Source organism: Pannonibacter phragmitetus (assembly GCF_050510895.1).
Taxonomy (GTDB): Bacteria; Pseudomonadota; Alphaproteobacteria; order Rhizobiales; family Stappiaceae; genus Pannonibacter; species Pannonibacter phragmitetus_B.
In genome coordinates this window covers 2,395,563-2,453,233 of record NZ_JBNINT010000001.1, presented here as the reverse complement: position 1 = coordinate 2,453,233, position 57,671 = coordinate 2,395,563, and the positions used below count along the sequence as shown (strand labels likewise).

Below are 57,671 nucleotides of genomic sequence, written 5' to 3'. Positions count from 1 at the left end.
CAGGCGAGGATATCGGCGCCCTGCGCGCCCGGTTCAATGGCATCTACATCGCCAACAACGGCTATGACCGGGCGAGCGCCATCGAGGCGGTGGAAAGCGGCCGTGCGGACATGGTCGCCTTTGGCCGTCCCTTCATCGCCAACCCGGATCTGGTGGAGCGCCTGCGCCGTGACGCCCCGCTCAATGAACTGGACCGCGACACGCTCTATGGCGGCGGCACCAAGGGCTACACGGACTATCCGGCCCTTGAGGGCAGCGCGGCCGCCTGAGGCTCAGCCTGCGCCTGAACATGCTTTCCGGCTGGTGCAGTCCTCTCTGTGTGCTAGCCGGGACGGCCTCGCGGCCACATCTAACCGCGAGGCCGTTTTTCGTCAGTGGCCTTCGACGAAACTTGCCAGCTGCATGAGAACGGTGCCCCAGCCATCGTGAAAGCCCATTTTTTCGTGGGTATCCTTGTCCTCGCGAGACCCATGCAGGACGCGCGCGGCATAGTTCGTGCCGCCATCGACCTCCTGAAGAGTGATGATCGCGGTCATGAAACCCTCCTTGCGCGGCCGGTAGCCCGGCAGAAGAGCGTCGGTGGAAACAATCCGGCGGTTCTCGATCACATCGAGAAAGCAGCCGATATTGTTCATCTTCGTGCCGTCCGGCAGGGTCATTGTTGTCTCGAAGGCACCGCCCGGCCGCAGGTCGAGCTGGTGCACCTCGGTCACGACCGGTTCCGGTGCCCACCACTTGGCGAGCGCGGCCGGATCCTTCCAGGCTTTCCAGATCGCGGCCGGTGGCGCCTTGATGATGCGGGAAATTTCGAGGTCAAGCTCGGGATCAAACATGTCACTCCTCCTCAGATGCGGTTTCCGTCTCGACAAAGGCCGCTAGGCGGTCCGTACGTGCCGTCCACATCGCCTTCTGGCTTGAAAGCCAGTCGTCCACCGGTGCGAAAGCCGCCTTGTTGAGGTTACAGGTTCGGGTCCTGCCCGACTTATGCGTTGTAATCAGCCCGCTGTCCTCCAGGACTGCGAGGTGTTTGAGAAACGAGGGAAGGGCCATCGAGAAGGGTCCGGAAAGATCCTTTACGCTGGCACTTCCCGCGCCCAGACGCTGAAGCACTGCCCGCCGGGTGGGATCCGACAGGGCATGAAACAGGGCGTCAAGTGGCTGCTGTTGGTTAGCCATATGGATAACTATTGTGATCCGATTGTGAGGTAAATGGCTAACTATAGCAGAACTTTTACCGGAACCGTACCGGAGCGTACTCTTTTGGGTTTTCCGCCCTTTCGCTCTCCCGAAAAACCTGCCAAACCCTAGATCTGAAGCACGCAGCAAGCGTGAGGCGGACAAAAAGGCCGCCAGCAGGATAACCCCAGGGAGTTTCCAGATGCCCGCCTATCGTTCCAGAACCTCAACCCACGGCCGCAACATGGCCGGCGCACGCGGCCTGTGGCGCGCCACGGGAATGAAGGACGGCGATTTCGGCAAGCCGATCATCGCCATTGCCAACTCCTTCACCCAGTTCGTTCCGGGTCATGTGCACCTTAAGGACCTTGGCCAGCTTGTCGCCCGCGAAGTCGAGAAGGCTGGCGGTGTAGCCAAGGAATTCAACACCATCGCGGTGGATGACGGCATCGCCATGGGGCATGACGGCATGCTCTATTCGCTGCCCTCGCGCGAGATCATCGCCGATGCGGTCGAGTACATGGTCAATGCCCATTGCGCCGATGCGCTGGTTTGCATTTCCAACTGCGACAAGATCACGCCGGGCATGCTGATGGCTGCAATGCGCCTCAACATTCCGGTGATCTTCGTCTCCGGCGGCCCGATGGAAGCGGGCAAGGCGGTGCTGGCTGACGGCACCACCAAGGCTCTGGATCTGGTGGATGCCATGGTGGCAGCTGCCGATGACCGCGTGTCCGAAGAGGATGTGAAGGTCATCGAGCGCTCCGCATGCCCGACTTGCGGCTCCTGCTCGGGCATGTTCACCGCCAATTCGATGAACTGCCTCACCGAAGCGCTGGGCCTTGCCCTGCCGGGCAATGGCTCGACGCTGGCTACCCACGCCGACCGCAAGCGCCTGTTCGTGGAAGCCGGTCACCTGATCGTCGATCTGGCCCGCCGCTATTACGAGCAGGACGATGAGAGCGTCCTGCCGCGCAGCATCGCCTCGTTCAAGGCTTTCGAAAACGCCATGACGCTGGACATCGCGATGGGCGGTTCCACCAACACGGTGCTGCACCTTCTCGCTGCCGCCTATGAGGGCGAAGTGAACTTCACCATGGCGGACATCGACCGCCTGTCGCGCCGCGTTCCGGTGCTCTGCAAGGTCGCGCCCTCCGTGCCGGATGTGCATATGGAAGATGTGCACCGTGCCGGTGGCATCATGGGCATTCTGGGCGAGCTGGACCGCGCCGGCCTCATCGACACTTCGCTGCCGGTGGTTCATGCCGCCAGCATGAAGGATGCGCTGGACCGCTGGGACGTTGTACGCACCACGAGCGAAGCCGTGCACACCTTCTATTCGGCAGCGCCCGGCGGCGTGCCGACACAGGAAGCCTTTTCCCAGTCGCGCCGCTACACCGAAGGTGTCGATACCGACCGCAAGAACGGCGTCATCCGCTCCGCTGAGCATGCCTTCTCCAAGGACGGCGGCCTTGCGGTGCTCTTCGGCAACATCGCGCTGGATGGCTGCATCGTGAAGACGGCAGGCGTGGACGAGAGCATCCTCAAGTTCTCCGGCCCGGCCTATATCTGCGAAAGCCAGGATCAGGCGGTGAGCGACATTCTCACCGGCAAGGTCAAGGCAGGCGACGTGGTGGTCATCCGCTATGAAGGCCCGAAGGGCGGCCCCGGCATGCAGGAAATGCTCTATCCGACGAGCTACCTGAAGTCCAAGGGGCTGGGCAAGGCCTGCGCTCTTATCACCGATGGCCGCTTCTCCGGCGGCACCTCGGGCCTGTCCATCGGCCACGCATCTCCGGAAGCGGCGGAAGGCGGTGCCATCGGTCTGGTGGAGCATGGTGATCCGATCGTCATCGACATCCCGAACCGCATCATCCGCGTGGATGTGAGCGACGAAGTGCTGGCTGAGCGCCGCGCGAAGATGGAAGCCAAGGGCGCTGATGCCTGGAAGCCGGAAAAGCCGCGCACCCGCAAGGTCTCGGCAGCTCTCAAGGCCTATGCCGCCCTCACCACTTCGGCCGCCCGCGGCGCCGTGCGTGATGTGGAGCAGCTGACCCGCAAGTGAGGCCGTCAAAGGCCTAAAGTAAAAAGGCCGCCGGTCATTCCGGCGGCCTTTTTGCTTTGACGGCTCAAGGCAACTGCCTTCAGTTCCTGCGGCTGCGCGCCTCGCGCTCCCGTATCTTGCGGCCGTAAATCCAATCGCCAAGAACGGCAAGGCTCACCGTCACAAGCATGCCGAAAAGCAGACCCCAGCCGAAAATGTAAGAAATGACGATGCCGCCGAAGAAGCCGGCGATCATGCTCATCAGTTCAATAAACGAGTTGCGTTGCATGGTGGGCTTCCGCCGGTTCCTGCAGGGCTGATAAGCAGCAATGTCTCTGATCCGCAACTTTGGTATGTCAGAGGGGGCTATCTTGTCACGTAAAAACCTCAGAAAAGCAGATGGTTGCAGTTGTTTTGAAATGAGCCGCCAGATCTGATGGAAATTCGAAGCGCGTCTTGAGAAGTGAGCTTCGTCTCATGAGAAGTTTGTTTCTTCAATTTGAAACTTTGTACGGAAAATAGCGCGCCATGGTTGAACTTGCGGTGTGAAGACGCGGCAGATGCGGATGCTGATCCGAATCAATTTTGACCGGATCTGATACATCTTGTTCCGCTATGTGACGTTTCCTGCTTTGCGCCTCTCAGCCTTCAGTCCCGGCCCGCATCACCATGCCAAACAGGTCGCGCGGATCATCCGGGTCGGCCAGAAGATCCAGCATCTCGCAATAGGGCAAATCCTTTAAGAGCCCACGCAGATAACGCAGGGCAGAGAAGTCCTCCACCGCGAAGCCGACTGAATCGAAGAGCGTTGTTTCCAGTGCGGACCGGCGGCCAGGCGCTTCTCCGGCGATCACCTGCCAGAGCTCTGTGACAGGATGATCAGCCTCAAGCTGCTGAATTTCGCCCTCGATGCGCGTTTGGGGCGTGTATTCGACAAAGATGGACGAGCGCAGCAGTATGTCCCGGTGCAACTCCGTCTTGCCGGGGCAGTCGCCGCCCACCGCGTTGATGTGCTGGCCGCTGGCCACCATGTTGTCCGTCAGGATGGTGGCACGCTGCTTGTCCGCCGTCACCGTGGTGATGATGGAAACGCCTTCGACTGCCTCTTCCGCCGTGCCGCAAAGGGTGATGTCGAAGCCGAAGCCTTCAAGATTGCGGGCGCAGCGGTTGCTGGCCGCCGTGTCGATATCGTAGAGCCGCAAGCGGTCCACGCCGAGGATTTTGCGGAAGGCGAGGGCCTGAAACTCCGATTGCGCACCATTGCCGATGATCGCCATGGACCGGGCGTCAGCCGGAGCAAGGTATTTTGCCGCCAGTGCCGACATGGCGGCAGTGCGCAGGGCGGTGAGGATCGTCATCTCCGAAAGGAGCACGGGATAACCCGTCTCCACCTCTGCCAGCACGCCAAAGGCCGTCACGGTCTGGCGGCCGGTGCGGGTGTTCTTCGGGTGGCCGTTCACATACTTGAAGCCATAGGCAACGCCGTCTGATGCGGGCATCAGCTCGATGACGCCTTCGCGGGAATGGGAGGCGACACGCGGCGTCTTGTCGAACAGCGGCCAGCGCCGGAAATCTTCCTCGATCACGCGTGCAAGCCCTTCGATGAAGGCTTCGACGCCCACCGCATTGAGAATGCGCATCATGTTGCCAACGCTGACGAAGGGCACCAGCGCGAGAGGCGAGGGGCCGGCTGTGCCGGATGGCTTGCAGGTGCGGTCATCTTCTGGCTCCGGTTCAGTAGCTGCGGGTGGGGCGGTCCATGACGCGCCGTCCGAAGAGGCTCGCGGTCAGGTCCACCATCAGGCGGGCGGTGCGGCCCCGGTCATCGAGGAAGGGGTTCAGTTCCACCAGATCCAGCGAGGTCACGAGGCCGCTGTCATGCAGCATCTCCATCACCAGATGTGCCTCGCGGAAGGTGACGCCGCCCGGCACGGTGGTGCCCACCGCCGGGGCGATGTCCGGATCAATGAAATCCACATCAAGGCTCACATGCAGGAAGCCGTTGGCGCGGGCGCAGCGCTCCAGAAATGGCTCCAGCAGGCGTGCGATGCCGCTCTCGTCAATGGCCCGCATGTCATGGGCGGTGATGCCAAGCTCCCGGATCAGTGCCCGCTCCGGCGGATCGACCGAGCGCAGGCCCAGCAGGCAGAGGTTGCCCGGTGATACGGGTGTGTCCAGCTTTTCGTCCAGAAGCACGTCAAAGCCCGGCAGGCCGCAGGCAAAGGCAACCGGCGTGCCGTGCAGATTGCCACTGACCGTGCTCTCGAAGGTGTTGATGTCGGAATGGGCATCGAGCCACAGCACGAATTGCGGCCGCCCCGCGCCCGCCGCGTGGGCTGCGTGCCCGGCCAGTGTGCCAAGGGCAAGCGCATGGTCGCCGCCCATGTAGATGGGCATCTGCGGCCCTGCAGCCAGCGCCCGGGCCTTGCGGTAAAGTGCCCGCGTCCAGCCGGCAACGGCGCGCAGGTTCTTCAGCTTCGGGTCCGTGTCCGGCACATCAAGTGCTCCATCCGGCACAACGTCGCCGTGGTCTTCGACGGCAAGGCCGAGTGCCACCAGCTCTTCCTGAAGGCCCGCAGTCCGGTAGGCCGCCGGTCCCATCAGGCAGCCCCTGCGGCCTGCGCCTGCCTCCACCGGTGCTCCAACAAGCGCAATCTGCGTCATCCTTCGGCCTCCTTCGCTGCGTATCTGCATCTCCTTTAGAGTGCAGGCATCAGATGGCAGTCTGAAGACGGAAAATTGATCACTCTGGGCAGCAGGCCATGCAGAGTGATAAGCTGGACTTTCCAAACTGGAAGAATGGCGCATGCTGGACGATACGGATCTTGCGTTGATTGCCGCGCTCAGGGCAGATGGCCGCCGCTCTATCTCGGATCTGGCGGTTGATCTGAAGCTTTCGCGGGCCACCGTGCGGGCGCGTCTGTCGCGGCTGGTGGAAAGTGGTGAGATTCAGGGCTTCACCGCCGTGCTGCGCAACGAAGGGCAGGACCTGCCGATCCGCGCCATGATGATGCTGGCCATCGAGGGCAAGCGAGCCGATGCGGTGATCCGCCGCCTGAGCGGCATGCCGGAAGCCCGCTCGATCCACACCACCAACGGCCGCTGGGATCTGGTGATTGAACTTGCCACCCCCGACCTCGCCTCCTTCGATGCCGCCCTCCACCGCATCCGCCTCATCGAAGGCGTCTCCGCCACCGAAACCAGCCTGCTGCTGTCAGCGGTGAAAACCTGGCGGCGGTGAGACCTGACGGCCCCTGATCCAGCGCTGAGGGGCGTCCGGAGCGCTTCAGAGCGCTGGAAAACGTGCGCGTAAGGAGCGGGCTTGCGGACTGTCCCAATGGGCGATGAGCTGATCCCGGAGGGCCGCGTGTGTGGAAACCTCCATCGAGGCATTGGCGATGAACCGCCGGAGGCGGGATGCTCGGATGCCTTCGTTGGCAACATGGCCTGCCCGGCCAGGATAGCGCTCATATTCAGCACGTGGCATGGTCTTGCCAAGGCGGTCGAGGATCTCTCCTTCCTCATTGGTCTTCGGTACGGCCTTGTGATGCAGCGCGACGACTTGCCAGTCCCGGCTGAAGACCGGTGCGCCGGAACTGCCTCTTTCCGTGTCGGCCGTATACCAGCAGAACTGCTCCTCATCGGCTGACTTTCCCAGCAACAGAAAATAACTGTTGTGCAGGGCGATGCACTTCGGCCGACCATGAGGATGCTGAATCACGCTGACCGGATGGCCCTCAAGGATCTTGCCCTCGTCCAGCAGCGGATGCCAGCCAAAGTTCGTCAACGGAACGCCGGTATCCCCGACCGGAGAAACAGCCACGAGCGCGAAGTCATGCGCCCTGTCGGCAAGCCAGAACGTGCCTGGATCGAGCGCATATTCGCTGGTCGCTGAGGGAATTCCAAACTTCTGCTCCTCATGACCAAATACTGCGGTTGCTGCAGCGGCCATAGTGGGCGTTTCAAGAACATGCTGATTGGTAAGCAGCAGGCCAGATCCAACCAGGAAGCCTGTCCCGCTGATTGTGCCACCTGCGATCTGTACGCAGGCAATGGCCCTTGCAGCAAGTTGCCCGGCCTCCAGAAACTCGACCGATAGCAGGTCGCTGGTGCCGATCAGCGCTTCCTGGCCCAGATCGTCATGGCCTGAGATCAGTGCACGCTGGCGCTCTGGCGGGCGGCTTTGCCCTTGCAGATAACGGTCAATACGGGCCTTTGTTTCTGTCGGTGAGACGAGGCCTTGGCTGGCATACTTGAGTGCCTTCTTCAGATTGCGCAGATTTTTCTGGACGCGCCCCGCAGCCGCTTCTGCGAGCTCATCTCCCAGTTCAGAAATTGTGACTGTGCCCTCTTCCCGCATGACGCCCTCCTCGAGAGCTGGTGTATTGAATGTTATGCAATTTTAAGTATAGTTAACGAAAGGGAAGTGGGGAAGGGGTAAGTCATGGCAGAGAAAATCACCTATGCTCAGTATCTGGCAATTCTACTGGATCCCGCGTCAACGGACGAACAGATTCTTGCCGTTGCCAAAGTTCAGGCGCGCCGTCATGGTCTTGACTTTGCTATTGTTCCAGACCCGAAAAAGGTGGAGATCCCACCTGAACAGGCAGAGCTGGAAAGCGCCCTTGGTATCGGCAATAACCTAGAACGCTGGCGGCGCTGGGTTCGGTTCCGCAACCGTTTCAACTCAGGTGAAAATCTTCCCGTTATCGTTGAAGAGGGCGACAGCTGGCATCAGTTTCCCTTGCTTGTGAAGGATGTTGTCGACCACCTAGGTAAGGACTACCTCATCTATTCCGTTTCTGCGGCCGGAGATACTGCAGAAAACATGGTCTACGGTCCTTTGGGTAAGGGGGAACGAGTATCTGGCCTCCCTTTGGCAATACCGGGACAACGTGAAGGGCTTCCTGTTTTCTGCCGCTGGAAACGACATCATTGGCGAAGATCCGGTCACCGGGAAGGCGGCGCTGCACGACATTCTGAAGCCGTTCAACAGCAACGAAAAAGATGTGTCAGGACATATCAATATGGCTGTTCTTGGTGAAAAGCTGGCTTTTCTGGAAAAGGCTTACCGGAATGTGATTGCCAATATTCGCCAGTACAAGGAATTCAAGAAATTGCCGGTCTTCATTCATGGCTATGACCACGCCTATCCTGAATTGAAGCAGGCAAAGGATCCGAGAAAGCCAAAGCATGCGAAGCGGGACGAATGGCTCGGCGAACCGCTGGATGCGCGGGGCATCGTGGATGATGCCCTGAGGCGCAACATCATCAAGTTTCTGGTGGATGCGCTCTATGACATGCTGGAGCGTGTGGCGGGCGATCCCAAGCAGACAGATATCTGGCTTGTCGATTGCCGGGGCGCTATGCCGGATGTGACAGATTGGATCGACGAGATCCACGGCACGGACGAAGGTTTTGGCAAGGTGGCGGCAAGGTTCCGCAAGACGCTGAAGAAGGCTGGCGTCTGAGGACATTGATAGAATTTCCCGGCGCAAGTTCTGCGCCGGGGGGCTTGAGCTTACGCCCGCCGCCTCTTCACCAGACGGGTCACCACGTTTTCGATGATGCGGTGGCCGGCTTCCTGGTCGAGAGACATGATGCTTTCCGGGTGGAACTGGACGGCGGCAATCGGCTCGCTGGTGTGCTCGATGGCCATGATCACGCCGTCTTCCGTTTCTGCCGTGACGCGGAAGTCTGCGGGCAGCTTGTCCTTCTTCGCAAAGAGCGAGTGGTAGCGGCCGACCGTGACCGGCGAGCTCAAGCCTTCGAACAGCACCGAATTGCCGGTGAGGGTTATGGGGGAGGGCTTGCCGTGCATTGGCACGTCGAGCTGGCCGAGTTCCCCGCCAAGCCCTTCGGCGAGAGCCTGCAGGCCAAGGCAGACGCCGAACAGCGGCAGGGCGCGGGCGCGGGCACGGCCGATGGTGGCGGCGCAGTCGAAGTCCTTCGGGCTGCCGGGGCCTGGGGAGAGGACCACCAGATCCGGGTTCACGTCATGGAACACATGGTCGGCAACGGGCGTGCGGTAGGTGACCACATCGGCGCCGGTCTGGCGGAAGTAGTTGGCCAGCGTGTGGACGAAACTGTCCTCGTGGTCCACCAGCAGGATCTTGAGGCCCGCACCTGGCTTCTTCTCGCGCACGGTTTCCGTTGCCTTCACGGCCAGCCCCGCCTCGCGCACAGCAGCACGCATGGCTTCGGCCTTCAGCTCGGTCTCGGCCTCTTCGTCTTCCGGGATGCTGTCATAGAGCAGCGTGGCGCCAGCGCGGATCTGGGCAACGCCATCCTTGATGCGCACGGTGCGCAGAGTGAGGCCGGTGTTCATGTCACCGTTGAACAGCACGGCGCCGATGGCACCGCCATACCAGGCGCGGGAGCTCTTTTCGTTGTTCTCGATGAACTCCATCGCCCAGCGCTTCGGCGCGCCGGTCACGGTGACAGCCCAGGCGTGGGAAAGGAAGGCGTCGAGCGCGTCCATGTCCTCGCGCAGGCTGCCCTCGATATGATCCACTGTGTGGATCAGGCGGGAGTACATCTCGATCTGACGGCGGCCGATGACCTTGACTGAACCGGGCACGCAGACGCGGCTCTTGTCGTTGCGGTCCACGTCCGAGCACATGGTCAGTTCTGCCTCGTCCTTGGCGGAGTTCAGCAGCTTGCGGATCTGCGCCTCATCCTCGATGGCATTCTTGCCGCGGCGGATGGTGCCGGAGATGGGGCAGGTTTCCACCCGCCGCCCACCGGTGACGCGCACATACATCTCCGGCGAGGCGCCGACGAGATATTCCGCATTTCCGAGGTTGATGAAGAAGGAATAGGGTGAGGGGTTGATCTGCTGCAGGCGGCGGGAAACAGCCGAAGGCGGATTGGCGCAAGGCTCGTAGAATGTCTGGCCCGGTACGGTCTCGAACAGGTCGCCCCGGCGGAAATACTCCTTGGCCCGGTCCACGATCTTTGCATATTCGCCCGGCTCATGGTCACCCCGGCCCGGATCTTCATTGGCCGGTTGATAGTGTTGCTTCTCCCCGTCGCGTGGCAGGCCATGGGTGCGCTTGCCATCCACCTCGAAGTCATATTCCAGCACATAGGCGCGGCGGCCATGGTGGTCGACGATGAGGATCTCATCGGGCAGGAAAAGCACCAGATCGCGCTGGTCTGCCGGGCGCTTCAGCTTCAGTTCGATCGGCTCGAACTGGAAGGCAAGGTCATAGCCAAAGGCCCCGTAAAGGCCGAGCTGATCATCATCGCAGGCGAACAGCTCCTTGATGGCACGCACCACGGAGAAGGTGGAAGCCTGACGCGAGCGGTCTTCCTCGCGGAAGGGGGCAGCGGGCTTGCGCACCGTCAGCGTCATGCGGCCTTCGGTGGAGGTGAAGTCCTCAACGTCCGGATGGGCGGCCAGAACGCGGGCAACGGCGGGCAGCAGGACAAGGCCGCGGGCGTTGAGGGCGCGGATTTCGACGTTTCGCCCTGCCGATTCCAGCACCAGCGGCGGATTGACCAGCGCCATGTCCCAGCGGGTGTAACGGCCCGGATATTCATAGGAGGAGGAGAGGACCGCGCCGCGCTCTGCATCCAGCCGGTCGATCCAGCGGGAGGTTCCTTCCGCATAGTCTGCCGGACGTGCGCCGCGTGTGACGGCAATGCCGCCCTTGGTCTTGAAAGTCTGCTCAGCCGGTACCGGCATTCGTCCATCCTCCAGTTCAGGTCCAGGCCTTCCCCAGCCAGGCCCCAGACAGACCAAAGGCCGCCTGCGGGTCTTGCCGCGGCGGCCTTTGGGTCAACTTCGATCACGTCAGAACATGAGAAATCGCAAGGCCGCCAATCAAGCGTCCTGCCACCACCAGCCCATGCGGATCATCTGCGTGTTCATGCCGTTTGCGTAGCGCGGCTACAGGCGGCAGGCAACCGGGGAGAGGACCTAAAAATCACCCTCGCACCACTTCCCGCGCCCCTGTTGCAAAATAGACCAGTCGCTTCAAGCTTGAATTATTTTACAGGCACGCAGAGCGCCAGCATCCGGTCATGTGCTGCGGCGAAGCCTTTCAGGGAGACACCGAAGACAATATTCTGGCCGCTGTCATGGACCCTTGCAGTCAGCTTCAGCGTGTTGCCTGTCCTGAGGGCATTGAGGGCTCCAGCATCGAAGGTCAATTGCACGATGCTGCCTGCGGACAGGCATGTTGCAAAAGGCACTGGCTTGGTGACGGGACCATCGTCGATCTGCAGCGTAACGCCATCGGTGAGCCGCAGGCCAAGGGGAGCACCAGATTGCACTGGAACTGCTCCGCCGAAACGCAGGCCAGTTCCATCGCCAGCACGAGCTGATTGGTGTCCTTCGTACGCTGCTGCTGGGTCATCAGGCAGGCCCGGCCTTTTTCGGTTTCAGAGCACAGCACGGCCCAGTCATCGTATGTCTCGTTTACCGAATTTCCTCCGGCGGGCTGTGTGGATGAGGTCTGTACGGAAGCCATGCATATCTCCGGAGGTTTGGTCGTGAGGCAATGTGTTTTGGTTGAGCTGCTCTGATACCAGCTCCCGAAGCGCTTGTCTTATCGAGAGTGGGTGGCCAGTCCGGAGCAACGGTGGTCTCACGGCATCATGCATCAGGAGAGTGTGCATGAGCTGCCGCATCACACGATGAGGACGCGGCAGCTCTTTGTGAGGAAGTGTTGGATCGTGTTTGCGATGCTTGCCGGCGGCGCAATCTGATGCTGCGCGACCGGCCGCTCCATCGTCTCAGAACTGGACGCGCAATCTCGCATTGGCGCCGTGCTCCTGTGCAATCTTGCCGAACTGGCCGCTGTAGGTGACGCCCAGCGTCGCGGAAGGTGAGAGGCTGAAGTCCGCGCCGGTTTCCACGAGAGCAGCGTTGCGGTCGAGCGGCGTGCCGGTCACGCTGAAGCTGCTGCCGGTGGCAAACCGTGCCGTTCTGGTGGCATCGAGATCGCCGAAAGCATAGAGCCAGCCGAGGGAGCCGCGCAGGCTTGCAGTCACCGGCCCGAGGTTCACATCCGTCGAGGCGCGCATTCCAAGAGTGGTATAGGTCGTATCGCTCGTGCTGCTTCCGATGGTGAGTGCGGAGATGCCGCCCGTTTCGGTGAAGCCGCCCGTCTTCAGGTGGGTATGGGCCAAGCCTGCGAAAGGCTCGAATGCGGCGTAGGCCGTCTCGATGCGGTAGCTGACCTCGCTAAAGGCGTTCAAGCTGGAGGCGTCATACTTGCCTTCAACGGTTTCTTTGAGGACACTGATGGCGCGCTTCGTGTTGACTTCATACCAAGTGTAGCTGAGGCCGGTGCGGATGGAGAGGGCGTCCCAACTGGTGCCTGCATAGGCGCCAGCATGATAGTTGCTGCTGTTGCCCTTGCTGCTGCTGTCATCGAAATACGAGCGGCTGAAGCCGCCGAACACGCCGGCCCGCAGATTACCGGTGATGATCGCATCGCCGCCCGCCAGCATGCCGGCATTTGTCATGCCGGTTGAGGAGCCGCCATCGGTGGCACCAGCCTGGCCCCAGGAGCCAAAGCCGTTTGCCCACACGGCAAAGCGGTCCGGATCGGCGGGCACTTCCTTCTTTTCAAAGGCGGCGAAGCGGTCGTCTGTCACGGTCTTTTTCTTCGCCATAGCCCAGAACCGGCACGGTGGGGGCTGCCACGCCACTGGTAACGGTGCGGACGCGGGCGTTGACCGTGTTATTGACAGATGTGTTGATCTTCACGAGGCCGCTGTTCATGTCGGCATGGCTCTGGCCGGAGAGCTGCTGCAGTGCTCCGGCCCGCTGACCGGAGGCCAGTCTCGAAACCGCAGAGGTCACAGCGGCAGGTGCCGTGCCGGTTTGGATTGCAGAGGCAACAGACGACTGGTTCGGCGTCAGGAATCCAGACTGAGAACCGGAGGCCCGCACCAGGCGTATGGTGCCGTTCGTCTCGTTATAGGCAACCTCGTAGCCGCTGACGTCACCCCATTCGACCGTCGAGAAGGTGCCGGTGAGGGTTGATGCCGTTAGGATGGTGTAGCTCTGCGCGGTGGCTGTGCCGGAAAACTGAAGTGCTGCGCCGCTGGCGATCGTCACGGTGCCGGTGAGGTTGATGGCATCACTGCTGTTGCCCGATACCTGCACCACATAGGTGGAGCCGCTTGCAAGATTCAGGTTGCCGTTCATGGTCAGCGTGCCCACTGAGCCGTCAAGCCCGGGCGACAGCCTGCCGCCATTGCCGATGGTAATCGTGGAACTGCCCGTTCCGATGGTTCCCGTTCCGGCCAGCGTGCCGCCCGCCAGGGCGTTGATGGTGCCACCGAGCGATCCTGTCACGTATAGCGTGCCACCGGAGACATTCGTTTTGCCGCTGAAACCGGAGCTGTCGCCGGATAGCTTGGTGCTGCCCGCCAAATGCTCGATGGTGCCTTGGCCGGTAGCATTGGATGGACGGGCAATCGACGTTGAGAAATCGTAGTCCGTACTGGTGTGGTTGAAAACGAGCTTGCCGTTGCCATCGCCGAAGACAAGCGACGCAGCATTCAGTTTTCCTGCGGCAGCGGCATTGGAGCCGGTTTCTGCGCCGATATTTAAGGTTCCATTCGATTCACTATCGGAAGATGCAATATTGACTGCGCCATTGTATTTGCCATCCAATCCAGCCGCGCCAACCCTAACCTCACCGCCATCCGCGATTGTCACCGTTCCGGTGCCATAATAGCCCACATCAAGCGTTGAGCTGTTCGTCCAGCTTGAGACGTTCCCGTTGGAGTCTGCTCCCGTGACGGTGACAAAACCGCTGCCGTCACCATCCCCGATATAGCCGGACACATTGCTGACAGATCCGCCAGCGGTTATTGTAAGCGTGCCGGTGCCGTCTTCGCCTACGTAGAGCTCATCGTCGATTGTCCAGCTGGAGCTAGCTCCCGTGACTGTGACCGCGCCTGTGCTGCCGTCAAAGTGGCCGATGAAGCCATGCATACTGCTGACAGCGCCGCCGTTCTCGATCGTCAGTGTGCCGTTGTTGATTCTGCCTATTAAGAGGCTCTGGCTATTCGTCCAGGTTGAACCAGGCCCCGTGACGGTGGCCGCACCGGTGATGCCGGATGGATTGCCGATATCGCCATCTCCGATATCGCCCCTTGTATTGCTGATCGTGCCGCCATCGCGAATGATTAGCGTGCCGTCGGTGTTCCGGCCTACAGAAACGTTGGTGTTATAGTTTACTGGCGTCGTAATGACAGTCGCCAGAGCACCTTCAATGATCTGCTGTGCTTGTGCTTCCGCCAGAATGCAGCAAAAGGCTCCGGTGGAAGCCAGAAGCAACTGGCGCGTGCGATGGCGAGGCTTCCGGGGAGAGGGAATGCTCTGCTGAATTTCGGAGAGATGTGACATCAGGGGACCTGCGAGACAAAAGGTAAGCTTTGGCCGTCGTCTAATATGGCGATGCACGCATTGTGAAGCGGCTGTTTCCGACACATCCTCCAATTGCTGAGTTGCGAATTTTTCCTGGGGCCTGTGTTCGGGAGGCGGTATCGGAATCTGACCTAGGGATTTCCGTACTTTGATTGGAATTGCAAAAAATATTAATTGTTTTTGCGGGCAGAAATCATGGCGAAGTGGTAGATTTATCAGGTTATGATTTTCGTTACATGTTGCATGGTTGCAACAAAAAAACTTGCAGTTTTTGGTTTCTGGCGTCCGTGGTCGGCCGTTGTTGCGCGCGGCTGAGTCGCCTTAGCCCCTTCGTCCGTACCTTCTCCCGTAAGACGGATCTCCGACAGTTGCCGAAAGTCGATATTTCAAGCTTGAAATAATTTCCGGCTGGTGGCAGGCTCATGCTCAACAAGACAAACGGAAGGGACTGCGGCAATGAAGATCCTGTGCCTGGGAGGCGGGCCCGCGGGGCTCTATTTTGCGATCTCGATGAAGCTGCGCAATCCAGCGCATGACATCACTGTGCTGGAGCGCAACAAGGCCAACGATACGTTTGGCTGGGGCGTCGTGCTGTCGGATGACGCGCTTGGCAACATGGCGCGCAACGACCCCAAGAGCACGGAAGAGATCCGCGCCAACTTCTCCTACTGGGATGACATTGCCGTCGTGCACAACGGTGTGCGCACCGTCTCCGGCGGTCATGGCTTTGCCGGCATTGGCCGCAAGAAGCTGCTGATCATCCTGCAGGAGCGGGCGCGCGAGCTGGGCATCAATCTGGAATTCCAGCAGGAGTTCAAGACCGCTGAAGATTACCGCAAGGACTATGATCTCGTGGTCGCCAGCGACGGCATCAACTCGCTGGTGCGGCGTGAATATGCGGATGTGTTCAAGCCCGATGTGGATCTGCGCCTGTGCAAGTTCATCTGGCTCGGCACGCACCAGAAGTTCGATGACGCCTTCACCTTCATCTTCGAGAAGACCGAGCACGGCTGGATGTGGGTGCATGCCTATCAGTTCGATGCCGACACGGCGACGGTGATCGTGGAATGCACGCAGGAGACCTGGGACCGCTTCGGTTTCGAGCATATGTCCAAGGAAGAGACCATCGAGACCTGCGAGAAGGTGTTTGCCGCGCATCTGGATGGCCACAAGCTCATGTCCAACGCAGCACATCTGCGCGGCTCTGCTGTCTGGATGAACTTCCCGCGTGTGATCTGCGAGAAGTGGTACAACGGCAATGTGGTGCTGATGGGCGATGCAGCGGCGACGGGGCATTTCTCCATCGGATCCGGCACGCGGCTTGCGTTTGACAGTGCAATTGCGCTGGCCACCTATCTCCACAGCGAATCCAGCATGGAAGCGGCCTTCGAGCGCTATCAGGAAGAGCGCCGCATCGAGGTGCTGCGCCTGCAATCTGCCGCCCGCAACTCGCTGGAATGGTTCGAGCAGGTGGAGCGCTATCTGGACCTCGACCCGGTGCAGTTCAACTATTCGCTGCTCACCCGTTCCCAGCGCATTTCCCACGAGAACCTGCGCCTGCGCGACCCGGAGTGGCTGCGCTCGGCGGAAGACTGGTTCCAGAAGCAGGCCGGCGGCCAGCCGGGGCGCACGCCGATGTTTGCCCCTTCACGCTGCGCGGCATGCGGCTGGAAAACCGCATCGTCGTCTCGCCCATGGCCCAGTACAAGGCGGTGGATGGGGTGCCGGGCGACTGGCATCTGATCCATTATGCCGAGCGGGCAAAGGGCGGGGCAGGGCTTGTCTTCACCGAAATGACCTGCGTGTCGGCGGAAGGGCGCATCACCCCCGGCTGCCCCGGTCTCTATGCGCCGGAGCATGAGGCTGGCTGGAAGCGGCTGACGGATTTCGTCCATGCGGAAACGGCAGCCAAGATCTGCTGCCAGATCGGCCATTCGGGACGGAAGGGCTCGACGCAGCTGGGCTGGGAAGGCATGGACGCGCCGTTGCCGGACGGCAACTGGCCGCTGCTATCCGCTTCCGCCATTGCCTGGTCCAAGGGCAATGCGGTGCCGAAGGCGATGGACCGGGCCGATATGGATCTGGTGCTCGGCCAGTTCGTCGAGGCCGCGAAGATGGCGGAGCGCGCCGGGTTCGACATGATCGAGCTGCATGCCGCGCACGGCTATCTCCTGTCGTCCTTTATCTCGCCGGTGTCCAACTTGCGCGACGATGAATATGGCGGCAGCCTTGAAAACCGCCTGCGCTACCCGCTGGAAGTCTTCCGCGCCATGCGTGCCGTCTGGCCGCAGGACAAGCCCATGTCGGTGCGCATCTCGGCCAATGACTGGGTGGGTGAGGCTGGCGTGACGCCGGACGAGGCTGTGGAGATCGCCCGGGCCTTCTCTGAGGCGGGTGCCGACATCATCGACGTGTCCGCCGGTCAGACGACGACGGACGCGCGCCCCATCTATGGCCGCATGTTCCAGACCCCGTTCTCCGACCGCATCCGCAACGAGGCGGGTCTGGCGACCATGGCGGTGGGCAACATCACAGAGGCCGATCAGGTGAACTCGATCCTGATGGCAGGCCGTGCCGATCTGGTCTGCCTTGCCCGTCCGCATCTGTCAGATCCCTACTGGACGCTGCATGCGGCAGTGGAGCAGGGCGACCGCAAGGCCAGCTGGCCGCTGCCGTATCTCGCCGGGCGTGATCAGGCCCTTCGCCTTGCCGAGCAGGCAAAGGCGAAGGTGGAGGGCGCCAAGGCAGCGGGAGAGGTGATCCGGGCATGACGGTGGCAGGACGGCGCGTTCTCATCACGGGCGGCGGCACGGGCGCAGGAGCAGATCTGGCCCGCGGTTTCCATGCTGCCGGAGCACAGGTCATCATTACCGGCCGGAGGGCGGAGCCGCTGCAGGCGGTGGCGGCTTCCCTGCCGGGAGTGCGGGGGCTGACGGCTGACGTGACGGACGAGGCTTCCGTGAAGGCGCTGTTCGAGGCTGCAGGCCCGGTGGACGTGGTGATTGCAAATGCGGGCGCTGCCGAAAGCGCCCCTTTGGCCGCACGTCGCTGGATCAGTGGAATGCCATGCTGGCGGTGAACCTGACCGGCGTGTTCCTCACCTTCCGTGAGGGGCTTGCCCGGATGGACGGCTGGGGGCGGCTCATCGCCATTGCTTCCACGGCAGGTCTGAAGGGCTATCCCTATGTGGCGCCCTATGTGGCGGCCAAGCACGGGGTTGTCGGCCTTGTGAAGGCGCTGGCGCTGGAAGTGGCCCGCCGTCCGGTGACGGTCAACGCCATTTGTCCCGGCTTCCTCGATACGGAGATGACGGAACGCTCTGTTCAGAACATCATGGCCAAGACCGGCAAGAGCCGGGACGACGCCGTGGCCGCCCTTGCGGACACCAATCCGCAGAAGCGCCTCATCACCCCGCAGGAGGTGACGGCCATGGCCCTTTATCTGTGCGCTGCCGGATCTGACGGGGTGAACGGGCAGGCGATGGCCATTTCGGGAGGCGAGGTATGAGCGCAGAGAGAGAAACAGCCGTGGTGCAAGCGGAAGCAGCTTCCGTGCCGCTCTCCAAGCGCCGGCTGAAAACCTGGATCCGCATTCTCGGCGTCACCCGCATGGCGGAAGCGCACCTGCGCGAGTTTCTGCGGGTGGAGCATGACACGACGCTGCCGCGCTTCGACGTGATGGCCGCGCTCTACCGCCGCCGCGTGCCGCTGAGCATGAGTGAGCTGTCACGCCTGCTGCTCGTCTCCAACGGCAATGCCACCACGGTGGTGGACCGGCTGGAAAAGGACGGCCTCGTCCGCCGTGTGCCCTTCGAGGCAGACCGGCGCACGGTGCATGTGTCGCTGACGGATGAGGGGCTGGCGCAGTTCGAGAAGCTGGCCGCCGATCATGAGCGGGAGGTGGATCAGCTCTTCGCCAAGCTGACTGACGCGGATCTGGACGCGCTCAAGGACATATTGAAGAAACTCGGGAAGGACGCGCAATGACCGCTCTGGCTGATCTGAAGCCCCAGCACTTTCTCTGGCAGGTGAAGGACCGCATCGCGCGTGTGAGCCTCAACCGTCCAGACCGCAAGAACCCGCTGACTTTCGACAGCTATGCGGAGCTGCGCGACACCTTCCGCGCCCTTGTCTATGCCGATGATGTGGATGTGGTGGTCTTCGCCTCCAACGGCGGCAACTTCTGCTCGGGCGGGGATGTGCATGACATCATCGGCCCGCTGGTCGGGCTCGACATGAAGGGCCTGCTTGCTTTCACCCGCATGACCGGTGATCTGGTGAAGGCTATGATCGGCTGCGGCAAGCCCATCATCGCGGCGGTGGATGGTGTGTGCGTCGGGGCCGGGGCGATCGTCGCCATGGCCAGCGACCTGCGGCTGGCAACGCCGGAGGCCAAGACAGCTTTCCTCTTCACCCGCGTTGGCCTTGCGGGCTGCGACATGGGCGCCTGCGCCATGCTGCCGCGGATCATCGGTCAGGGCCGGGCGGCGGAACTGCTTTACACGGGCCGCACCATGAGTGCAGCCGAGGGCGAGCGCTGGGGCTTCTTCAATGCCTTGCATGAGGCGGACAAGCTGGAAGAGGAAGCCATGGCGCTGGCCGCAAGGCTCGCCTCTGGACCGGTCTTTGCCCATGGCATCACCAAGACCCAGCTGAACCAGGAATGGAACATGGGGCTGGAACAGGCCATCGAGGCAGAAGCGCAGGCGCAGGCCATCTGCATGCAGACGCAGGACTTCGCCCGCGCCTACCATGCCTTCGTTGCCAAGCAGAAGCCGGTTTTCGAGGGCAACTGAGATGGCCGACCGCTCTTTCCTCTCCTGGCCTTTCTTCGAGTCCCGCCACCGCGAGCTGGCCGAGGCGTTGGATGCATGGTGTGCCGCGCATCTGCACGTGGACCATGCCGACACGGACGAGGCCTGCCGCACGCTGGTGCGCGATCTGGGGCAGGCTGGCTGGCTGCGTCATTCGGGTGCAGGCGAGGGCGAGACTCTGGATGTGCGCAGCCTCTGCCTCATCCGTGAAACGCTTGCCCGGCATGATGGCCTAGCCGATTTTGCCTTTGCGATGCAGGGGCTGGGCATGGGGGCGTCTCCCTGTTCGGCACGGCGGAGCAGCGCAAGTGGCTGGAGCGTACCCGTGCCGGCACCGCGATCAGCGCCTTTGCCCTGACGGAGCCGGGCTCCGGTTCGGATGTGGCCAACAGCACCGCAGCGGCAGAGGCCGTTCCGGGCGGCTTCATCCTGACCGGTGAGAAGACCTACATTTCCAACGGCGGCATCGCTGACCTTTATGTGGTGTTTGCCCGCACGGGCGAAGCGCCGGGGGCCAAGGGCCTCTCCGCCTTCCTGCTGCCTGCGGATACGCCGGGGCTGGAGATCGTCGAGCGCATCGAGGTGATCGCGCCCCATCCGCTGGCGCATCTGCGTTTCAACAACATCCGCCTGCCGGAGACGGCGTTGATCGGCAAGCGCGGGGACGGCTTCAAGATCGCCATGTCGGTTCTGGACGTGTTCCGCTCCACCGTCGGCGCAGCGGCGCTGGGCTTTGCCCGCCGGGCGCTGGACGAGGCTCTGGCCCGCGTGCGCCAGCGTCAGCTCTTCGGTGCGCCGCTGTCCGAGCTGCAGATGGTGCAAGGGCATATCGCGGATATGGCGCTGGATGTGGATGCCTCGGCGCTGCTGGTCTACCGCGCTGCCTGGACCAAGGACATGGGCGCCGCCCGTGTCAGCCGTGAGGCGGCGATGGCCAAGCTGCATGCGACGGAAGCGGCCCAGCGCGTCATCGACACGGCCCTGCAGCTGCATGGCGGCGACGGCGTGCGCAAGGGCTTTGCCGTGGAAAGCCTTTATCGCGAGATCCGCGCCCTGCGCATCTACGAGGGGGCGAGCGACGTGCAGAAGATCGTCATCGCCCGTGCCGCGCTGGGCGAGGCGCGCTGAGCAACCGGAATTTGAATGCAATCAGCGGGGCAGATGACCCCGCAGGAAGACGGGAAGGCCACATGACACAGACAACGGCAGATGCCTCCACCGCCGAAAGCCCGCACGCGTTTTTGAACCCGCGCAACTGGAAGCCCGCCAAGGGCTATTCCAACGGCGTTGCTGCCAGCGGCCGCATGCTTTTCCTCGGCGGCCTGATCGGCTGGAACGGCCAGCAGGAGTTCGAGGCGAAGGACTTCACCGGACAGGTGGAGCAGACGCTGAAGAACATCGTCGAGGTGCTGCGCGAGGGCGGGGCCGGGCCGGAGCATCTGGTGCGGATGACCTGGTATGTCACCGACAAGCAGCTCTATCTCACGAGCCTGCGTGATGTCGGTTCTGTCTACCGCAAGGTTCTGGGCAAGCACTTCCCGGCCATGGCGCTGGTGCAGGTGGCCGGGCTCGTGGAAGACGAGGCGCTGGTGGAGATCGAGGCAACAGCCGTGGTGCCTGAGTGATCCGCATGCGCGGATTGTGAGATTTGGGAAGACGACGCTCAGGAACAAGACAAGGCGGCTCAAGGGAAAACCCGCTTCCGCAAAAGGAAGGGCCGCAGGTCCGCGACAGCGGGCAACCATCCAGGGGATTGATGATGACAGCTGTGCTGAAACTGGGTCCGAGTGCCCATGTGGATACATTCACCCGGGACAACCTGCCGCCCGTGGAGCTGTGGCCGGAGCTGAAGCTTGAGGGCTTCGACTATCCCGACTACCTCAACGCGGGCGTGGAGCTGACCGACCGCATGGTGGAAAAGGGCTTCGGCGACCATGTGGCGCTGATCGGCAATGGCCGCCAGCGCACCTACAAGGAACTGGCCGACTGGACAAGTCGCATCGCCCATGCGCTGGTCGAGGATTATGGCGTGAAGCCCGGCAACCGGGTGCTGATCCGCTCGGCCAACAACCCGGCCATGGTGGCTTGCTGGCTGGCGGCGACCAAGGCAGGTGCCGTGGTGGTCAACACCATGCCTATGCTGCGGGCCGGCGAACTGGCGAAGATCGTTGACAAGGCCGAAATCACGGTTGCCCTGTGCGACACGCGGCTGATGGACGAGATGGTCGCCTGTGCCAAGGACTCTGCCTACCTCAAGACCGTGATCGGCTTCGATGGCACCGCCAATCATGATGCGGAGCTGGACCGTGTGGCGCTGGGCAAGTCCGTGCGCTTTGAAGCGGTGAAGACGGGCCGCGACGACGTGGCCCTGCTGGGCTTTACCTCTGGCACCACGGGTGATCCCAAGGCAACGATGCACTTCCACCGGGACATCCTGATCATCGCAGATGGCTATGCCCGCGAGGTTTTGGGCGTGACGCCGGAAGATGTGTTCGTCGGCTCCCCGCCGCTCGCCTTCACCTTTGGCCTTGGCGGCCTTGCCGTGTTCCCGCTGCGCTTTGGTGCGGCGGCGGCGCTGCTGGAAACCGCCTCGCCGCCGAACCTCATCGAGATCATCCAGAAGTACCGCGCCACGGTCTGCTTCACGGCGCCCACCGCCTACCGGGTGATGTTGAAGGCCATGGACGAGGGCGCGGACCTGTCCAGCCTTCGCGCCGCCGTCTCGGCAGGCGAAACGCTGCCTGCGCCGGTCTATGAGGAGTGGAAGGCCAAGACCGGCAAGCCGATGCTGGATGGCATCGGTGCCACGGAAATGCTGCATATCTTCATCTCCAACCGCTTCGGTGACAGCCACCCGGCCTGCACAGGCCGTCCCGTAACCGGTTACGAGGCGCGGATCGTTGATGATCTGGGCCGCGAGATGCCGCGCGGCGAGGTGGGGCGTCTGGCCGTGCGCGGGCCGACCGGCTGCCGCTATCTCTCCGACAGCCGCCAGACCGGCTATGTGCATGAAGGCTGGAACATCACCGGCGATGCCTTCTGGCAGGACGAGCAGGGCTACTTCCACTTTGCCGCCCGCAACGACGACATGATCATTTCCGCCGGCTACAACATCGCAGGTCCCGATGTGGAAGCCGCGCTTCTGGCTCATCCCGACGTGCTGGAATGCGCCGTCATCGGCGCGCCGGATGAGGAGCGCGGGCAGATCGTCGAGGCCCATGTGGTGCTGAGCGCCGGTGTGGAGCCGGATGCAGTCACCATCAAGCGCCTGCAGGACCACGTGAAGGCAACCATCGCGCCCTACAAATACCCGCGCCGCATCCTCTTTACCGATGCCCTGCCCAAAACGCAGACCGGCAAGATCCAGCGGTTCCGGTTGAAAGAGGCGAGCTGAAGAGAAGGGGGCAGGCGGTGGCTATACCCGCTGCCCCCATTATGCTGCGGCCAGCCGTTTGAGGGCGCGGGTCAGGTGCTCGATGAAGGCCTGAGCAGCAGGGGTCGGCATGCGGTCCCGGGATTTCAACAGCATGATCTCGCGGGCGATGACGGGTTCTTCCAGAGGCAGTGCGCGGATGGCGGGCCCGCGCACGGCAGCGCGTGCATAGGCGGGCAAGACGGCAACGCCTAGTCCCGCCTCAACCAGCGCCAGAGCGGTGGTGATCTGCGTCACCTCAAAGCTGATCCGGGGCTCGATCCGTACGCTTTCAAAGCCCACTTCCACGAGCAGGCGGATGCCGGAGTCCCGTGTCAGCGTCACCAGCGGCGCCTCGGCAAGGGAGGACCAGACCGCGCTGTCTCTTGCCGCAAAAGCACTGTCCTCCCGGCAGAACAGCATCAGGCTGTCGCGTACGAGCGGCTGGCGCTCGATGTCATCGCCTGCCGGGGGAAACGTGCCGACGGCACAGTCGGCCCTGCCGCTGCGCACGGCCTCCAGAATTTGCTCGGTTCCCACATCGGACAGCTGTACGGCGATGCCGGGAGAGGCTGCCTGAAAGCTGGCAATCACTTTTGGCAGTACGAAGCTGGCGAGAAGCGGCGGCGCCGCCACGCGCAGCTTGCCGCGCCGCCGGTCGGCCAGCATGTGCAGACCCTCCACCGCATGCTCCAGATCTTCCAGCACTTTGGCGGAGGGATGGCGGAACTCTTCGCCCGCCGCCGTCAGCTCCACCCGCCGTGTCGTGCGGTCAAACAGGCGCACCCCAAGGTCAGTCTCCAGATCCTTGATGGATTGAGACAATGCCGGCTGAGCGGTGTTGAGGCGTTTGGCGGCGAGAGAAAAGCTGCCAGCCTCCGCCACGGCGAGAAAGCTCTGGATCTGCTTCAGGGTGATTTTCATTGGGGCACTCCGCCACCGGTCTTATTGATAATAAAATCAGTATAAATTTATCAGATAAATCTGTCTTGCCGATAATTCAGCTTTCGCCGATCCTGCCTTCAACACGCTTTCCCTGTTGGCCTGCGGTCATGCCGGGCAGACGAAACAGACAAGGAACAGAAGGCACCATCATGCACGACTATCCTGACCTCCAGCTCTACATCGGTGGCGCATGGCGCAAGACGGGGAAGCCCTGTCTGTGATCAACCCGGCAACCGAAGAAGAGACCGGCAGACTGCCCGTCGCAGCCACAGCGGATCTGGATGACGCGCTGGAGGCGGCGGCAAAGGGCTTTTCCGTGTGGCGGCGCACAGCGCCCATGGAGCGGGCGCGGATCATCCGCACGGCCGCTACCCTTCTGCGCGAGAGGATCGAGACAATCGCCGCCGATATCACCCGTGAACATGGCAAGCCGCTGCAGCAGGCGAGGCTGGAAGTGATCCGTGGTGCGGAGTTCTTCGAGTGGGACGCGGGCGAGGCGGAGCGGCTCTATGGCCGGGTGATCCCGAGTGAGCCGGGCATCCGCTATATCGTCCACCATCAGCCAATCGGCACGGTCGCGGCCTTTTCGCCCTGGAATTTTCCGCTCAGCCAGCCCGCACGTAAGGTGGCGGGGGCTCTTGCTTCCGGCTGCTCCATCATCCTCAAGGCAGCGGAGGAAACGCCTGCCGGTGCCTGGCACATCGCGCAAGCCTTCCATGATGCGGGCCTGCCTGCGGGCGTCCTGAACCTCGTTTTCGGAGTGCCAGCACAGATTTCCGAGTATCTCATCCCCAAGCCGCAGGTGCGCCTTGTTGCCTTCACCGGCTCCACGGTGGTGGGCAAGCATCTGACAGGCCTTGCCGCCCGCCATGCCAAGCCGGTGCTGATGGAACTGGGTGGCCACGCGCCGGTCATCATCTGCGAGGATGCAGATGCGCAGAAGGCAGGCACCGTCTCAGCCATCCGCAAGGCGCGCAATGCCGGTCAGGTTTGCACGTCACCCACCCGGTTCTTTGCGCATGAGAATGCCTTCGGCGCCTACCGCGACGCCTTCGTTGCACGTGCAAAGGCGGTGAAGATGGGCAATGGCCTTGATCCGGAGACGGAGATGGGCCCGACCGCCAATCACCGCCGGGTGGAAGCGATGGAGATGCTGGTGGCTGACGCGCTGGCCAAGGGGGCTAGGCTCCTGTGTGGCGGAGAGCGGCCAAAGGGGCCGGGCTATTTCTATCCGGTGACGGTCCTGTCGGAAGTCCCTGATGATGCCCGCGTCATGCAGGAAGAGCCCTTCGGTCCGCTGGCGGTGATCAATCCCGTCCGCTCGCTGGACGAGGCGATTGCCCGGGCGAACAGCGTGCCCTACGGCCTTGCCGCCTATGCCTTCACCAACTCCGCCGCCAACGTGGACCGCATCACCGATGAGGTGGAGGCGGGCAATGTTTCCATCAACACGCTGGAAGCCTCGGTGGCTGCGACGCCTTTTGGCGGGGTCAAGGAAAGCGGCTTTGGCCGAGAGGGCGGGGCGGAAGGCATCATGCATTACACGGTCGTGAAGACCGTTTCCCACCGCATGGAAATCTGACGGCTCATGCTGCCGTCCTGCGCAACTTTGCCCCTCCGAGGGCACCTGCCCGAAAGGCGATGAAAATGAAATACACACGCAAGGATGCCAAGGCACATGCTTTTGCCACCATGCGCGGCATCTGGGCAGCAGCCCTGATGCCTTTCCGGGAAGACCTTTCTATTGATGAGGACGGCTTCCGCGCCAACATGAACCACTGGATCGATGACCTTGGCATCGATGGCTTTTTCATCGCCGGAAAGCAGGGCGAGTTCTTCTCCATGTCTGTGGAGGAGCGCAAGCGTTGCTTTGATCTGGCGGTCGAGGCGGCAGGTGGCCGGGCACAGACAATCATGTCCTGCTCGGACCAGAACATGGACGTGGTGATCGATCTTGCCCGCCACGCGCAGGCCTGTGGCGCGGACTACATCGTCGTCCACGCACCCATCCTGCATTTCTTCAAGGCACAGGATGAGACGCTGCTGCGCTATTACGAAACCATCGCCTCGAAGGTGGATATCGGCATCGCACTGTGGTCCCACCCGGACAGCGGCTATCTGATGAGCCCGGAACTGTGCAACCGCTTGGCGGATATCGAGACGGTGGTCGCGATCAAATACTCCGTGCCGCGCGAGATGTACAAGAAGCTGACAGCCCTCGCCGGAGACCGGATACTGGTCTCCACCGCCTCGGAGGAGGAGTGGCTCGACAATATTCTGGAGCTGAACTGGCAGCTCTATCTCTGTTCCTCTCCGCCCTATCTGCTGCAGACCGTCTCCGACAGGCGCATGCGCGCCTACACGGATCTGGCCTTTGCAGGCAAGGCGGAAGAGGCGCGAGCGCTGCGCGATTCCCTGGAGCCGGTCCGCCGGGCGCTCAAGGACACTCGTCCATCCGAAAAGCCTCATGCTCACCAGAAGTACTGGCAGGACCTGCTGGGGCAGACCGGTGGATGGGTGCGCCCGCCCATGCTGGAACTGACCGAAGACGAAAAGGCCCGCACACGTGCCGCATTTGACGCTTGCGGGCTGAGGCTGGATGATGGCGCCCGCAAGGCCTCCTGATCCGGCGTCCCGCTACCCCAGAATGACAAGAGCGGTCTGAAGACCCAGAGGAGAACGGCAATGGCAAAATTGAAAGCCTTCAATTTCCAGAAGTGGATCGATGAGCATAAGCACCTGCTGAAGCCGCCGGTCGGCAACCAGATGGTGTTCAAGGACGCGGACCTGATGGTCACGGTCGTTGGTGGCCCGAACAAGCGCACCGACTATCACGATGATCCGGTTGAGGAATTTTTCTATCAGCTGAAGGGCGACATGCTGCTGAAGCTCTATGACGGGGAAGAGTTCTACGACGTGCCGATCCGTGAAGGGGATGTGTTCCTGCTGCCGCCGCATGTGCGCCACTCGCCCCAGCGCCCGCAGGAAGGCTCCATCGGCCTTGTCATCGAACCGGCCCGCCCGGAAGGCGCACTGGATGCAGTGGAATGGTACTGTTTCGAGTGCAAGGCACTTGTGCACCGGGCAGAGGTGGATCTGGAGTCGATCGTTGACGACCTGCCGCCGATCTACAAGGCCTTTTATGAGGACGATGCCAAGCGCACCTGCCCGAAATGCGGCACCATCCACCCTGGCAAGGAGCCGCCTGCAGGTTGGGTCAATCTGTAAATGTTTTAGGCTTGAAATATTTCTGGACCCTGTGCAAGCTGGGTCCCGGAAAAAGATCAAGACTGGAGCTGACCAAAGATGGCAGCATCCGGCTGGCTGCCGCAAGGCGACAACAGAGGGTGAAGACATGAAGAAGAGACTGTTTCTGGCCGCAGCGGGCATCGCTGCGCTGATGAGCGGCACTGCCCTGGCGCAGGACCCGTTGAAGATCGGCATGATCACGACCCTGTCCGGCCCCGGCGGCTATCTCGGTCAGGACATCCGCGACGGCATGCTGCTGGCCATCGAAATGGAAGGCGGAAAACTGGGCGGCGTGCCGGTGGAGCTTGTTGTCGAGGATGACGGCCTCAAGCCGGGCAATGGCCGCCAGATCGCCGAGAAGTTCATGAACGACGAAGGCATGAAGCTTCTCACCGGCATTGTCTTCTCCAACGTTGCTGGCGCCACTGTGCCGGATATCGTCAACAATGACGCGATCTATATTTCGCCCAATGCAGGCCCTTCCAACCTCGCTGGTGCCGAGTGCAACGAGAACTATTTCGTTGTCTCCTGGCAGAACGATGCCCTGCATGAGGCTGCCGGTGCTGCTGCAAAGAAGCTTGGCTTCAAGAAAGCTTTCGTGCTGGCGCCGAACTATCAGGCCGGCAAGGACGCCATCAACGGCTTCAAGCGCACCTTTGGCGGCGAGATCGCCGGTGAAGTCTACACCCAGCTCGACCAGACCGACTTCGCCTCGGAAATGGCGCAGATCCGTGCGGCTGACCCGGAAGTCGTGTTCCAGTTCCACCCGGGCGGTCTTGGCATCGCCTTCCTGAAGCAATATGCCCAGGCTGGCCTGACAAGTCAGATTCCGATGGTTCTGTCCGAGCCTTCCACGGATGCGGTGGTGCTGAACGCCGTTGGCGATGCCGCCGTCGGCATCTTTGCGACGGCGCACTGGAACCGCGATTTCACCAATGACGCGAACCTTGAGTTCGTCGAGGCCTGGGACAAGAAATACGGCCGCCCCATCACCTATTACGCCTCTCAGGGCTATGACACGGCCAAGCTGATTTCCTCCGCTCTGGCCAAGACTGGTGGAGTGGAAGACATCGCCAAGTTCCGCGAAGCTGTGCGCGCTGCCGACTTCAAGAGCGTGCGCGGCGACTTCAAGTTCGGCCAGAATCAGCACCCGGTGCATGACTGGTATCTGCTGGATATCGTCGCCGGTCCGGATGGCAAGCCGGTGGCCGTCACCAAGGACAAGCTCCTTGAAGACTATGGCGACGCCTACGCTGACCAGTGCAAGATGTAAGCTGACAGATACGGCGCAGCGGGAAGGTCCGCTGCGCCGGACCTGTCTCACGGCGCAAGGGCGCATCCGGTTCCCGGTCTGAACCTCAGGCCTGCCGGTTGCGGCCAGCCGGACGCCCGACGCGGGCGCCGGACTGTGCTTCTGTGCCTTGCAAGTCATACTTCTGACAATCACCGGACGGGCGGATGATCCTAGTACTCGAGCAATTGCTGAACGGCCTTCAGTACGGCGTCATGCTGTTTCTGCTGGCGGCCGGGCTGACGCTGATTTTCGGCATCATGGGGGTGATCAACCTCGCCCATGGGTCGCTTTACATGGTGGGCGCCTATGCAGGCACCTGGGTGGCGGGGGAGACGGGCAGCTTCTGGCTCGGCATTCCCGCAGCTCTTGGCGCTGCTGCCCTCACCGGCCTTGCCATTGAGGCGCTGGTGATCCGAAAGCTCTACAGCCGCGATCATCTGGATCAGGTGCTGGCGACTTTTGCGCTCATCCTGATGTTCAACCAGATCATTGTCATGCTGTTCGGCCGCTCGCCAGTCTTCACGCTGCTGCCATCCGGCTTCGATGGTTCGGTGGAGCTGCTGCCGGGGCTTTACTATCCGCCTTACCGGCTGCTGATCATCGGCACGGGGCTTCTGGTGGCAGTGGGGCTTTATTTCCTCATCAACCGCACCCGCATCGGCATGCTGGTCCGGGCAGGGTCCACCAACCGTGAGATGGTTCGGGCGCTGGGCGTTGATATCCGCCTGCTTTACACGGTGGTCTTCGGTCTTGGTGCGCTGCTGGCGGGGCTCGCCGGCTATATGGCCGGGCCGATCCTTGCCGTTCAGGTGGGCATGGGCGAGCAGATCCTGCTTGCGACCTTCGTTGTCGTCGTCATCGGCGGTGTCGGTTCGATCCGGGGCGCATTCGTGGCGGGCATCGGTCTTGGTGTCATCGACACATGCCTGCGAGCCTTTTTGCCGGGCATGTTGCGCAATTTCATGGCCGGGCCCGAAGCCGATGCGCTTGGCACCGGCATCTCGTCGATGGGGATCTACCTGCTGATGGCCCTTGTCCTTCTTGTCCGGCCCAAGGGCCTGTTTGCAGCGGGGTCGTGATGCGCAAGCCTATCCTTGCCCTTCTGCTCATCGTCTTTCTCGCCGCCATTCCCACGCTCACGGCCGAATTCGGCCAGGCCTCGCTGCTGGCGCTTGCAACGCGCATTCTCATCTACGGCATGGCCGCTGCGAGCCTCAACTTCGTGCTCGGCTATGGCGGCATAGTCAGCTTCGGACACGCTGCCTTCTTCGGGATCGGGGCCTATGTGGTGGGTATCCTCGCCACCCACCATTCCAGTGGCGAACCGCTGTTCGGCTTCATACCCGGCACGGATCAGATGCTGATAACCCTGCCTGCGGCGGTTCTGGTGGCCGGTTTCTTTGCGGCAGTCATCGGGTCACTGTCGCTGCGCACAGGTGGCGTGCAGTTCATCATGATCACGCTTGCCTTTGCGCAGATGCTGTTCTTCCTCTTCGTTTCGCTCAAGACCTATGGCGGCGAAGATGGCATCATCATCCGCCGCAGCAACGAGCTGCCAGGTCTCAACATGCGTGACAAAGCCACCTTCTACTATGTGGTTCTTGCCATAGCCGTGTTGTTCTTCTTCGGCCTGCGCCGTCTTACGCAGTCGAGTTTCGGCGCGGTGATCTCCGGCATCCGGCAGAACGAGCGGCGCATGGCTGCTCTCGGCATTCCGGCCTACCGCTACAAGCTCTACGCCTTCGTGCTGTCGGGCATGGGCGCCGGGCTCGCCGGAGCGCTGATGGCCAACTTTCTGCGCTTTGCCTCGCCGGACATGATGCACTGGACCAAATCGGGTGAGCTGATGATCATGGTTATCCTCGGCGGCGTCGGCACCCTGTTCGGCCCCTTCCTCGGTGCAGGTGCCTTTCTGGTGCTGGAGAACTTCCTCGCCGAGTGGTCCGAGCACTGGCCGCTGGCTCTCGGCCTGATCCTTCTGTTGCTGGTGCTGGGCACTCGCGGTGGCCTGCAGGCCCTGATCGACCGGGCGTCACGTCTTGTCAGGGGAGGCGGCAAATGAGCGTCATCCTGTCCATTGAGGGGCTGGTGAAAACCTTTGGCGGCCTCGTTGCCACAGATCACGTCAGCCTTGAGGTGCGTGAGGGCGAGATTCACGCCCTCATCGGCCCGAACGGGGCGGGCAAGTCCACCCTGATCAACCAACTCTGCGGCGAACTCGTTTCGGATGAGGGCTCCATCAAGCTGGCCGGTCAGGAGATTTCCGGCCTCAAGGTGCCGGAGCGTGTGGCTCTTGGCCTCGGCCGCACCTTCCAGATCACAAGTCTTCTCGATGAGATGACTGTGCTGGAAAACATCGGCATGGCGATCCAGGTACGCGAGGGGCACAACTTCCACATCTTCGATCTCATCCGCGGACGCCGGTCCGTCTGGGCCGAGGCGGAGGAGCGGGTCGCATCTAGCGGCCTTGCCACGCGGGGTGGTGTGCGCGTGTCGGATCTGTCCCACGGCGAGAAAAAGCAGCTGGAACTGCTGGTAGCGCTTGCCATGAAGCCGCGCCTTCTGCTGTTGGATGAGCCGATGGCAGGTCTTGGCCATGTGGAAAGCCAGGCCATGATCGGCATGCTGAACGAGACGCGCAAGAGCGCTGCCATGCTGCTGGTGGAGCATGACATGGATGCGGTTTTTGCGCTTGCCGACCGAATCTCCGTGCTCGTCTATGGCCGCATCATCGCCAGCGGCACGGTGGACGAGATCCGCAACAATCCGGCCGTGCGTGAGGCCTATCTCGGAGCGGAGGACGAATTGTGCTGAGCGTCTCCAACCTTCAGGCCGCTTACGGCAAGAGCCAGGTTCTGTTCGACATCAACCTTGAGATCCGCGAGGGGAGGTGGTGACGCTCATGGGCCGCAATGGCATGGGAAAGACAACTACAGTCCGCTGCATCATGGGGCTTCTGGCCCCGCGTGGCGGTTCCATCCAGTTCGAGGGCGTGGCCACTGCCGGGCTGGCGCCGGAGCGTATTGCGCGGCTGGGGGCAGGGCTTGTGCCGGAAGGGCGGCAGATCTTCCCCACGCTGAATGTGCGCGAGAACCTTGTCGCCACCGCTTCCAACCGGCTGAAGCGCAAGGAGCCCTGGACGCTGGAGCGGGTCTATGACCTGTTTCCGCGGCTCAGGGAACGGGCGCACCAGATGGCGGCCACCCTGTCGGGCGGCGAGCAGCAGATGCTGGCCGTTGGCCGGGCGCTGATGACCAACCCGCGCCTGCTTATTCTGGATGAAGCGACGGAAGGCCTTGCTCCGGTCATTCGCACGGAGATCTGGCACTGCATCGAGCACCTCAAGCGCGAGGGGCAGTCAATCCTGCTGATCGACAAGAATTTGTCAGTTCTCAAGCGCCTTGCCGACCGGCACTATGTTGTCGAGAAAGGCCGTACGGTCTGGAGCGGGACGGGAGAGGACATGGACCGGGACGCAGAACAGGTGCAGGCCTATGCCGGGCTCTGAGCTGTCCGTCGCCCTCATCGGCTGGGGCGCCATTGCCCGCCGGGTGGCGGCGGTTCTGGCTGAGCGCAACGCGCCGGTCCGTATTGTGGCTGTTGCCACCCGTGATGCTGCTGCAGACCTTGCGGGACTGCCGGACGGGTGCCGCCATATCAGTTCCCCCGAAGAGCTGACGGATGGGGCAGGGCAGAGACCAGGCCTCGTTTTGGAAGCCGCAGGACGGGAGAGTGTGTCCCCGTTTGGCCGCGCCGCCTCGCGGCTGGAATGGACTTTGCCGTGTCGTCCACGTCGGCCTTTGTGGAAGGGGATCTGCTCGAGGAATTGCAGGCGCTGGCCGCAAGCACCGGGGCCCAGATCCTCGTGCCCCCGGCGCACTCGGCGGTATTGATGCGCTGGCTGCAGCCTCACGGATGGGGCTTGATCATGTGCGCCATGAGATCATCAAGCCACCCGCCGCCTGGCAGGGCACTCCGGCCACGGCGGCTTGTGATCTGAGCAGCCTCACCACGGCACACACCTTCTTCACCGGTACAGCCCGGCAAGCGGCGGCCGCCTTTCCGCAAAATGCCAATGTTGCCGTCATCTCCGCCATGGCAGGTCTCGGTCTCGACAGGACTGAGGTTGCTCTGGTGGCCGATCCGGGGGCTGCGGGCAATGCCCACCGCCTGACGGCGAGCGGGGCCTTTGGCAGCATGGAACTGATGCTGACCAACAAGCCGCTCGCCTCCAATCCGAAGTCCTCCGAAATGACCGCCCTGTCGCTGGTGCGCTTGATCGAGAACCGTGCGGGCGCGCTGGTTCTCTGACGCGGGCGGTGCCGCAGCTTCTGCTTGAAGGAATTGAGCCATGTCCGACGTTCCTGCCACTGCCTATACCCTGATTGCCGAAGGCGCCTGGCCACGCGACCGGCTGGACGCGGATTACACCGCGAAAAACTGCGTCACGCCTGAGCATTTTGCCCAGATCATCGCGGATTACGGCAACCGCTCCCGCCCGGCCAAGGCCATGGCCGGGGCAAGGCTTGATCTGGTTTATGACGAGGCAAGCGGCGAGAAGCTTGATCTTTATGGCACCCGTGCGGGCGAGCTGCGGCCTCTGCTGATCTTCATCCATGGCGGCTACTGGCGGGCGCTGTCCAAGGACCAGTCCGCCTTCATGGCTCCGCTGCTGGCCGACCTTGGCATTGCCACTGCTGTTCCGGACTACACACTCGCCCCCACCGTTTCGCTCTCCGAAATCACCCGCCAGATGCGGGCGGCTCTTGCTTGGCTCTGGCATCAGGCGGAAGGCCTTGGCATCGACCGTAACCGCATTGTGGTCACCGGCAGCTCCGCAGGCGGTCATCTGGCAGGAACGCTGATGATGAACGGCTGGCAGCAGGACTTTGATTTGCCTGGACAGGTGCTCAAAGGTGCGCTGCCGCTCAGCGGCCTGTTCGAGCTTGCGCCTATCGCCGGAAGCCATGTGCAAGACTGGATGAGCCTCACCCCGCTGGAGATTGAAGCCCTCAGCCCCTTGCGTGCCCCCTCGGGCGCGCCTGCCTCGGTGATTGCGGTTGCCGAACATGAAGTGTCCGGCTTCCATCGCCAGACCCGCGCCTATGCGAATGCTCTTGGCGCACCGGAGCTGGTGGTACAGGGCCGCAACCATTTCGACATCGTCTTCGATCTCTGCGATCCGGCAAGTGCGCTTTCTGCCGCATTGATGCGCCTGCTGCGGTAGCCTCTACTTCTTTCGGCTAAATTGCACCGCAGCATCTCACGAAGCCGCCACAAATCCGCTACAGTTTGCAATTGCAGGTGATGCGGGCAGGTGATTTGCAGCACGGCGCAGGGTGGGGGCATCCGGCGTCCGGTGAGGAGAGTGACGGTGCGGCTGAGGCAAGTTCTGGCGGGTGAATTTTGTGGAAGTGACTCTTGGGCGGAGACGGGCCGGAGGGCCTGCGGTGCCTTGGTCCTGTCCCTGCTTGGCGGATTTGCGGGCGCAGGCGATGCGCAGGCCCTTGGCAGCTGCCTTGAGCGGCTGAAAAGCGATGCGGTGGCGTCCGGTGTCCGCCCGGAAATCGTTGCCCGCATGCTGGATGGCGCCGAGGCCGATGAAAAGGTCATGCGCTTTTCCTCAAGCCAGCCGGAATATGAAACCCCCATCTGGGATTATATGGCGACCCTCGTGGATGAAGAACGCATCCGCGATGGCATGGCGCTATTACAGCAGCACAGGAAGACACTGGCTGCCGTTGAGAAGGCCTATGGCGTTGAAGCGCATGTGGTTGTGGCCGTCTGGGGCATCGAAAGCGATTTCGGCAAGGCCAAAGGCGACTTCTATACGCCTCATGCTCTGGCAAATCTCGCCTGTGCAGGCAGCAAGCGGTCGAAGTACTTCCGTGATGAGCTGATGAAGACGCTGCAGATCGCCAACCGGGGCGATGTGCCGCCTGAAAAATTCGTTGGGTCTTGGGCTGGCGCCTTCGGCCAGACCCAGTTCATGCCCACCACCTATCTTCGGCTGGCGGTGGATTTCGACCGGGACGGGCGAAAGGATCTGGTGGACAGTTCCGCCGATGCGCTGGCCTCCACGGCCAACTTCCTGAAGGACGCCGGTTGGGAGAAGGGGCGTCCCTGGGGCTATGAGGTCAAGCTTCCGGCAGGCTACAAGGGGCCGTCTGGCCGCAGGGCCAAGGCGAGCCTCGACAGCTGGGCGCGGCGCGGTATCACACGCCTCGATGGCAAGCGCTTGTCCGGCGGCACGGAGGCGGGGTTGATCCAGCCCGCTGGCGCCAATGGTCCGGCGTTCCTTGTCACCCGCAACTTCGACGCCCTGTTTTCTTACAACGCCTCCCAGTCCTACGGCCTTGCGATTGCGCTTTTGTCGCAGCTGATCTCGGGCGGGGAGCCTTTTGCGGCGGCCTGGCCGACGGAAGATCCCGGCCTTTCACGCGCCAAGCGGCTGGAATTGCAGAAGCTTCTGGCTCGTGGCGGGTTCTATGATGGCGAGGTCGATGGCCGCGTTGGGCCGGCAACCCGTGAGAGCATCAAGAAGGCGGAACAAAACTTTGGCTTGCCTGTCACAGGCAGACCGGGTTACCGCATCTATCAGGCACTTGGCGGCCAATAGGCTGCCGCAGATTGCTTGCGCGGGGGCAGGAATGACCGGACATATTCTGACAGTCGCCCAGCAGAAGGGCGGATCGGGCAAGACCACCCTGACCGCGCATGTGGCATCCGGGTTCCTGAACGGCGTTGTCACCTCGCTGCCCAAGGGGCTGCGGGTCGCCATTCTGGATGTGGACCCGCAAGGTTCGCTTGGCACCTGGTATGAAGCGCGTGAGCGCAAGCTGGGTGAGGAGAAGACTGGCATCACCCTGCGGACCGCCAGCGGCTGGGGCGCACGGCGCGAAGCAAAGGCCCTCGCCCGCGACCATGACTTCGTGATTATCGACACCCCGCCAAAGACGGATGTGGACGCAAGGCCGGCTATTGATGCGGCCGAACTAGTGCTGGTGCCGGTGCAGCCGACACCAGTCGATCTGTGGGCGACTGGCCAGACATTCCAGATGGCAAAGCGTGAAGATACGCCCGCCTTTCTGATCCTCAACAGGGTGCCGCCACGTGCGGCCCTGACGGTGGATGTGGAAGAAGCAATCCGGGCACAGGGGCTGGAGCGGCTGGAGCCGATGCTTGGCAACCGCACCGGTTTTGCCGCCTCGATGGGAGAGGGGCTGACCGTGTTTGAAACCGATCCGCGTGGCAAGGCTGCGGTCGAGGCTGCAAGACTGATGCAGGCCATCGCTGGCTTGCTTGGCCCGAAGGGCGATTGAGAGCGGATACAGTCCGCTCCTGCCTGCGCGGTTCACTGCCTGTTGGCCTCGGCGGTCCTATCGCCCAAAATGTGATCTGCATCGCTTGACGCCGGAAGGTCCTGCCGCGATGCTCCCAGAACGTTTTTTGAGATCATTTTGCCCTTTTCAGGGCGTCTGTGGTTTTGCCATGCGGGACGGTTTGCGCCAGCAGGCAACATAGAGGCGGCTCGAACGGCCTGAAACCGTCTGAGACTGCCCGGGAGGCACTATCATGCAGATTTTGAAGCGGATGTTCACGCCGGAAGGATGGAGCGCGGCTCCGGTTCCGGCCTTCGTGCGGCATGGCTTCGCGGCGCTTCTGGCAGCATCGGTGATTCTGCCGCTGGCGGCACCCGCGCCCGCAGTTGCCCAGCAGAAGCGCATCGTGCAGGTACCCAATGCCGATTACTTCGGCGGCGACTACCGCACGGTCAAGGACGTGGACATCGCCACCTGCGAGAGCGCCTGCCTTGATGACCGCCAGTGCAAGACCTTCACCTACAACACCTCGGCTCGCTGGTGTTTTCTGAAGAATACCCAAGGCGAATTGCAGGCCTTCAACGGCGCCATCGCAGGCCGGGTGGTCGAGGTCAAGGTTTCTTCCAAGGCGACCATTGCCGAGCGGCGCGCTGAACTGAGCTTTGTTTCCAACTACTACATGGAAGAAGCTCAGCGCTATGCCTCGCAGGTGACGCGGACCAGCACGCCGGCTGACGCCCCGCTCGAGACCCAGTTGCAGCAGGCCGAGCAGGACCTCCTGATGAGTTCCTACTCACAGGCGCAGACTGCTTTCGCTTCGATTCTGGCTGTGGACGCGACAAACAGCGCAGCGTGGACCGGCCTGTCTCTGGCGCAGGTCAATCGGCAGCCGGATGACTGGGAGCTGCGCATGGCCCTGCGCCGCAACAGCATCTCGGCGGCGGTCAACGGGTATCTCAACGCAACGGATGTGAGCCAGCAGGGTGCTGCGCTTGAAGCGTTGTCGCGGGCCTTCGCCCTGTCACAGGAGTGGAAGCCGGCCATCCGCAGCCTGCGCAAGGCGCGTGAGTTGAACCCTGCCGATACGCCCCTTGGCGAACGGTATGAGCAAATGGTGGCCGATCACGGCTTCCGGATACTTGACCACCGGGTCGATGCAGATGCCGCCGAGCCGCGCATTTGCGTGATTTTTTCGGATGAGCTCGAAAAGAACAGGGATTTCTCCGACTTCCTGAAGGTGCTGGATACCAGTGGTACGGCAGTTTCCGCCGATGGCTCGCAGCTTTGCGTCACCGGCGTGCGCCATGGCCAGCGCTACGACATGCAGGTGCGTGCAGGCATTACCGCCAATGACGGCGAGAAACTGGAGCGGTCCAGGCATCTCAACCTCTACATCCGCGACCGCGCGCCGTCCGTGCATTTCCTCGGCCGGGCCTATGTGCTGCCGAAGGGCAAGGATGCGACGATCCCGGTCGTTTCCGTCAACAGCAAGGAAGTTGCGCTGGAAATCTTCCGTGTCGGCGACCGTGGCCTCGTCGATGTGGTGCGTGACGACCGCTTCATGCGCCAGCTGTCCTACTACGACAGCAGCCAGCTTGAGGACGAGCTGGGCGAAAAGGTCTGGTCTGGCGTCGTTGAGACGGCGAGCCCGCTCAATGAAGACGTGACGACGGCGATTCCGCTGGAAGATCTCAGCCTGGAGCTGAAGCCGGGCGTCTATGCCATGTCCGCGAAGTCCAAGCTGGACACGGCTGATGAATGGAGCAGCAAGGCCACCCAGTGGTTCATCGTCTCCGATATCGGCCTCAGCTCCTATTCCGGCACCGAAGGTGTGATTGCCTCGCTGCGTTCGCTCTCCGATGCCAAGCCGATGGAGGGCGTCAAAGTCCGCCTCGTGGCCGTCAACAATGAGGTGCTGGGAGAGGTTGTCTCCGATGCCAACGGCCTTGCTGTCTTTGCAGCAGGCCTGTCGCGCGGGCGCGGCGGCCGGGCTCCTGCTCTTGTCGTTGCCGAAGCTCAGGATGGAGACTACTCCTTCCTCGATCTGCGCAAGCCTGCCTTTGATCTGTCCGACCGTGGCGTCGAGGGCCGTCCGGCTCCGGGGCCGCTGGATCTGTTCAGCTGGACTGACAAGGGCATTTACCGCTCGGGCGAGACGGTTCACGCGCAGGCGCTGCTTCGCACGGCCAAAGCCGATGCGCAAACGGACCTGCCGCTGACCTTCATCTTCATCCGTCCCGACGGCGTCGAATATTCCCGCACCGTGATCAATGATGGCGGCCAGGGTGGCTACCTTCAGGACCTTGTTCTGCCGGCCGGCGTACAGCAGGGCACATGGACGCTGCGGGTCTATCTGGATCCCAAAGGCAGCGAGCTGGCTGAAAAGACCTTCCTCGTGGAGGACTATCAACCGGAGCGCGTCGACTACACCCTCAAGGCCTCCGCCGATTCCCTGAGCCTTGCACGGCCCGTGGATGTGACGGTGGAAGGGCGCTTCCTTTACGGTGCCCCGGCAGCCAACCAGACGCTTGAGGGCGAGATCATCGTTGCCCCTGTCCGCAACCTCGCGGCCTTCCCCGGCTATGTCTTCGGTCTTTCTGACGAAGGCATCTATCCGGAACGCGCCAGCCTGCCTGAAGGTCTTGCGACCGACGAGAACGGTGTGGTGACCTTCCCGGTCAGCCTTCCGCAGTTGCAACCGACGTCAGGGCTCTACACCTCGACGCTGATCACCCGTCTGGTGGAAACTGGCGGGCGCTATGTGGAGCGCAGCCTTGATCTGCCGGTTCTGCCCGGCGGGCCGCGCATCGGCGTGAAGCCTCTGTTCTCCGGCGGTGTCGATGAGGGTGGCCCGGCAGAGTACGAGATCGTGCTCATTGATGACAACGGCAAGCAGACTGCAGGCAAGGGCGTCACCTGGACCTTGTCGCGCATCGACCGCCGTTATCAGTGGTACCGCAGCGACGGTCAGTGGAACTACGAGCCGGTGACCTCCAGCGAGCGCGTGTCCTCTGGCAAGATCGACGTTCCCTCTGATGGTCCGGCGCGGCTTTCCCTGCCGGTCAACTGGGGTGAATACAAGCTGGAGGTCTCGCTCGGCGGCAATCAGCCGGCGGAGACCAGCGATACCTTCTCGGCCGGCTGGTACTCGGCTGGAGGAACCTCCGATACGCCCGACAGGCTGGAAGTGGGCCTCGACAAGTCCGCCTACCGCCCCGGCGAAACGGCCATCCTGCGCCTGAAGCCGAAGACGGAAGGCATTGCCGTGATCAACGTCTTTGGAGAGGGGCTGCTGGAAACCAAAACCGTCGAAGTGGATGGTTCGGAGACCGAAGTCAGCCTGGCGGTAACGGATGACTGGGGTGCAGGGGCCTATGTGACGGCTACCCTGCTGAGGCCGATGGACATCGACGCCAAGCGCATGCCCGCCCGCAGCCTGGGACTCGCCTGGGGGCAGGTGGAGCCGGGCGACCGGAAACTGTCGGTAGAGATCACCGCGCCGGATACCATGCGCCCGCGTCAGGAGCTCACGGCAACCCTGAAGCTTGCAAATCTTCCGGCAGGCGAAAAGGCCTATGTGACACTGGCTGCCGTGGATGTCGGTATCCTCAACCTGACTGGCTACAAGGCACCGGAGCCCAGCTCGTGGTACTTCGGCCAGCGCCGCCTCGGCATCGAGATCCGCGATCTTTACGGCCAGCTGATCGACCGCACGGCCGGTACACGCGGCACTGTGCGCTCCGGTGGTGACGGCGGCTCCGGGCTCAAGGCCCCGCCGCCCGACGAGGAGCCGGTGGCCCTGTTCTCCGGAATTGTAGAAGTCAGCGATGACGGCACGGCGGCTATTGTCTTCGATGTGCCGGATTTCAACGGAACCCTGAAGCTGATGGCTGTTGCCTGGTCTGCCAGTGGCGTAGGCGAAGCCAGCCGCGATGTGCTGGTGCGCGATCCGGTGGTGATGAGCACCAGCCTGCCTGCCTTCATGGCACCGGGCGATACTTCCCGTATCCTGATCGAGATCGACAATGTCGATGGCCCGGCCGGTTCCTACGAACTGGTGACCAGCATCGACGGGCCGGTGGAGCTGGAAGACGGCCAGACCACCCGCAAGTTGGAGCTCGCCAAGGGCGGCAAGCTGGAGCTGCGGCTGCCCGTGAAGGCGGTCGAGGCTGTGGGCGATGCGGCCATTGATCTGGCCATGTCCGGGCCGGAGGGGACGACTGCGTCCAAGTCCCTGAAGCTTGGCGTTCGCGATACCCAGCCCTATTCCACCCAGACGGAGACGATCGAACTGGGCGCAGGCGAAGAGCTGGTGCTGGACCGCGCCACTCTCGATGGCTTCCATGCGGATACGGCCTCTGTCAGCCTTGCCATCGGCGGGAAGGCAAATATCGATGTGCCCGGACTTCTGGATGCACTGGACCGCTACCCCTATGGCTGCACCGAACAGACGACGAGCCGCGCCCTGCCGCTGCTGTATCTGAACGAGGTGGCCGAGGACGCAGGGTTCGGCACTGATCCGGAATTGCGCGAACGTGTGGTCAAGGCCATCGCCCGGGTGCTTTCGAACCAGAACTCGTCCGGCTCCTTCGGCATGTGGAACAGCTACGGCGAAAGCGACACCTGGCTGGACGCCTACGTGACCGACTTCCTCGTGCGTGCTCGTGAAAAGGGTTACGACGTGCCGGACGTGGCCTATACGTCGGCGCTGGACAGCCTGCAGAACCGCGTTTCCTACGCCAATGACTTCTCGTCTGGCGGGGAGGGCATTGCCTATGCGCTTTACGTCCTGTCTCGGACGGGCCGGGCCTCTATTGGTGACCTGCGCTATTATATGGACGTGAAGTTCGATGACTTCTCGACCCCGCTTGCCAAGGCACAGGTCTCCGCCGCTCTCGCCCTTTACGGCGAACAGGAGCGCTCGGCACGTGGCTTTGAAAAGGCCGCCGATGGACTGCCGCTGGAGCGGACGGGCATCTTCCGCGAGGACTACGGCTCCCCTGTGCGCGATGCTGCAGGCGTTCTGACCTATATGTCGGAAGCCGGCCAGAGCAAGGCCAGCGGCCCGGTGGCCGATTTCATCGCCGGAAAGCAGGAGGTCTCTGCCTACAACTCCACGCAGGAAATGGCATGGATGTTGATGGCTGCCCGTCAGGCGAATGAAGATGCCCGCAAGTCCACATTCTCCGTGGACGGTCAGGAGCAGACCGGCCGTCTTGGCTGGCGTTTCACCGGGGCTGACGTGTCGGATGAAGCAGTTACCTTCGCCAATACGAGCGGCAGGCCGCAGCGTGTCATGCTGACCGTGACCGGCCAAACAACCGAGCCTCTACCCGAGGGCGGGGAGGGCTTTGCCATCTCCCGCAAGATCTATGATCCGGACGGGGCCGAAGTTGACCCTGCCGCCGTGCCCTACAACAGCCGTCTGGTGGTGGTGATCGAAGTGGAGCCTCTGACGGAAAACAACGGCCGGCTGATCGTTGTGGACCGCCTGCCGGGTGGCCTTGTCATCGACAATCCGCGCCTTGTCCGTTCGGGTGATCTGGGCGCGCTGTCCTGGCTCAACACCATCGACATGCCCGACCATGTGGAGTTCCGTCAGGACCGCTTCGTGGTCTCCGTTGACCAGCGCCGCTTTGGCGATCCAGTGCTGACCTTCGCCTATCTGGCGCGGGCCGTGACGCCGGGCTCCTATGCCCATCCGCCTGCCACGGTGGAGGACATGTATGTCACAAGCCGCTATGGCGTAACGGCCACAGGCCGGTTCGAGATCCTCGGGCCGGTGCGCTGAGCAGGCAGGTTGATGCCTTGCCGTGTTGGAACGGGATGAGCCAGTCATGACCGGCGGCAAAGACGACCTGGTTCAAACATCTGAACTTTCCGGGCAGGACTCTTCCTGCCCGGAGAGGAAACTGCTGCGTAAGCGCAGCAGGCGCCGCCTTCTGCTGCTTGGGGGCGTTGCCGCGATGATTCTTGCCGCAGCCGGGGCAGGGGCCTTGCGCGTGGCTCTGGACGTGGCGGCAGTGCCGTCCGCCCGCCAATATGATGATCTGTCCGTTTCCCGGACCGTGCTCGACCGCAATGGCGATCTGCTGCGTGCTTTTACCGCCTCCGACGAGCGCTGGCGCCTGCCTGTGGAAGTGGCCGCTGTTGATCCTCTTTACATACGAATGCTCATCGCCTTCGAGGACCGCCGTTTCCGTGACCACGGCGGCGTTGATCTGTTGGCGCTGACCCGCTCTCTTGGCCAGATGCTGTTTGCGGGGCGCATTGTGTCCGGCGGTTCGACCCTGACAATGCAGACGGCGCGTCTTGCCCGCGAGGCGGATACACGCAGCCTGTCCGGCAAGTATCAGCAGATGGTGGCTGCGCTAGCCATGGAACGCGATCTCTCCAAGGACGAGATTCTCCTGCTTTATCTTCTGCGCGCGCCCTTCGGCGGCAATCTGGAAGGCGTGCGTGCGGCAAGCCTGGTCTGGTTCGGCAAGGAGCCCAGACGCCTGACGCCAGCAGAGGCCGCGCTGCTTGTTGCTCTGCCGCAAGCGCCGGAAGCCCGCAGGCCGGACCGGTCACCAGAGGCTGCCCGTGCAGCGCGGGACCGGGTGCTCGACAGGGCCGTGCAGGCCGGTGTTCTGGATGAAGAAGAAGCGGCGGCGGCCAAGGGCGAAGCTGTTCCTTCTGTCCGCCGCGCCATGCCGATGATTGCCCCTCACCTGACCCGGCAGGTGGTGAGCGCCAATCCTCAGGCATTTGAGCAACGCCTGACCCTTGACCGCACTCTTCAGCAATCGCTTGAAGCGCTGCTGGCCTCGAAGGTGCGGGGCGGCAGTTCCCGCCTTTCTGCTGCAGCCCTTGTGGCTGACCACACCACGGGTGAGATTCTGGCCTGGGTCGGCTCGCCGGGCCTTGAGGAGGAAAGCCGTCAGGGGCACGTAGACATGGTCACTGCCGTACGTTCTCCCGGCTCGGCGCTGAAGCCTTTTATATATGGACTTGCCTTCGAGGAGGGCGTCGCTCACCCGGAAAGCTATATTGAGGACCGGCCCGTCCGTATCGGCGGTTACACACCGACAAACTTTGACATGTCGTTTCAGGGCACGGTGACCGTACGCGAGGCCTTGCAGCTCTCCCTCAACATTCCCGCAGTCCGGCTGCTGGATGCGGTGGGGCCTGCGCAGCTGACGGCGCGCATGCGCCGTGCAGGCGTCGAACCTGTTCTGCCCTCGGGCGTCACGCCGGGGCTCGCCATTGGTCTTGGCGGCGTCGGCCTCAGCCTCAAGGACCTCGCAACGCTCTATGCGGACCTTGCCAATGGTGGCAAGGCGGCGCCGCTGCGCTTTGACATGAAGGTCACCGCCCGGCCTTCCGGATTGCCACTGCTGGAACCTGCTGCGGCCTGGTACGTGGGCGATGTTCTTCTCGGCGTGCCGCGTCCCGATTCGAGCGGCGAGGGGAGATCGCCTTCAAGACCGGCACCGCCTATGGCTACCGCGATGCGGTGGCCGCCGGTTTCGATGGCCGCCATGTGGTGGCCGTATGGACCGGACGGCCGGATGGCACGCCGGTGCCGGGCATGACAGGCATCAATTCTGCCGCACCGATTCTCTTCGAGGTGTTCCAGCGCCTGGGCGCCAAGCGTATCCCCTTGCCGCAACCTCCCGCCGGTGTGCTTCAGAGCGCCAATGCCGGCTTGCCACTGCCGCTGAAGGAAGCGCGTGTCCGCTCCCTGGACAGCGGCACGCCGGCGGCAGCCCGTCCTGCAGGACGACAGGCAGCCTTGAAAGGCAGTGGCCTGCGAATCGCCTATCCGCCCGATGGTGCCGAGGTCGAACTTGGCCTTACATCGGACCAGAATGCGGCGCTGGTGGTGAAACTCCAGGGCGGGCGCGGGCCATATGCCTGGTTCGCCAACGGCCGCCCTGTCGGAACAGGTCAGTTCATGACGAGCCTCGCCTGGACGCCCGATGGTCCGGGCGATTCTGTCATCACGGTCGTGGATGCGGATGGCCGGAGCGACAGGATTAGCGTCCGGCTGCACTGAATAAAGAAGATTTCCGGCACTTGGCCTGCGGTCAGAGATAGCGGAAATGGCCCGCTGTTGCCGGTCTGCCGCGCCGAATCCCGTCTTCCAGACACTCTTTCAACAGGGCCGCGGCTACGGATTAATCCCGGAAGAAACGGATTCGTAAGGGTTTTTCCGCCCAGATCCGGCCTCACTGGTTACGGAAATCTTAAGAACACCCCCAAAGTCGTGACTTTCGTGCAACACCGCATTTTGAAAGCGGCCCAGGGGCGGGGTGAGAGGGTGTTTCTAGGTTGAACGAAAAACGCGGATGGGTATGGTCACTGTGCGAGCGGCCTCCGGGTCGCACTGGATTGCCGTCCAAGGAATGTTCATACCTCCGGCCGGTGGCAATGTCAGAACAATTCGCGGGGATCGGTGGAATTCGATTGTAGCCCAAGAGGGCAGCGACGATGAACACCATTGATTGACTGATTTGGAGGTCAGAAAATGAACCTTAAGAGCATTCTGCTCGGCGCGGCTGCTGCCGCTGCTGCTGCCACCGGCGCCCAGGCTGCCGATCTGCCGGTCGCTCCGGAGCCGGTCGACTACGTTCGCGTTTGCGACGCATTCGGCACGGGCTTCTTCTACATCCCGGGCACCGAGACCTGCCTCCGCGTCGGCGGCCGCGTCCGCGCTGACTTCTACTTCAACGACTTCGGCGACAGCAACAACAGCTGGGATGACCGCACCGACGCTGGCACCTCGACCCGCGCTCGTGCCTACATCCGTCTGGATGCCCGCACCAACACCGAATACGGTCTGGTTCGCGCTTACATCGACACCTACTTCACGGCTGACTCCGGTTCGTCCGTGGGTACGACCCTCGACAAGGCGTTCATCCAGTTCGGCAACTTCACGTTCGGCCGTACCACGTCCTTCTTCGACTACTTCACCGGCGGCGCTTTCAACAAGCAGAGCCAGGTGTGGTCTGACAAGGGTTCGACCTGGGTTGCTGCCTACACCGCTGCTTTCGGCAACGGCATCAGCGCTACCCTGTCGGTTGAAGATGGCACCTACCGTCAGGTTGGCACCGTTGGTCACCGCGCTCCGGACCTCGTCGCAAACCTGCGCGTCGACCAGGGTTGGGGTTCCGCTCAGCTGATGGGTGCTCTGCATGAAGCCCGTCTCGCTAACACCTCGTCCAAGACCAAGGTTGGCTACGCAGTCGGCGCTGGCGTGACCTTCAAGCTGCCGATGATCGCAGCCAAGGACTCCATCACCTTCCAGGCTCAGTACGCCGATGGCGCTACCAGCTACGTCGGTAACAGCCTCAGCACCTATGCTGACGCTGTGTTCGATGGCAACACCACCAAGACCACCAAGGGCTGGAACGTCGCTGCTGGCGTAACCCACTACTGGACCTCGCAGTGGTCGACGAGCATCGACGCGTCTTACGGCAAGCTCGACGCACCGTTCGCCGCAGCTGACCGCACTCAGTGGAACGTTGCTGGTAACCTCGTGTGGGAGCCGGTCTCCGGCCTCATCTTCGGTGGTGAGCTCGAGTACCAGAACGTCGACTTCAAGGGTGGTGCTTCCAAGGACTCCATCCTCGGCATGTTCCGCGTGCAGCGCACGTTCTAATCAGATCCTCTGGATTTGATGGAGACCCCGCAGCGAAAGCTGCGGGGTTTTTCTTTGTTTAAAATGATCTGCAATCAAGATGCCAGCCCCGCGTAGGCTGCGCTCAGCACCTGCCTTTGGCTGAGAGATGACGGTGCTGCTGGCCTGCGGGGCTAGAGGTTCTCGAGGCCTGGCTGGTTTAAAGTGGGTCTCTTCTTGCCGGCAGCTGCCTGCTCAACCGTCCACCCTTGCTCGCAGAAAGTCCTCAATCGCCCTTTGGCTGAGGCTGTCCCACAAGAGCGGTGCGTGGCCTTCGTCCGGAATGGTCAGGCTTGAGAGATCTGGATGGGTTGCCGCCATGTCCTGCAGGGTCTCCTGCGTCAGCAGCCGGGAGTTGGCGCCGCGGAGCACGAGAACTGGCCTGTCCAGCAAGGGCGCGAACAGGGGCCAGAGTTCAGGCCAGGGCGTATCGGCGGTAATGGATTCCATAGGCTTGTCCAGTGCCGGATCGTGGTCAAAAACGACGCCATCCTCGGTCTGTCTGCCGGCTTGCCGCGCGAATTTCAGCCAGCCCGCACTGTCAACTTGCGGAAAATCGCGGGCAAGAGCTGCTTCAAGAACCGCTGCCATCTCCCCGAAGCTTGTGTAGCTGCGGCGGGCGGCGATGCTGTCACGGATGTCCAGCAAGGCACTCAACTCGATTCGCGGGCCAACATCATTGAGGATTGCGGCACAGAAGACCTCGCTGGGGATCTGCGCTGCCATCATCATGGCATGCAGCCCGCCGCGGGAGGTGCCGAGCACGGCAAAGCGGGGCAGGGCAGCCTGGGCCAGAAACAACGCAATGTCAGAGGCTTCAACGGGCAGGCTGTAGTTGGCCCAGTTCGCGTCCCAATCGCTTCTCCCGCGTCCACGATAGTCGAGCGCAAAGACCTTACGCCCGTTCCTTGCGAGAGCGTGTCCCACATCCTCGAAGTCCCGGGTGTTGCGGCTGAGGCCGGGCAGGCAGATCAGCGGCACGGCGCCGGGAACTTCAACGGGTGGATGCCAGACGCATCCGGCAAGCCTTAGCCCATCGGCGGCCGTCCAGTAGAAGTCTTCTGCCGTAATGCTCATGATTTCTCCCCGGTTGCCCGGCCGCTTACAGCCGGTTTGCAACCACCATTTCCGGATGCCATACGTCTGGCTATGCTACCTCGCTGCAACAGGTGTGCAAGGCTTCTGCACGCAAGTGATCTGATGCCGTCTAAGCCATTGCCGCAAGGCAACTTGCACATTATTGTGCCGGACCATTCCCGCCTGAAATCTGCGGGAAAACAAAGTCCAACAAGGAATTCTGAAAATGTTCAAGGGATCGATACCAGCGCTGATCACTCCGTTCCGGAATGGCGCGGTCGATGAGAAACGCTTTCAGGATTTCGTGGACTGGCAGATCAAAGAGGGCAGTTCCGGCCTCGTTCCGGTGGGCACTACGGGCGAAAGCCCGACGCTGACCCATGATGAGCACAAGCGCGTCATTGAACTTTGCATTGAGGTGGCGGCAGGCCGCGTTCCGGTGATTGCCGGTGCTGGCTCCAACAACACCACCGAGGCGATCGATTTTGCCCGCCACGCGGAAAAGGCTGGCGCAGATGCGCTGCTGGTGGTGACGCCTTACTACAACAAGCCGAACCAGGCGGGCCTCAAGGCGCATTTCCGGGCGATTGACGATGCGGTGGGCATTCCCATCATCATGTACAATATCCCGGGCCGTTCGGTCATCGACATGACGCCTGAGACCATGGCAGAGCTGTTCAGCACCTGCCGCAACATCAAGGGTGTGAAGGACGCGACGGCGAACATGGCGCGTGTCACCATGCAGCGTAAGGCCTGCGGGCCGGATTTCCTCCAGCTTTCGGGTGAGGACATCACGGCGCTTGGCTTCAACGCCCATGGCGGGCAGGGCTGCATTTCGGTGACGGCCAATGTGGCGCCGAAGCTTTGTGCGGAGTTCCAGGCTGCGACGCTGCGCGGTGACTATGCCGCCGCGCTGGCCATTCAGGACCGGCTCGGACCGCTGCACAATGCTCTGTTCATTGAGCCGAATCCGACGGGCGTGAAGTACGCCCTGTCTCTGCTTGGCAAGATCGAGAACGAAGTCCGCCTGCCGCTGGTGCCGGTTTCACCGGAGACGCAGGCACAGATCCGCGACGCGATGGTGCATGCGGGTCTGATCAACTGAAATAGAGTGACCGGGAGGGCCGGAATGAGGCCCTTCCGCGTCCATGCAGGGAAGATGTGACCATGGCGCCCAAGTCTGGCGGCCCCGCCCGGACGGTTGTTTCGGACAACAGGAAGGCGCGGTTCAATTACGAGATCGAAGACGTTCTGGAAGTCGGCATCGAGCTGCGCGGCACGGAAGTGAAAGCCCTGCGCGGCGGCAAGGCCAACATTCAGGAATCCTATGCCGCTGAAAAGGACGGGCAGATCTGGCTCTATAACTCTTATCTGCCGGAATACCTCCAGGCGAACCGCTTCAACCACGAGCCGCGCCGGCCGCGCCGCTTGTTGCTGCACAAGCGGCAAATCGCCAAGCTGGCAGCTGCTGTGGCCAAGGAAGGCAAGACGCTGGTGCCGTTGAAGATTTACTTCAACGAGCAGGGCCGGGCCAAGCTGGAGCTCGCCCTTGGCCGAGGCAAGAAGCTGCATGACAAGCGTGAGACCGAGAAGGCCCGCGACTGGGCCCGCGAAAAGGGCCGCCTGCTGAAGTCTGGCAGCTGAGGGCGGGCAGCTGAGAGCTGGCGGGGGAATGGCCTCTGCTGACGCTTCAGCCTTGTGCAAACCTTATGGAAAACCCTGTGTCCAAGCCTGTTGGCAGCTTGTGAAAGAGCTGTTGGCAGGCTGTGGATATGTTGTGGGTGAAACTCATAGCGGCACGATCATGCGCAAGATGCCGCCACCTGTGACGGACTACACCGTATCCGTCATCCCATGACTTGATCATGGGATCCCTGCCGTTCCATTTCAGCTTGCTCTAGCTGTCATTCCGTCGCGATGCGGAGGGTCTTTATCCGTGGCTGGGCACTGGAATGGATGCCATGATCAAGTCATGGCATGACGGAGTGTGTGGCCGTGATGTTGGAAGGGGTTGAAACGCTTCGGGGAGAAGCCTTGCAGCTTCTCCCCGTGTTGTTTCAGAGCTTGCCCGTGCCGAACTTGTTGGTGCGGGGGAAGCCGGTGGGGGGCAGGCGGCCGGCCTGGCCCCGGTCGCCGCGCCAGTCGGCGAGATCGTCCATGGAGCGGTTGAAGCTGCGGCCTGAACTGTCGATCCAGACAAGGCCGGTTTCGCCAGAGAAGACCACCGCATCGGCGACACTGCCATCCCGGTAACGCTGCAGACGCACACCGCGTCCACGGCCCATTTCCGGCACCTGCGCCAACGGGAAGACCAGCAGCTTGCGGTTCTGGCCGATGATGGCAACCTGATCACCTTCGACGGGGATACAGAGCACTGCCTCATTCGGTGCGGTGACATTCAGCACCTGCTTGCCCTTGCGCGTGTTGGCGACGACATCGGCTTCTGGCACGATGAAGCCACGCGCCTCGTCACTGATCACCATCAGCTTGCGGCCCGGCTTGTGGATGAAGGCGCAGACAATGTCCTGGCCCTCGTCCATGTCCACCATCAGGCGCACCGGCTCCCCGTGCCCGCGCCCGCCCGGCAGGGTGGCAGCGGAGAGCGTGAAGAACTTGCCGGCGGTGGTTAGCAGCAGGATCTTGTCCGTGGTCTCGCCATGGAACGAGAACTTCAGCTTGTCGCCCTGCTTGAAGGCGACAGTCGAAAGGTCCTGCTGATGGCCCTTGAGCGCACGGATCCAGCCCTTCTCCGAGATGATGACCGTGACAGGCTCCTTCTCGATCATGGCCTGCTGGATGTCGCCGATGTCGTGGTCCGGTGCTTCTGCCACGTCCGTCCGGCGCTTGCCGATCTCGGTTTCCGGGCCATAGGCCTTGGCGATTTCCGCCGTTTCCTTGGCCAGATGCGCCCACTGCTTGGCGTCGGAATCGAGCAGTGCATTGATTGAGTCACGCTCGGCGCTGAGCTTCTCGTGCTCCTTGCGGATTTCCATTCCTCAAGCTTGCGCAAAGAGCGCAGGCGCATGTTGAGGATGGCTTCCGCCTGAACGTCGGAGAGGCTGAAGGTGCGCATCAGCTCCACCTTCGGCTCATCCTCCTCGCGGATGATGCGGATCACCTCGTCGAGATTGAGATAGGCGATCAGATAGCCTTCGAGTACCTCAAGCCGGTGCAGGATCTGCGCCAGACGGTGCTGCGAGCGGCGCACCAGCACTTCCTTGCGGTGATCCAGCCACTCGCGCAGAACCTGCTTCAGGCCCATCACCATCGGCACCTTGCCCATGGACAGGACGTTGAGGTTCAGCGGGAAGCGGGTTTCAAGCTCGCTGAGCTTGAACAGCGATTCCATCAGAAGGGCAGGGTCCACATTGCGCGAGCGTGGGACCAGAACGACGCGCACGTCCTCGGCGGATTCGTCGCGTACATCGTCCAGCAGCGGCAGCTTGCGGGCAGTCAGCAGCTCGGCGATCTTTTCGATCAGGCGCGACTTCTGCACCTGATAGGGGATCTCGGTGACGACGACCACCCATTGGCCGCGCCCCAGATCTTCCACCGCCCAGCGGGCGCGGACGCGGAAACTGCCACGGCCCGTCTCATAGGCCTCCAGCAGGCCCTTGGGATCGTCAACCAGAATGCCGCCAGTCGGGAAATCCGGGCCCTTGAGATAGGCCAGCAGATCCCGCGTTTCGGCTTCCGGGTGCTTGATCAGGTGCTGTGCGGCAAGGCACAGCTCATGGGCATTGTGCGGCGGAATGGACGTCGCCATACCGACGGCAATGCCGGAAGAGCCATTGGCGAGCAGGTTCGGGAAGCCACCCGGCAGAACCAGAGGCTCGCGCTCTTCGCCGTCATAGGTCTCGCGGAAATCGACGGCATCCTCGTCGAGCCCGTCCAGCAGGCGCTTGGCCGTGTCGGTCAGGCGCGCTTCGGTGTAACGCATCGCCGCTGCGTTATCGCCGTCGATGTTGCCGAAGTTGCCCTGGCCTTCGATCAGCGGATAGCGCTGCGCGAAATCCTGGGCAAGGCGCACGAGGGCGTCATAGACCGCCTGATCGCCATGCGGGTGATACTTACCGATCACGTCGCCGACCACGCGGGCACATTTCTTGAAGCCGGCACCGGGGTCCAGCTTCAGAAGGCGCATGGCGTAGAGCAGGCGCCGGTGAACCGGTTTCAGGCCGTCGCGCACATCGGGCAGCGCCCGGTGCATGATGGTGGAGAGGGCATAGGCAAGGTACCGTTCTTCCAGCGCTTCGCGCAGGTTGACGCCTTCAATGCCGCTAGGTGGAATCAGCTCGTTTCCCATGCTGCGAGCCATAGCCCGGATTGCGCCATCCACACAATTCTAAGCGGCGGAAAATGGCAGAATTCCGCAGGTTTTTCCCCGGTCTTGAGCGGTTTAGCCGGCAAAGCCCATCAAGCCCGCCTGCTCGTAGGCCTTGGCGAAGGCGGCCGTCATGCCTGTGCGGGTAGTGGAGAGGTCAAGTCCTGCTGGGCCGGTGACGTGCCGGTCCAGGAAGAAGGCGGTCAGCCTGAAGCCGCCGGAGAGGTCGGTGAAGTTGATTTCCGTGCCCGGCTGGCGCTCGCCGTCCACCAAAAAGGCAGGCAGGGGCAACAGCTTGTCCCTGTATGGGGCTCCGGCATCACGGCTGACGGCGCGGGCGCTTTTGGGGGAGACATAGGCTAGATCCCATGCCTGCCCCGTGGCCGCACAGCGGCTGAGGTCCAGGCCGAAGCCGAGCTCGGTCAGCAGCGCCAGTTCATAGCGCACGATCAAGGGACCGGCAATCAACGGCTCATGCAGATGGTCCAGTACGACGGAAAGCGCCTGAAAGATGCCCTCATGGGCTGCGCGCTCCGGCAGCAGGCGAGTGAGGGCAGCAAGATGCTGCACACCATAAAGTGCGCACGCTTCCTGCATCAGGAAACCGGCGCGCAGGGACAGGCCTTCAAGGGAGAAAAGACCGAGCTGGCCGGGAAGGCGCGCGCGCCATGTGAGGCGCAGCGTGTTGCCGGGTTGAAGCAGCGGCGTCATGCGGGGGAGCGCGCAGAGCGGACAAGGCCGAGATGCCGGCCTTGCTGGCGGGTCATCACCTCGACAACAGCCGCGCTTTCCCCTTGCGGGCGGCAGGAAAGGAGAACGCCGTCATCTGTCCATTCCATCGGCGTGTCACCCGGTTTCCCTGCCTCTTGTCCCGTGCCCGATCAGCGCGGGAATTCCAGCCCCATTTCGCGGTAGCGCTCCGGATCGTCGGCCCAGTTCTCGCGTACCTTGACAAAGAGGAACAGATGCACGGGCCGCTCGACGATTTCCGTCAGTTCGGTGCGGGCGGCCTGCGAGATGATTTTGATGGTCTGGCCCTTTTTGCCCAGTACGATGGCCTTCTGGCTGTCGCGTTCCACAAAAATCGTCTGCTCGATGCGCACGGAGCCATCCTTGCGCTCTTCCCAGAGTTCCGTCTCGACGGTCGAAACGTAAGGGATCTCCTCGTGCAGGCGCTCGAACAGCTTCTCGCGGGTGATTTCCGCTGCCAGCATGCGCATTGGTGCGTCGGAAACCTGATCTTCCGGATAAAGCCAGGGTCCGGGGCGCACTTCTCCGGCGAAATAGGCGAGAATGTCCGAAACGCCATCACCGGTCAGGGCCGAGACCATGAAGGTGCGCTCGAACGTGACCGTTTCATTGGCGGTAGTGGCCACCTTCAGCAGCTTTTCCCGGTTGGCGACGTCCGTCTTGTTGAGGATCAGCACCTTCTTGCCGGGCATGTTTGCAAGGCGGCTGAGAATACCTTCCACCTCTTCCGTGAGGCCCTTGCGTGCATCGATCAGGAGTGCCGTCACATCCGCGTCCCGGGCGCCGCCCCAGGCCGTGTCGACCATGGCCCGGTCCAGCCTGCGCTTCGGCTTGAAGATGCCGGGGGTGTCAACGAAGATGATCTGCGACGCTCCATGCATGGCAATGCCGCGCACGATGGCGCGTGTCGTCTGGACCTTATGGGTGACGATGGAGACCTTGGTACCGACCAGCTGGTTGATCAGCGTCGACTTGCCCGCATTCGGCGCGCCGATGAGGGCAACGAAGCCCGCACGGGTATCGTCTGCGGTGTGAATGGCGTCCATGTCGTTCCCGGCAGTGCCGGGCAGGTCCTGATCGGTCAAATCTATCGTCTTTCAAGGTGTCATCCGGCGCGGCGGACAAAGGTCCGTCCCCGGCATGTCAATCATAGCGGGTTTGTTGCGGGAGGCGAAGCATGCAGTGCACCGGCTTCAGCTGGCCTCAGTCGCTCCAGACGCCTTCGCGGCGCAGCATGGTCTCGGCGGCGGCCTGTTCGGCAACGCGCTTGGAGTTGCCGCGCCCCTCGGCGCTGGGGAACTTTTCCACCTGCACGGCAACGACGAACTCAGGCGCATGGTCAGGGCCGGTGCGGTCCACCACCTTGTAAAGCGGGGCAGGCAGGCTCTTGGCCTGCACCCATTCCTGCAAGGTGGTTTTCGCATCGCGCAAGGGACCGGAGAAGGTCAGCATACGCGGCTCCCACAAGCGGCGCACGAAGTCTTCCGCCGTTTCAAATCCTGCATCCAGATAGATGGCCGCAATCACGGCCTCGCAGATATCGGCCAGCAGCGCCGTCTTCTGGCGCCCGCCGGTCTGCGCCTCGCTCTGGCTGATGCGCATGTCATCGCCCAGCTTCAGCTCGATGGCGATTTCGGCGCAGGTCTCGCGCTTGACCATGTGGTTCAGGCGCCGGGCCATCTCGCCTTCATCGGCGCGCGGATAATGCTTGTGCAGCATGCTGGCAACGGCAAGGCCGAGCACCCGGTCGCCCAGAAATTCGAGGCGCTGGTAGCTGCCGCCAGACGTGTCGGCCCCGGACAGGGCGCTGGCGTGGGTCAGCGCCTGTTGCAGCAGGCTGCGGTCGGCGAATTTGTGTCCGATCCGTGCCTCGACGGCGGCAAGCATGTCTGTCTTGCGGGAAATGGTCATGCCGTCTGCCGCCTCAGATCGACTGGAAGAGCCGGTCCCAGCGGACAGACCAAGGCCAGTACCAGAACTGCCAGGCAGGCTGACCGCCATCCACCGAGAAGAAGATCACTTCGGCGCGGCCGACGAAGTTATCGACCGGCACATATCCGACACCGCCCAGTTCGACTGGAACACGGCTGTCGGTGGAATTATCGCGGTTGTCGCCCATCATGAAATAGTGGCCGGCAGGCACCTTGAAGACCTTGGTATTGTCTGCTTGCCCGCGCGGGGTCAGGTCCAGCGTGTCATAGCTGACGCCATTGGGCAGGGTCTCGCGGTAGCGTGCAACGCGGCGCTCGCTGCCGAAGCTGTCCGTGTCGATGAAGTCCTCGATGCGCTCGCGCGGGACGGCTTGGCCATTGATATGCAGCACGCCGTCAATCATCTGGATCTCGTCGCCCGGCAGACCGATAACCCGTTTGATGTAATCGGTCGAATTGTCGTGCGGGGTCTTGAACACCGCCACATCACCGCGCTGCGGGTCCGAGCTCAGGATGCGGCCGGAGAATGGCGGCATTCCGAAGGGGAAGGAGTAGCGAGAATAGCCGTAGCTGTACTTGGACACAAACAGGTAGTCGCCGATCAGCAGCGTGTTCATCATCGACCCTGAGGGGATGTTGAACGGCTGAAACAGGAACGTGCGCACGACCAGCGCGATCAGCAGGGCCTGAACGATCACCTTGACCGTTTCGCCAAGGCTGCCGTCCTTGGCTTTTTCTTGTCCGTCACGCTCATGTCGTCCTTCATTCGTGCCGCGAGGCGCTGTCAGGCCTCATCCAGTTGCTGCGACTTTTAGCCGTTCATGCCGGGGCTGGCAACGCAAGGCTTGGCGCAAGGCTCTCTTGCCGCGTGACGAAGCCTCAGGCTTCTTCCCGCACAGGCGGGGCAGGGGGCTCCGGCCAGTCCTGCGGCCAGGCGGAAATCACCACAAAGGCCTGCGCCAGCGGGTAATCATCGGTGATGGTCAGGTCGATGCGGGCCTTGAAGCCTTCCGGGGTCAGCCGGGCAAGCCGTCCAGCAGCGCTGCCGGTGAGTTCCAGTGTCGGCCGGCCGCTGGGCAGGTTCACGACACCCATTTCGCGCCATGCAACGCCCATGCGGATGCCGGTGCCGAGTGCCTTGGAGCAGGCTTCCTTGGCGGCAAAGCGCTTGGCATAGGAGGCTGCGCGTTCGGCCCGCCGCTCGGAACGCTGGCGCTCCCGCTCAGTGAAGACGCGGTTGGTAAAGCGCTCGCCGAACCGTTCCAAGGTCTGCTCGATGCGGCGGATGTCGATCAGGTCGCTGCCGATGCCAAGAATCATGGCTGCCTTTCTCTGGCTCGTCTGGACTCGCGGGCCATTGAGGTAAGATCCCGGCCAAGTATCTTCAAGCTATTCGGCATTGCGGACTGCGTCCCGCCGCTTCTCAAGGCGCAGACGTTTTGCTTCCTGATAAGTGCGCACGCTCTGGAAAACGATGACGTAGCACAGCGCCCCACAGACCAGGCCAAGCGGGATGCCGCCGATCATCATTGGCTTGATGACCGGCCAAAGGGTGTCGAACGACTGCTCCAGCAGGTTGAAGCCATGCTCAGTCGCGCCTTCGCGCCGCGCAATTTCATGCGGACTGGAGCCTAGGATCAGGTGCCCCAGCTTGTAGGTCGCGGCCCAGATGAAGGGAAATGTCAGCGGGTTTCCAACGGCAGTCCCCAATGCGGAGGCGATAAGATTGCCGCGGATCAGAAAGGCACAGGCCGCCGCCAGCATGAAATGGAAACCCATCAGCGGCGTGAAGGAAGCGAAAGCTCCGGCAGCAAAGCCGCGGGCCACCGCATCCGGACTGGCGCTCAGGCGCAGGACACGCTTGCCGTAATAGCGGAACGACCGCGACCAGCTTGCCCGTGGCCAGACGGCGACGCGCATTTTCTGAAGCCTGGTTGGCGGTGTCCTGCGCTGAAACAGCATGCGCTCCTGTCTCCCTTCCCGTCTTGCCTGTTCAGGCGAGATTCCGGCTGCCCGGCTTTACCGGTGGCAGGGCTGCCAGTTCCGGCGGAAGCTTGTCGGGCTCATAGGCCGGAACCTTGTACTGTGTCAGCGATACAAGCGGCACATTTGTGTCGGCCTCTCCGGCAGAGCGGTCAATCAGGCAGGCGACTGCCAGAACCTCTGCGCCGATGGCCCGCAGGGCATCGACCGTTTCGCGGCTGGACAGGCCTGTGGTGACGATGTCTTCAACGATGATGACGCGCGCGCCTTTTTCCATCTCGAAGCGGCGGAGGCGGAACTCGCCGCCCTCACGCTCCACCCACATGGCCGGAACGCCGAGATGGCGGGCGGTTTCGTAGCCGGGGATCAGGCCGCCGAGGGCAGGGGAGACGACGGCATCGATCTTGCCAAGTCCGGCGGCTTCGATTTTCCGCGCCAGCGCCTTGCAGAGCCGCTCCGTCTTTTCCGGATACATGAAGACGCGTGCCTTCTGCAGGAAGACCGGGCTGCGCAGCCCGGATGAAAGAATGAAGTGCCCTTCCAGAATGGCCCCGCTTCGCGGAAAACGGCCAGGACTTCGTCCTGCGTCATCGTCCAAAGTCTCCGTCTTGTGCCGGGTCAGCCGTTGACACGTGTCACGCTGGACACGTTCGGCTTGGCCCGCAGCTGGTTGATGATACGGTTCAGATGTTTCAGATCCCATACCTCGAGATCGATGATCATCTGATGGAAGTCGGCCACTTTTCGGACCATCTTCAGATTGTCGATGTTGCCGCCATTATCGCCGATCACCTGGGCGATGGCAGCGAGAGAGCCAGGTTCATTCAGCGCTGAAACGTTGATCCGCGCAGGGAAACGTTCCGGGTTGTCGACGTCAATGTCCCAGCGCACGTCGATCCAGCGGTCGCTCTGGTCATCGAATTCCTTCAGCGCCGGCGACTGGATCGGATAGATCGTCAGCCCCTCGGACGGCGTCAGAATGCCGACGATCCGGTCACCGGGCACGGCGCCGCCATTGGGAGCAAAGCTCACCGGAATGTCGCCCGTCAGGCCCCGTATCGGCAGGGCCAGGCCATCGGAATCCTGAGCGGCATCGGGAATGCGGAACTTCAGGCCCTGACCCTTTTCAAGATCAAACCAGCCTTCACCCGGCTCGGGTTTCAGGTGGGCTGTGCGCTCGTCCTGATAGTCCGGGTGGACTGCCTTGACGACCTGCTGTGCGCTCAACTCGCCGCGCCCGACGCTGGCCAGCAGGTCGGCAATCGTTTCCTGATTGAGCAGGCCAAGGACACCATCCAGCAGGCCTTCAGAATAAGGCTTGTCGGCGCGGTTGAAGGCGCGCTGCAGCACGTGCTCGCCAAGTGCGCCATACTGCTTGCGGATGGATTCGCGCGTGGCCCGGCGGATCGCGGCTTTGGCTTTGCCGGTCACGGCAATCGATTCCCAGGCGGGCGGCGGCGTCTGTGCCTGTGAGCGAATGACTTCCACCTCGTCGCCGTTCCGCAGTTCAGTCACCAGCGGCATGATCTTGCCGTTGATCTTGCAGCCGACACAGGTGTTGCCGATGCCCGTATGCACAGCATAGGCAAAGTCGATCGGCGTTGCCCCGCGCGGCAGAGCAATCAGGCGGCCCTTCGGTGTGAAGCAGAACACCTGGTCGTGGAACAGCTCAAGCTTGGTGTTCTCGAGGAACTCTTCCGGCGTGTCGCCCTGCGACAGCAGGTCGATGGTGCGCCGCAGCCAGTCATAGGCGCGGCTTTCGTCCGTGTGCCGGGCAATGTTACGCCCGCCGGTCTGACCGTCCTTGTAGAGCGCATGGGCGGCAATACCGTATTCGGCCACCCGGTCCATCGCCTCAGTGCGGATCTGCAGTTCCACGCGCTGGCGGCTGGGGCCGACGATAGTTGTGTGGATCGACCGGTAGTCGTTCTGCTTCGGCGTCGAGATGTAATCCTTGAACCGTCCCGGCACAGTGGGCCAGGTGGTGTGGATGATACCCAGCACCCTGTAGCAGGCCTCGGTGGTGCCAACGATGACGCGGAAACCGTAAATGTCGGAAAGCTGCTCGAAGCCCAGCGACTTCTGCTGCATCTTGCGGAAGATGGAGTAGGGGCGCTTTTCACGGCCCTTGACCCGGGCGGCAATGCCTCGCTCGGCGATCTGGGCGGTCAGCAGGCTTTCAATCTCGCCAATCAGCCCGCCGTTGCGCTCGCGCAGGCCCGTGAGCCGCTCGGCAATCGTGGCATAGGCTTCCGGATTGAGCACCTGGAAGGACAGATCCTCCAGCTCCTC

At 62.4% G+C, this 57,671-nt stretch carries 43 protein-coding genes and 8 pseudogenes (2 of these 51 cut by a window edge); 30 read left to right on the top strand and 21 right to left on the bottom strand.

The window, feature by feature from the left end:
• Window positions 1–269: the 3' end of an alkene reductase gene (locus tag ACQB61_RS11625; RefSeq protein WP_430512731.1), read on the top strand. The gene continues 832 nt to the left of window position 1, outside the view; only the last 269 of its 1,101 coding nucleotides appear in the window; its start codon lies beyond the left edge, outside the window; its stop codon occupies window positions 267–269.
• Window positions 270–371: 102 nt separating this feature from the next.
• On the opposite strand, the gene ACQB61_RS11620 is transcribed toward ACQB61_RS11625, so the two are convergent.
• Entirely contained in the window at window positions 372–833 is a 462-nt protein-coding gene (locus ACQB61_RS11620; protein ID WP_430512730.1) for an SRPBCC family protein, read from the bottom strand.
• 1 nt (window position 834) lies between these two features.
• Window positions 835–1,176 carry an ArsR/SmtB family transcription factor gene (locus tag ACQB61_RS11615; RefSeq protein ID WP_430512729.1) on the bottom strand — a complete coding sequence of 114 codons (342 nt, stop codon included), beginning with the start codon at window positions 1,174–1,176 and terminating at the stop codon, window positions 835–837.
• Window positions 1,177–1,378: 202 nt separating this feature from the next.
• Between ACQB61_RS11615 and ilvD the strand changes: the two genes are divergently transcribed.
• Window positions 1,379–3,241: a dihydroxy-acid dehydratase gene (ilvD, locus tag ACQB61_RS11610; RefSeq protein WP_430512728.1), complete on the top strand. Its 1,863-nt coding sequence runs from the start codon at window positions 1,379–1,381 to the stop codon at window positions 3,239–3,241.
• Window positions 3,242–3,320: 79 nt separating this feature from the next.
• On the opposite strand, the gene ACQB61_RS11605 is transcribed toward ilvD, so the two are convergent.
• From ACQB61_RS11605 to rocF, 3 genes are all read right to left on the bottom strand, one after another.
• Window positions 3,321–3,509 carry a hypothetical protein gene (locus ACQB61_RS11605; RefSeq protein ID WP_430512727.1) on the bottom strand — a complete coding sequence of 63 codons (189 nt, stop codon included), beginning with the start codon at window positions 3,507–3,509 and terminating at the stop codon, window positions 3,321–3,323.
• 352 nt (window positions 3,510–3,861) lie between these two features.
• A complete protein-coding gene (locus ACQB61_RS11600; protein WP_430514359.1) occupies window positions 3,862–4,863 on the bottom strand; it encodes an ornithine cyclodeaminase in 1,002 nt (333 codons plus the stop codon).
• Between the two features lie 91 nt (window positions 4,864–4,954).
• Window positions 4,955–5,884: an arginase gene (gene rocF, locus ACQB61_RS11595; protein WP_430512726.1), complete on the bottom strand. Its 930-nt coding sequence runs from the start codon at window positions 5,882–5,884 to the stop codon at window positions 4,955–4,957.
• 145 nt (window positions 5,885–6,029) lie between these two features.
• Here rocF and ACQB61_RS11590 point away from each other — a divergent pair, with 145 nt between their 5' ends.
• On the top strand, window positions 6,030–6,461 hold the full coding sequence (locus ACQB61_RS11590) for an Lrp/AsnC family transcriptional regulator (protein ID WP_430514358.1): 432 nt from the start codon (window positions 6,030–6,032) through the stop codon (window positions 6,459–6,461).
• Between the two features lie 45 nt (window positions 6,462–6,506).
• On the opposite strand, the gene ACQB61_RS11585 is transcribed toward ACQB61_RS11590, so the two are convergent.
• Window positions 6,507–7,580 carry a trypsin-like serine peptidase gene (locus ACQB61_RS11585; protein WP_430512725.1) on the bottom strand — a complete coding sequence of 358 codons (1,074 nt, stop codon included), beginning with the start codon at window positions 7,578–7,580 and terminating at the stop codon, window positions 6,507–6,509.
• An 84-nt stretch (window positions 7,581–7,664) separates the two neighbouring features.
• Here ACQB61_RS11585 and ACQB61_RS11580 point away from each other — a divergent pair, with 84 nt between their 5' ends.
• Entirely contained in the window at window positions 7,665–8,264 is a 600-nt protein-coding gene (locus tag ACQB61_RS11580) for a hypothetical protein (RefSeq protein WP_430512724.1), read from the top strand.
• Complete coding sequence (locus ACQB61_RS11575) at window positions 8,248–8,691, top strand: hypothetical protein (protein ID WP_430512723.1); 444 nt, start codon at window positions 8,248–8,250, stop codon at window positions 8,689–8,691. The genes ACQB61_RS11580 and ACQB61_RS11575 overlap by 17 nt, the downstream gene beginning before the upstream one ends.
• A 50-nt stretch (window positions 8,692–8,741) precedes the next feature.
• Here the strand turns inward: ACQB61_RS11575 and ACQB61_RS11570 are convergent, their stop codons facing one another.
• From ACQB61_RS11570 to ACQB61_RS11555, 4 genes are all read right to left on the bottom strand, one after another.
• Window positions 8,742–10,910: an anthranilate synthase component I gene (locus tag ACQB61_RS11570; RefSeq protein WP_430512722.1), complete on the bottom strand. Its 2,169-nt coding sequence runs from the start codon at window positions 10,908–10,910 to the stop codon at window positions 8,742–8,744.
• Between the two features lie 302 nt (window positions 10,911–11,212).
• Window positions 11,213–11,500: an invasion associated locus B family protein gene (locus tag ACQB61_RS11565; protein WP_430512721.1), complete on the bottom strand. Its 288-nt coding sequence runs from the start codon at window positions 11,498–11,500 to the stop codon at window positions 11,213–11,215.
• 462 nt (window positions 11,501–11,962) lie between these two features.
• A complete protein-coding gene (locus tag ACQB61_RS11560) occupies window positions 11,963–12,829 on the bottom strand; it encodes an autotransporter outer membrane beta-barrel domain-containing protein (protein WP_430512720.1) in 867 nt (288 codons plus the stop codon).
• Window positions 12,801–14,594 carry a hypothetical protein gene (locus ACQB61_RS11555; RefSeq protein ID WP_430512719.1) on the bottom strand — a complete coding sequence of 598 codons (1,794 nt, stop codon included), beginning with the start codon at window positions 14,592–14,594 and terminating at the stop codon, window positions 12,801–12,803. The genes ACQB61_RS11560 and ACQB61_RS11555 overlap by 29 nt, the downstream gene beginning before the upstream one ends.
• A gap of 477 nt (window positions 14,595–15,071) precedes the next feature.
• Here ACQB61_RS11555 and ACQB61_RS11550 point away from each other — a divergent pair.
• The 7 genes and pseudogenes from ACQB61_RS11550 to ACQB61_RS11520 all read left to right on the top strand — a co-directional run bounded on the left by ACQB61_RS11550 (window position 15,072) and on the right by ACQB61_RS11520 (window position 22,822).
• Window positions 15,072–17,386 (top strand): annotated as a pseudogene (locus ACQB61_RS11550) (bifunctional salicylyl-CoA 5-hydroxylase/oxidoreductase).
• Window positions 17,383–18,122, top strand: a pseudogene (locus ACQB61_RS11545) (SDR family NAD(P)-dependent oxidoreductase). The pseudogenes ACQB61_RS11550 and ACQB61_RS11545 overlap by 4 nt, the downstream one beginning before the upstream one ends.
• Window positions 18,119–18,601 (top strand): MarR family winged helix-turn-helix transcriptional regulator, encoded by a 483-nt coding sequence (locus tag ACQB61_RS11540; protein ID WP_430512718.1) that lies wholly within the window; start codon window positions 18,119–18,121, stop codon window positions 18,599–18,601. Before ACQB61_RS11545 ends, ACQB61_RS11540 begins: the two are co-directional and overlap by 4 nt.
• The gene (locus ACQB61_RS11535) at window positions 18,598–19,410 is read left to right on the top strand and encodes an enoyl-CoA hydratase family protein (protein WP_430512717.1); all 813 of its coding nucleotides are present in this window, start codon (window positions 18,598–18,600) and stop codon (window positions 19,408–19,410) included. The genes ACQB61_RS11540 and ACQB61_RS11535 overlap by 4 nt, the downstream gene beginning before the upstream one ends.
• A 1-nt stretch (window position 19,411) precedes the next feature.
• Window positions 19,412–20,556 (top strand): annotated as a pseudogene (locus tag ACQB61_RS11530) (acyl-CoA dehydrogenase family protein).
• A 62-nt stretch (window positions 20,557–20,618) separates the two neighbouring features.
• Window positions 20,619–21,053, top strand: a complete 435-nt coding sequence (locus ACQB61_RS11525; protein ID WP_430512716.1) for a RidA family protein — start codon at window positions 20,619–20,621, stop codon at window positions 21,051–21,053.
• 134 nt (window positions 21,054–21,187) lie between these two features.
• On the top strand, window positions 21,188–22,822 hold the full coding sequence (locus ACQB61_RS11520) for an AMP-binding protein (protein ID WP_430512715.1): 1,635 nt from the start codon (window positions 21,188–21,190) through the stop codon (window positions 22,820–22,822).
• A gap of 39 nt (window positions 22,823–22,861) precedes the next feature.
• Here ACQB61_RS11520 and ACQB61_RS11515 read toward each other — a convergent pair whose 3' ends face one another.
• Complete coding sequence (locus tag ACQB61_RS11515) at window positions 22,862–23,764, bottom strand: LysR family transcriptional regulator (RefSeq protein WP_430512714.1); 903 nt, start codon at window positions 23,762–23,764, stop codon at window positions 22,862–22,864.
• Between the two features lie 170 nt (window positions 23,765–23,934).
• Between ACQB61_RS11515 and ACQB61_RS11510 the strand changes: the two are divergent.
• The 16 genes and pseudogenes from ACQB61_RS11510 (at window position 23,935) to ACQB61_RS11435 (ending at window position 45,296) form a co-directional block, all read left to right on the top strand.
• Window positions 23,935–25,367: pseudogene (locus ACQB61_RS11510) on the top strand (NAD-dependent succinate-semialdehyde dehydrogenase).
• A 65-nt stretch (window positions 25,368–25,432) separates the two neighbouring features.
• Window positions 25,433–26,410 carry a dihydrodipicolinate synthase family protein gene (locus ACQB61_RS11505; RefSeq protein ID WP_430512713.1) on the top strand — a complete coding sequence of 326 codons (978 nt, stop codon included), beginning with the start codon at window positions 25,433–25,435 and terminating at the stop codon, window positions 26,408–26,410.
• Between the two features lie 60 nt (window positions 26,411–26,470).
• Window positions 26,471–27,013, top strand: a complete 543-nt coding sequence (locus ACQB61_RS11500) for a 3-hydroxyanthranilate 3,4-dioxygenase (RefSeq protein ID WP_430512712.1) — start codon at window positions 26,471–26,473, stop codon at window positions 27,011–27,013.
• Between the two features lie 127 nt (window positions 27,014–27,140).
• Window positions 27,141–28,307, top strand: coding sequence for an ABC transporter substrate-binding protein (locus ACQB61_RS11495; RefSeq protein WP_430512711.1), 1,167 nt, complete (start codon window positions 27,141–27,143; stop codon window positions 28,305–28,307).
• Between the two features lie 185 nt (window positions 28,308–28,492).
• Window positions 28,493–29,407: a branched-chain amino acid ABC transporter permease gene (locus ACQB61_RS11490; protein WP_430512710.1), complete on the top strand. Its 915-nt coding sequence runs from the start codon at window positions 28,493–28,495 to the stop codon at window positions 29,405–29,407.
• Window positions 29,407–30,390: a branched-chain amino acid ABC transporter permease gene (locus ACQB61_RS11485; RefSeq protein ID WP_430514357.1), complete on the top strand. Its 984-nt coding sequence runs from the start codon at window positions 29,407–29,409 to the stop codon at window positions 30,388–30,390. Before ACQB61_RS11490 ends, ACQB61_RS11485 begins: the two co-directional genes overlap by 1 nt.
• Entirely contained in the window at window positions 30,387–31,142 is a 756-nt protein-coding gene (locus tag ACQB61_RS11480) for an ABC transporter ATP-binding protein (protein ID WP_430512709.1), read from the top strand. Before ACQB61_RS11485 ends, ACQB61_RS11480 begins: the two co-directional genes overlap by 4 nt.
• Window positions 31,136–31,836 (top strand): annotated as a pseudogene (locus ACQB61_RS11475) (ABC transporter ATP-binding protein). Before ACQB61_RS11480 ends, ACQB61_RS11475 begins: the two are co-directional and overlap by 7 nt.
• Window positions 31,837–32,243: 407 nt before the next feature.
• Window positions 32,244–32,639, top strand: coding sequence for an aspartate dehydrogenase domain-containing protein (locus ACQB61_RS11470; RefSeq protein WP_430512708.1), 396 nt, complete (start codon window positions 32,244–32,246; stop codon window positions 32,637–32,639).
• A 40-nt stretch (window positions 32,640–32,679) separates the two neighbouring features.
• Window positions 32,680–33,555 (top strand): alpha/beta hydrolase, encoded by an 876-nt coding sequence (locus ACQB61_RS11465; protein ID WP_430512707.1) that lies wholly within the window; start codon window positions 32,680–32,682, stop codon window positions 33,553–33,555.
• A gap of 234 nt (window positions 33,556–33,789) precedes the next feature.
• A complete protein-coding gene (locus tag ACQB61_RS11460; RefSeq protein ID WP_430514356.1) occupies window positions 33,790–34,947 on the top strand; it encodes a lytic murein transglycosylase in 1,158 nt (385 codons plus the stop codon).
• A 31-nt stretch (window positions 34,948–34,978) separates the two neighbouring features.
• Window positions 34,979–35,650, top strand: a complete 672-nt coding sequence (gene parA / locus ACQB61_RS11455) for a ParA family partition ATPase (RefSeq protein WP_430512706.1) — start codon at window positions 34,979–34,981, stop codon at window positions 35,648–35,650.
• Window positions 35,651–35,903: 253 nt separating this feature from the next.
• Window positions 35,904–41,441, top strand: a complete 5,538-nt coding sequence (locus tag ACQB61_RS11450; protein WP_430512705.1) for an MG2 domain-containing protein — start codon at window positions 35,904–35,906, stop codon at window positions 41,439–41,441.
• Window positions 41,442–41,616: 175 nt separating this feature from the next.
• Complete coding sequence (pbpC, locus tag ACQB61_RS11445) at window positions 41,617–43,227, top strand: penicillin-binding protein 1C (protein ID WP_430512704.1); 1,611 nt, start codon at window positions 41,617–41,619, stop codon at window positions 43,225–43,227.
• Window positions 43,224–43,691: a hypothetical protein gene (locus tag ACQB61_RS11440; protein WP_430512703.1), complete on the top strand. Its 468-nt coding sequence runs from the start codon at window positions 43,224–43,226 to the stop codon at window positions 43,689–43,691. The genes pbpC and ACQB61_RS11440 overlap by 4 nt, the downstream gene beginning before the upstream one ends.
• A gap of 471 nt (window positions 43,692–44,162) precedes the next feature.
• Entirely contained in the window at window positions 44,163–45,296 is a 1,134-nt protein-coding gene (locus tag ACQB61_RS11435) for a porin (protein WP_430512702.1), read from the top strand.
• Between the two features lie 213 nt (window positions 45,297–45,509).
• Here ACQB61_RS11435 and ACQB61_RS11430 read toward each other — a convergent pair whose 3' ends face one another.
• A complete protein-coding gene (locus tag ACQB61_RS11430; protein WP_430512701.1) occupies window positions 45,510–46,391 on the bottom strand; it encodes an alpha/beta fold hydrolase in 882 nt (293 codons plus the stop codon).
• Window positions 46,392–46,617: 226 nt separating this feature from the next.
• Here ACQB61_RS11430 and dapA point away from each other — a divergent pair, with 226 nt between their 5' ends.
• Window positions 46,618–47,496, top strand: a complete 879-nt coding sequence (gene dapA, locus ACQB61_RS11425) for a 4-hydroxy-tetrahydrodipicolinate synthase (RefSeq protein ID WP_430512700.1) — start codon at window positions 46,618–46,620, stop codon at window positions 47,494–47,496.
• A gap of 62 nt (window positions 47,497–47,558) precedes the next feature.
• Window positions 47,559–48,035 (top strand): SsrA-binding protein SmpB, encoded by a 477-nt coding sequence (smpB, locus tag ACQB61_RS11420; protein WP_019962565.1) that lies wholly within the window; start codon window positions 47,559–47,561, stop codon window positions 48,033–48,035.
• A gap of 413 nt (window positions 48,036–48,448) precedes the next feature.
• Here the strand turns inward: smpB and parC are convergent.
• The 9 genes and pseudogenes from parC to ACQB61_RS11375 all read right to left on the bottom strand — a co-directional run.
• Window positions 48,449–50,697: pseudogene (gene parC / locus ACQB61_RS11415) on the bottom strand (DNA topoisomerase IV subunit A).
• Between the two features lie 93 nt (window positions 50,698–50,790).
• A pseudogene (recO, locus tag ACQB61_RS11410) lies at window positions 50,791–51,554 on the bottom strand (DNA repair protein RecO).
• A gap of 42 nt (window positions 51,555–51,596) precedes the next feature.
• The gene (era, locus tag ACQB61_RS11405; RefSeq protein ID WP_430514355.1) at window positions 51,597–52,511 is read right to left on the bottom strand and encodes a GTPase Era; all 915 of its coding nucleotides are present in this window, start codon (window positions 52,509–52,511) and stop codon (window positions 51,597–51,599) included.
• A 157-nt stretch (window positions 52,512–52,668) separates the two neighbouring features.
• Window positions 52,669–53,376 carry a ribonuclease III gene (rnc, locus tag ACQB61_RS11400; RefSeq protein WP_430512699.1) on the bottom strand — a complete coding sequence of 236 codons (708 nt, stop codon included), beginning with the start codon at window positions 53,374–53,376 and terminating at the stop codon, window positions 52,669–52,671.
• 13 nt (window positions 53,377–53,389) lie between these two features.
• Complete coding sequence (lepB, locus tag ACQB61_RS11395; RefSeq protein ID WP_430512698.1) at window positions 53,390–54,094, bottom strand: signal peptidase I; 705 nt, start codon at window positions 54,092–54,094, stop codon at window positions 53,390–53,392.
• 181 nt (window positions 54,095–54,275) lie between these two features.
• Window positions 54,276–54,716, bottom strand: a complete 441-nt coding sequence (acpS, locus tag ACQB61_RS11390) for a holo-ACP synthase (RefSeq protein ID WP_430512697.1) — start codon at window positions 54,714–54,716, stop codon at window positions 54,276–54,278.
• Window positions 54,717–54,785: 69 nt separating this feature from the next.
• Window positions 54,786–55,316 carry a DUF2062 domain-containing protein gene (locus ACQB61_RS11385; protein ID WP_430512696.1) on the bottom strand — a complete coding sequence of 177 codons (531 nt, stop codon included), beginning with the start codon at window positions 55,314–55,316 and terminating at the stop codon, window positions 54,786–54,788.
• Window positions 55,317–55,389: 73 nt separating this feature from the next.
• Window positions 55,390–55,970 (bottom strand): annotated as a pseudogene (pyrE, locus tag ACQB61_RS11380) (orotate phosphoribosyltransferase).
• A gap of 27 nt (window positions 55,971–55,997) precedes the next feature.
• Window positions 55,998–57,671, bottom strand: partial view of a RelA/SpoT family protein gene (locus ACQB61_RS11375; protein WP_430512695.1) — the 3' portion only. It continues 537 nt past the right edge of the window; 1,674 of the gene's 2,211 nt are visible here — the last part of the coding sequence; its start codon lies off the right edge, out of view; it ends in the stop codon at window positions 55,998–56,000.

What these genes read in the sequence shown, in the direction of transcription:
- ACQB61_RS11555 (WP_430512719.1), bottom strand. Translation starts at nt 14,594, where the DNA reads ATGTCACATCTCTCCGAAATTCAGCAGAGCATTCCCTCTCCCCGGAAG.
- ACQB61_RS11490 (WP_430512710.1), top strand. Translation starts at nt 28,493, where the DNA reads ATGATCCTAGTACTCGAGCAATTGCTGAACGGCCTTCAGTACGGCGTC.
- smpB (WP_019962565.1), top strand. Translation starts at nt 47,559, where the DNA reads ATGGCGCCCAAGTCTGGCGGCCCCGCCCGGACGGTTGTTTCGGACAAC.
- ACQB61_RS11505 (WP_430512713.1), top strand. Translation starts at nt 25,433, where the DNA reads ATGAAATACACACGCAAGGATGCCAAGGCACATGCTTTTGCCACCATG.
- dapA (WP_430512700.1), top strand. Translation starts at nt 46,618, where the DNA reads ATGTTCAAGGGATCGATACCAGCGCTGATCACTCCGTTCCGGAATGGC.
- ACQB61_RS11615 (WP_430512729.1), bottom strand. Translation starts at nt 1,176, where the DNA reads ATGGCTAACCAACAGCAGCCACTTGACGCCCTGTTTCATGCCCTGTCG.
- ACQB61_RS11515 (WP_430512714.1), bottom strand. Translation starts at nt 23,764, where the DNA reads ATGAAAATCACCCTGAAGCAGATCCAGAGCTTTCTCGCCGTGGCGGAG.
- ACQB61_RS11525 (WP_430512716.1), top strand. Translation starts at nt 20,619, where the DNA reads ATGACACAGACAACGGCAGATGCCTCCACCGCCGAAAGCCCGCACGCG.
- ACQB61_RS11485 (WP_430514357.1), top strand. Translation starts at nt 29,407, where the DNA reads ATGCGCAAGCCTATCCTTGCCCTTCTGCTCATCGTCTTTCTCGCCGCC.
- ACQB61_RS11430 (WP_430512701.1), bottom strand. Translation starts at nt 46,391, where the DNA reads ATGAGCATTACGGCAGAAGACTTCTACTGGACGGCCGCCGATGGGCTA.
- ACQB61_RS11580 (WP_430512724.1), top strand. Translation starts at nt 7,665, where the DNA reads ATGGCAGAGAAAATCACCTATGCTCAGTATCTGGCAATTCTACTGGAT.
- ACQB61_RS11480 (WP_430512709.1), top strand. Translation starts at nt 30,387, where the DNA reads ATGAGCGTCATCCTGTCCATTGAGGGGCTGGTGAAAACCTTTGGCGGC.
- ACQB61_RS11520 (WP_430512715.1), top strand. Translation starts at nt 21,188, where the DNA reads ATGACAGCTGTGCTGAAACTGGGTCCGAGTGCCCATGTGGATACATTC.
- ACQB61_RS11470 (WP_430512708.1), top strand. Translation starts at nt 32,244, where the DNA reads ATGGGGCTTGATCATGTGCGCCATGAGATCATCAAGCCACCCGCCGCC.
- acpS (WP_430512697.1), bottom strand. Translation starts at nt 54,716, where the DNA reads ATGATTCTTGGCATCGGCAGCGACCTGATCGACATCCGCCGCATCGAG.
- ACQB61_RS11440 (WP_430512703.1), top strand. Translation starts at nt 43,224, where the DNA reads ATGACAGGCATCAATTCTGCCGCACCGATTCTCTTCGAGGTGTTCCAG.
- ACQB61_RS11575 (WP_430512723.1), top strand. Translation starts at nt 8,248, where the DNA reads ATGGCTGTTCTTGGTGAAAAGCTGGCTTTTCTGGAAAAGGCTTACCGG.
- ACQB61_RS11450 (WP_430512705.1), top strand. Translation starts at nt 35,904, where the DNA reads ATGCAGATTTTGAAGCGGATGTTCACGCCGGAAGGATGGAGCGCGGCT.
- ilvD (WP_430512728.1), top strand. Translation starts at nt 1,379, where the DNA reads ATGCCCGCCTATCGTTCCAGAACCTCAACCCACGGCCGCAACATGGCC.
- ACQB61_RS11385 (WP_430512696.1), bottom strand. Translation starts at nt 55,316, where the DNA reads ATGCGCGTCGCCGTCTGGCCACGGGCAAGCTGGTCGCGGTCGTTCCGC.
- ACQB61_RS11585 (WP_430512725.1), bottom strand. Translation starts at nt 7,580, where the DNA reads ATGCGGGAAGAGGGCACAGTCACAATTTCTGAACTGGGAGATGAGCTC.
- ACQB61_RS11605 (WP_430512727.1), bottom strand. Translation starts at nt 3,509, where the DNA reads ATGCAACGCAACTCGTTTATTGAACTGATGAGCATGATCGCCGGCTTC.
- ACQB61_RS11435 (WP_430512702.1), top strand. Translation starts at nt 44,163, where the DNA reads ATGAACCTTAAGAGCATTCTGCTCGGCGCGGCTGCTGCCGCTGCTGCT.
- ACQB61_RS11570 (WP_430512722.1), bottom strand. Translation starts at nt 10,910, where the DNA reads ATGCCGGTACCGGCTGAGCAGACTTTCAAGACCAAGGGCGGCATTGCC.
- ACQB61_RS11495 (WP_430512711.1), top strand. Translation starts at nt 27,141, where the DNA reads ATGAAGAAGAGACTGTTTCTGGCCGCAGCGGGCATCGCTGCGCTGATG.
- era (WP_430514355.1), bottom strand. Translation starts at nt 52,511, where the DNA reads ATGGACGCCATTCACACCGCAGACGATACCCGTGCGGGCTTCGTTGCC.
- ACQB61_RS11500 (WP_430512712.1), top strand. Translation starts at nt 26,471, where the DNA reads ATGGCAAAATTGAAAGCCTTCAATTTCCAGAAGTGGATCGATGAGCAT.
- ACQB61_RS11465 (WP_430512707.1), top strand. Translation starts at nt 32,680, where the DNA reads ATGTCCGACGTTCCTGCCACTGCCTATACCCTGATTGCCGAAGGCGCC.
- ACQB61_RS11600 (WP_430514359.1), bottom strand. Translation starts at nt 4,863, where the DNA reads ATGATGCGCATTCTCAATGCGGTGGGCGTCGAAGCCTTCATCGAAGGG.
- parA (WP_430512706.1), top strand. Translation starts at nt 34,979, where the DNA reads ATGACCGGACATATTCTGACAGTCGCCCAGCAGAAGGGCGGATCGGGC.
- ACQB61_RS11620 (WP_430512730.1), bottom strand. Translation starts at nt 833, where the DNA reads ATGTTTGATCCCGAGCTTGACCTCGAAATTTCCCGCATCATCAAGGCG.
- pbpC (WP_430512704.1), top strand. Translation starts at nt 41,617, where the DNA reads ATGATTCTTGCCGCAGCCGGGGCAGGGGCCTTGCGCGTGGCTCTGGAC.
- rnc (WP_430512699.1), bottom strand. Translation starts at nt 53,376, where the DNA reads ATGACCATTTCCCGCAAGACAGACATGCTTGCCGCCGTCGAGGCACGG.
- ACQB61_RS11540 (WP_430512718.1), top strand. Translation starts at nt 18,119, where the DNA reads ATGAGCGCAGAGAGAGAAACAGCCGTGGTGCAAGCGGAAGCAGCTTCC.
- ACQB61_RS11535 (WP_430512717.1), top strand. Translation starts at nt 18,598, where the DNA reads ATGACCGCTCTGGCTGATCTGAAGCCCCAGCACTTTCTCTGGCAGGTG.
- rocF (WP_430512726.1), bottom strand. Translation starts at nt 5,884, where the DNA reads ATGACGCAGATTGCGCTTGTTGGAGCACCGGTGGAGGCAGGCGCAGGC.